The following is a 57671-nucleotide window of genomic DNA, read 5'->3' on the forward strand; positions in this document are numbered from 1 at the left end:
TTGGCCAAGGCCTGCTGCCGCTCGCTCATGGCGGCAAATGAAATCGACTGCGGCGCTTCGGAAATACCCTGAATCACCCCGGTGTCCTGCACCGGAAAGAAGCCCTTGGGCACGATGAGATAAAGAAAAACGGTCAGGGCCAGGGTGGCGACGGCCACCAGCAGGGTCAACGACTGATGCCTGAGCACCCAGCGCAGCTTGTTGCCGTAGGCTTCGATCAGCCAGTCGATCCAGGCACCGCTGGCGCGATAGAAGCGGCTTTGCTCGCCCGGCTCCGGCTCACGCTTGAGCAACCGCGCGCACATCATCGGTGTCAGGGTCAGGGACACCACCATGGAAATCAGGATCGCCACCGCCAGGGTAATGGCAAATTCGCGGAACAGGCGCCCGACCACATCGGCCATGAACAGCAGCGGAATCAATACCGCAATCAGGGAAATGGTCAGGGATACCAGGGTGAAGCCAATCTGCCGCGCGCCTTTGAGCGCCGCCTGCAACGGCGTCTCCCCTTCCTCGATATGCCGGGAGATGTTTTCCAGCATGACGATGGCATCGTCCACCACGAAACCGGTGGCGATGGTCATGGCCATCAGCGTCAGGTTATTGACCGAGAAGCCAGCGAGGTACATCACGCCAAAGGTGCCGACCAGCGACAGCGGCACAGCCACCGACGGAATGAGGGTCGCACTGAAGCGGCGCAAGAACAGGAACGTCACCAGCACCACGAGGACGATGGCGATCAGCAGTTCGTGCTGCACATCCTTGACCGAGGCGCGGATGGTCTGGGTGCGGTCGGTCAGTACGGCGACATGGATGCCGGCCGGCAGGTTGTCGGTAATGCTCGGCAACAGGGTCTTGATCCGGTCCACCACCTCGATGACGTTGGCACCCGGCTGACGCTGGATATTCAGCAGCACCGCCTGGTTCTGATTGGCCCAGGCCGCCAGGCGCTCGTTTTCCGCGCCGTCGACGATCTGCGCGACGTCCTTGAGACGCAGCGGCGCGCCGTTGGCGTAGGCCAGAATCAGGTTGGCGTATTCGGCTGGCGACTTGAGCTGGTCGTTGGCATCCAGCATCGACACCCGGGTCGGACCGTCGAAGTTACCCTTGGGCTGGTTGACGTTGGAGACGCCAATCAGCGTGCGGACATCGGCCAGGCTCAGGCCGTTGGCCGCCAGAGCGTCGGTGTTGACCTTGATCCGCACCGCCTGGCGCTGGCCACCGGCGATGCTGACCATACCGACACCGCTGATTTGGGCGATCTTCTGCGCCATACGCGTGTCGACCAGGTCATTGAGCTTGGGCAGCAGCATGGTCGGCGAGGTGATCGCCAACGTCAGCACCGGGGTATCAGCCGGGTTGACCTTGTTGTACACCGGCGGCGCCGGAAGATCGGTGGGCAACAGATTGGTTGCGGCATTGATCGCGGCCTGCACCTGCTGTTCGGCCACGTCCATGTTCAGGTCGAGGCTGAAACGCAGGGTAATCACCGAAGCGCCACCGGAGCTGGTGGATGCCATCTGGGTCAGGCCCGGCATCTGCCCGAACTGCCGCTCCAGCGGTGCAGTGACCGAACTGGTCATGACCTGGGGGCTGGCGCCGGGGTACAGGGTCATGACCCGGATGGTCGGGTAGTCCACTTGCGGCAGGGCCGAAACCGGCAGCAAGGTGTAGGCGATCAGGCCGGCCAGGATAATGGCCAGCATACTCAGGGTGGTCGCTACCGGACGCAGGATGAACAGCCGCGAGATATTCATGCGTTGTCGCTTTCCACCTTGACCGCGTCCACCCTGGCGGCTGGCGCCTTGACGGCCGGGGCCGGCTCGCCCTCTTCTTTCTTCGGTTTGCCCTGCAACTGCTGGCCGGGGCTTTTCGGCACTTCGGTGCTGTCGTTGACCACTTCCACGTCGCTGCCGTCGCGCAGACGGTCAGTGCCCTCAAGAACCACGCGATCACCTGCGGCGAGGCCCTCGCTGATGACCGTCGACTTGTCGTCGCTCGGGCCGGTCTTGATCGTACGAATCTTGACCTTTTTGTCGCCGTCCAGGGCATAGACGAACGCCCCGGTGGTGCCAAACTGCACGGCCGCCGATGGCACCATCACCGCTTGCTTGAGGGTGTCGGCGCGCAGGCGGGCGTTAACGAATTGGTTGGGGAACAGCGTCTCGTCCTGATTCTCGAAGCGGGCCTTGAATTTCAGGGTGCCGGTGGTGATATCGATCTGGTTGTCGAGGCTGGCGAGCACGCCATTGGCCTGCAATTTGACGTCGCCACGGTCCCAGGCTTCCACCGGCAACTTGTCGCCGCTGTGATAGCGAGCGATGACGTTGGACAGGTCTTTCTCCGGCAGGGTGAACACCACATTGATCGGTTTGGTCTGGGTGATGATCGCCAGGGCCGTGGTGTCATTGGCCGCGACCAGGTTGCCGACGTCCAGTTGCTTGAGACCAACCCGCCCGGTAATCGGCGCGCGGATTTTGGTGAAGTCCAGGTTCAGCTTGGCGTCGTTGACCGCCGCCACATTGGTCTTGATGGTGCCCTGATATTGATTGACCAGAGATTCGGCGGTATCGAGGGTCTGCTTGGCGATGCTGTCTTCGGCAAACAGGCTGCGATAGCGCTGCACATCGATCTGGGCGTTTTTCAGCAGTGCCTGATTGGTCGCCAGGGTGCCTTCAGCCTGTTGCAGGGCGATCTGGTAGCTGCGCGGGTCGATCTCGGCGAGCATGTCCCCGGCCTTGACCATCTGCCCTTCCTGGAAGTACAGCTTGACCAGTTGCCCGGCCACCTGGCTGCGCACGTTGATGGTATTCATCGCGGTGACCGTGCCCAGTGCCTTGTAGTAGATCGGGAAGTCACCCAGGGTAACCGGCGCAACCCGTACCGGCACCGGCCCGGTGGAACCGCCAAAACCGGGGCGTGCCGGCATGGCCTTGGCCGGGCTGGCACTGGCGCCGCTTGCACGACGGCCTTCGCCACGCTCACCGGAGTGACCCGCCTGAGTCCCCTTGGCCGGGGCATCCGTGCCTTTATTGGCAAACGAGCCCGGCCAGAACCACCAGCACAGACCAACGATAATCAACAGGACCAACAGGCTGATCAGCCAGCGACGGGAATTACGGGGACCAGACGATTGCATGAATACTCAACCATTGCGCGTGGGGCTTCTGTTTTACCGGCGTTTCAGCGTGATCCTTGCTGAAACGGCAATAAATTTTTCGGAGGCTGAACAATAAGCACTCGTGAGCGCTAAGCAAAGGGCCTTTACCGGCAATTTACCTAGTGCTTACGTTGTTAAGCGTCTGAAGCATAAATAAAAACGGCCCGGGCAAGGCCGGACCGTCCAGATACTGCGAGTATTACCAACTATTACTTCAATACGGCCAACGCAGCTTCATAATTAGGTTCCTGGCCGATTTCGGCAACCAGTTCGCTGTGCAGCACGTTGTTGGCTTCGTCCAGCACCACCACGGCGCGAGTGGTCAGGCCGACCATCGGGCCATCGGCAATGGCAACGCCGTAGTTCTGCATGAACTCCGGGTTACGCATGGTCGACAGATTTTGCACGTTTTCCAGGCCTTCGGCACCGCAGAAGCGCGCCTGGGCGAATGGCAGGTCAGCCGAGATGCACAGGATCACCGTGTTGGCCAGTTCGTTGGCCTGGGCGTTGAACTTGCGCACGGAAGTAGCGCAGGTCGGAGTATCGACGCTTGGGAAAATATTCAGCACTTTGCGCTTGCCGGCAAAGTCAGCCAGGGTCACGTCGGCAAGACCGGCGCCAACCAGTTTCAGTTCCGGGGCGGCAGTACCGACCTTGGGCAATTCGCCGCTGATTTGTACCGGTTCGCCTCTACGAGTCACTTGAGCCATGAGCTGAGTCCTTATTGTCAGGATGAAAGGTTTTCAGGGTTGAAACGAGCCGGAAGTTAACCACGAAATGCCTGGGTCACCTACCCCATTGCCGAGGATTTCACTCAACCATTGAGCCTGCGCTGGAATTCTTCACGCGCAAACAACTCCACCAGCCAATCGACAAAAACGCGCACCCGCCGTGACAGTTGCCGATGGGGAGGATACAGCGCCATCAACGGCATGGCCGGGGGCCTAAAATCGCTCAGCACCTCACGCAGGCTACCGCTGCGCAGTTGCTCGACAACGTGATAGGTCGGCGTTTGCGCCAGGCCATAACCGGCCTCGCAGGCAGCCAGGTAACCGTCAGAGTTATTGATCGACAAAGCCCGAGGCATGAGGATCTCGCGCTCCTGACCATCGATCATGAACTCCAGTCCGTAACGCTTGTTGGTACTGGCAGAGAAATATTCAATAACCCGATGCTGTGGCAGATCTTCCAGGGTCACGGGCGTGCCATAGCGTTGCAGATAGCCGTCGCTGGCACAGGTGATCTGGGTCAGCCGGGTCAAGGGCCGCGCCACCAGGGATGCGTCCAGCAGCACCCCCGCACGAATGACGCAGTCGACACCCTCGCGAATCAGATCCACCGAACGGTCGCTCATGCCGATCTCCAGCTCGATCAAGGGGTAGCGCTGACTGAACTCCTGCAGCGCGGGCATCACGATCAGACGACCGAAACCTACCGGCATATCGATGCGCAATACACCCTGCGGTGCGCTGCTCACCGAGGAAAACGCCGCCTCGGTGTCATCCAGATCGGCCAGCAGGTTGACGCAACGCTGATAGTAGGCCTGGCCATCGAGGGTCGGGCTGACCTGGCGGGTGGTGCGATGCAACAACTGCACACCCAGATGCGCTTCCAGTTGCTTGATCAGGATGGTCACCGAAGCCTTGGGCATGTGCAGGCTATCGGCCGCGCGGGTGAAGCCGCCCAGCTCGACGATGCGCGTAAACACACGCATGGCATTGAAACGATCCATTGGGCTTTCTCGTCAGGATTGTTTGGATTATCTAAACAGTGAAAGCAGTTTTACCCGGTTTATCCCGATTCTGTCGAGCAGTCACAATAGGTCACCATCAATCGACACAAGGCACCTCACATGCAAACCCGTCAATTAGGCAACAATGGCCCCCAGGTATCCGCCATCGGGCTCGGCTGCATGGGCATGACTGATTTCTACACCACCGGCGCCGATACCAAGGAAGCCATCGCCACACTGCACCGCGCCATCGAACTGGGCGTCAATCTATTCGACACCGCCGACATGTATGGCCCCTTCACCAACGAAGAACTGCTGGGCAAGGCCCTGCAAGGCAAACGCGACCAGGTGCTGATCGCCAGCAAATTCGGTTTCGTCCGCGACCCCAACAACCCCGGCGCCCGCGGCATCAACGGCAGCCCCGAGTACATCCGCAGCGCCATCGATGCCACCCTGCGACGTCTAAAGATCGACACCCTCGACCTGTACTACCAGCACCGTATCGACCCGCAGGTCAGCATCGAAGAATCGGTGGGCGCCATGGCCGAACTGGTCAAGGCGGGCAAAGTGCGCTATCTGGGCCTGAGCGAAGCCTCGGCCAGCACCCTGGAGCGAGCCCATAAAGTCCATCCGATCACTGCGCTGCAAAGCGAATATTCGCTATGGAGCCGCGACCCGGAAGAAACCGGCACCCTCGCCGCCTGCCGTCGTCTGGGTATCGGCTTTGTGCCTTACAGCCCGCTCGGCCGAGGCTTCCTGACCGGCACCCTGAAAAACCCGGACGATTTCGCCGCCGACGACTATCGCCGCACCAACCCGCGCTTCCAGGGTGAGAACTTCGGCAAAAACCTGTTGCTGGTTGAGCAAGTGCAACGCTTGGCCGCTGAGAAAGGCGTAACAGCGGGCCAACTGGCCCTGGCCTGGGTGCTGGCCCAAGGCAATGATCTTGTGCCGATTCCCGGCACCAAGCAGCGCAAGTACCTGGAGCAGAACGTCGCGGCGCTTGACATCGAGCTGAGCCCATCCGAGTTACAGGCGCTCAAGGAGCTGTTCCCGGTAGAGGCGATTGCCGGAGAGCGGTATGGCGAGGAGTCGTTGAAGATGGTGAATGGCTGATAGTTATCACGCGGTATAAATGAGGTTTGTAGGAGCTGCCGAAGGCTGCGATATCGGTGTGTCATCCATTCGCAGCCTTCGGCAGGTCCTACATTTCCGGCGTTTATTTCGCTGTCTGTCAAAAATCCCGCTTGTAGAAGATATCCAGGGAGCTGGCGACACCGCTCGCCGCTTCCAGGTAGACCTTCTTGCTTAGCAGGTAGCGCAAGGCAATGGTGTTGGCCGGTTCGAATACGCCAACACCGTAGCGCAGGCTCAGCTTGTCGGTGATCTTGCCGCTGGCGACTACGTTGGTCTTCTCGCCGCTGCCTGAGGTATCCAACTCGAAGTCACGGATACCCAGGTCGCTGGCCAGTTTTCCTGCCGTTGACGATCCCCCGGCCAAGCCCAGGGCCAATGCGGCCTGAGCCATCATATTGCTGTCTTCGCCGGTATTGTTCAGCGGCCGACCCAACACCAGGTACGACAACGCCTGCTCCTGGCTCATGGCCGGTTCCGAGAACACCGTGGTGGTGGGTTGTTCGGCACTGCCGCTCAGGCGAATCCCGGCAATCACCTCATCCACTTCGCGAATCGCCTCGATATCCAGATAAGGCTGATCTACCGGCCCGGCAAACAACAGCCGAGCCTTGCGAATGGTCAGGCGCTGGCCATAGGCCCGGTAACGGCCATCGATCAGGTTGAGTTCACCGCGGGTATCCAGGTTGTCGCCGATATGCACATGGCCGCGCAGATTGGCGGTCAGACCAAAACCGCTGAAGCTGAGGACGTCCGAACCGACTTCCACGTCTATATTCATGGCCATCGCCATGGCTGGCTTGCCCGCCTCGGTGTGCTGACCAATGATGATGGTGTCATCCGACAGCTTGACCGTGGACGGCGGCAGTTCCCGCACGGTAATGACGCCTTTGGGAATCAACACTTTCCCGGCAATCGCCAGCTTGTCGCCCTGCAGGCTGATATGCAGGTCCGGCGCCGATTCCAGCTTGGCATAGGGCTCAACCGTAATCGGCAGCTGCGAGCCCTTGACGCGCAGATCCACCGTCAGCGCATCGGCCCACGCAATCCGGCCATTGAGGCTGCCCTGCCCGGCCGGACCGCTTTTCCAGCCGCCCTCCAGTTGCACATTGTTGCCGACAATCAGCGCCTTGACGTTCAGCTCGCGCAGATCCACCGGCAGCTCGGGCCCGGAAACTTCGCCGTCGCTCAGGGTTACGCTGCCATTGACTTGAGGCGTCAACAGGCTGCCCGACAGGGTACCGCTGCCGTTGAGATGACCATTAAGCTTCTGCACCCCGGCGACAAATGGCCGGGCCACCGACAAATCCAGGCCGGTCAGGGTGAAATTGCCGCTGAGCGTCTTGTTCTTTGCCAACGGGTCTATGCGCGCCGAGAGCTGCAAGGCGCCCAGTTTGCCGCCGACGAAACTCAGTTGAGTATCGACCTGCTTGGGGGTCAGTTTGCTGCTCAGTTTGAGCTGCTCATACGGGAAATCGAGCCACTGATGCTGATCGCGCATGCGCAGGGTGCCGCCACCGGCATCAATGACGATCTGGCCGCTGGGACCGGATGCTGGAATATCGACCTGTACATCGGCGTTGAGCAGGCCTTTCCAGGCGAAATCCTTGGGCAGCCATTGCGCCAGACTGTCCAACGGAAACTGCTTGAGGTGATAACGCAGGCGCGGATCAGGCGCCAGACGCTGATCTTCACCACACAGGCTGGCAGCGCCGGAGACCCAGCAGTGAGCACCGAAGTTGAGCTTGCCGTCGGCCAGCCGCTCCAGTCGGGCCGGTTGCTGCAGGCGCCAGTCCTGCCCACCGCTTTGGATATCGCCGCTGGCCAGGCGTCCGCGCCAGTTGCCCTTGTCCAGATTGCCATCCAGAGCCAGCGCCAGCTTCAGCAATGGGCCTTGCAGGTCCAGTTTTACCTGCTGACGCTTGAGATCGCCCTGGCCGTTGACCTGCAATGTACCTAGGGCCGTATCCCCCAGCTTGATCGCCGTACCCTTCAGCACAAGGGTGCCGCGCTGACCACTGTCCAGTCGCGCATCCAGATTCAGGCTTTGCAGGTTATTGTCCTGCCAGGTCAGGCGAGTGCCCTGCAGCGCGATTTGCCCCTGGGGCGCCTGCACGGTGCCGCTGGCGTCCACACGCCCCTTGATCTGGCCTTGCAAGCCGGGCCAAAGCTGGCCGAGACGAGGCAGGTTCAGATCCAGTTGCGCCTGTAACTTCTGTTGCAGGCTGCCCTTGCCCTGAATGCGATTGTCACCCAGACGGATATCCAGGGCCTGAAGATTCCAATGCTCACCGAGCCCGTCGGCCTTGGCCTGCAATAGTGCAGGCTGCCCTCGCAGGCGGCCCTTGAGATCAAGATCGGCGGTCAGACTCAGTTGCTCATTCTTGAACTGGCCTTGACTGCGCACCGGCCCGGCCAGGGTACCGGGCAACTCGGCGACCCAATAGGCCGGATCGATGGCGCTCAGGTCCAGCGCCGTGTCCCAGCCGATGCCATCGGCAAATTGCAGGTTCAGGTGACCACTGGCCTTACCCTGGCCTGCAACTACCTCCAGCTGCGGCAGAAACACTCGCTCCAGATCGCCACTGAACGGGCTGTTCAGGCTGAACGGCCCGGCCGGGCCATCAAACTGGCCATTGAAGTTGCCCAGATAACGGCCATCGGTATAGGACAGGTCACCATTGAAGATCCTGACCTTGACCTGGGGTTGCGCGATAGCCGGATACAGCGAGTGCCAGGGAAAATCCTGCCAGGCGACATGGGCATCGGCACTCAAGCCTTTTTGCCAGTCCAGCTTGCCGCTCAGGCTCAAGTGCTGTTCAGGCGTCGCCTTGAGTTCCAGAGCCTGAATGTCAGCGCCCTTGGCGTCGACGCGGCCTTGCAGCTTCAGAGCAACCGCCTGACCTTGGGCAGGCAGGCTGGCAGTGCCATTGACGCGATAGCCCTGCTCCAGATTGCCGTCGGCGCTCAGGTTCAGTTGGTTGAGTTGCAGGGTGTCGGGCAGATCGGCGCTGGCCTTGAAGCTGTCGGCGCTGATCGTAACTTTGGCTGGCAGGTGTTCGGCCAGGGGCTGCAGTTCGCCATTTAGCTCAGCTTGCAGATAGCCGCTGCTGTGGGCTTGAAGTCCCAGGGTCTTGAGCAGGTCGCCCTGAATATCCAGCGCCAGACTCCAGGGTTGCCCGCCCTGCTCCGGCATCTGCACGCTGCCCTTGGCCGTCAACGGCCAGTCGCCTTGGGGATTCAATAAACCCGTCATATCGACGACGAAGGCCTCATGTTGCAGATGCGCGGTATCGATCTGCAGGCCGGCAGCGGTCCAGTGGGCGGCAAGCTTAAGGTCGCGCAATTGCTCGACACCATCGAGTTGCAGGCTGCCCAGCTGCACGTCACCCAGACGCAGGGCCAGGGGCAATTTCAGATCCGGCAGCGTGATGGGGCCTGGCGTCGGTTCGCCGGGTGAAGGCGCCAATTGCACCCGGACTTGCTGAGCCTGCAGGCGATCTATGCACAGCGTCAGTTGCAGCAGGCAGCCCGGTGACCAGGCCAGTACCGGGGCTGAAACCTCGACGCGGGTGCCGTCCTGCGCCCAAACAAGCTGCTCGGCATGCCATTGCCCGGCCAACTCACCTTCGAAGCCGTCAACCTGCAAACCCGGCACCTGAGCCAATACCCACCGGCTACCCGTTTGCGAATCCAAAGCCCAATAGGCCAACGCCATGATCGCGAGCAACAGACCAAGCAGGCCCAGACCCGTAATTTTCAAACCGCGCAACACGCCAGGCCGACTCACAATTCCGGCCCCATGGAAAAGTGCAAACGAATACCTCCCGGATCATCCAGCGCATGGGCCAGGTCCAGACGTATTGGCCCGACCGGGGAAATCCAGCGCACGCCAATACCTACGCCGCGCTTGAGGCTGGGCAGCTCCAGGCTGTTGAATGAGCTGCCTTCATCGATAAAAGTTGCCACTCGCCACTTCTCGGCAATGGAGTATTGATACTCAAGGCTGCCTGCGATCATGTAGCGCCCGCCGATGCGGTCGCCATCGGAGTTTTTCGGCGACAGTGACTGATAGTCATAACCGCGCACGCTCTGGTCGCCACCGGCAAAGAAACGCAATGACGGCGGGATCGACTTGTAGCCGTTGGTGGCATTGCCGCCGATCTGCAACCGCCCCAGCAGGCGATGGTTTTCGCCCAGGGTGGTCAGGCCCTTGATCAGCGCGGTACCGCGCAGCAGGTTAGAGTCCGAGACAATGCCCTCCTTTGCGACCTGGGTATCGAACTGCAGGCGATAACCTTTGTGCGGATCGATGCGATTGTCGCTGCGCAGGTAGGAATAACTGAGACCCGGCATCAGCAAGGTGCTCAAACCGGCATCGTCGCCCAGCCGGTATTCCTCGCGCTGCAGCTTGAGTGAGACCACTCGCTCCCAGCCGCTGGGCAACTTGCTGTGCCATTCGGGGCCGACGGTCAGCAGCTTGCTGAGGCTGTCGGTACCGGCAATCTCTTCATATTGATAGCCACCGGCAAAGCGCAGTTTGTCGGTCAGGGGCGGATCGAGGGGGACTTCGTACCACAGCCCGACGTTTTGCCGGGGCGCCGACAGTTCCATTTCCGCGCCGTAGCTGTCGCCGTGGGCGTTGACCCAGTGGCGGGTCCAGTTGGCCTTGCCGCGCACGCCCACGTCAGTGGAGAAACCCAGGCCCAGGCCCATGGTTCGGGGCTTGCGGGTATCCAGATCGATACTGACTGGCACCACCTGATTCTGCGCCGCCGTGGGTGCAGCATCGACCCGCACCCCTTCGAAATAGCCGCTCGATTGCATGGCCTGATTCAGCTCGGCAATCAGCTCCGCGTCATAGGGCGTGTTTTCCTTGAAGGGCACCATGCGCCGCAGCAGGTCTTCATCAAAGGGTGCGTCGCCTTTGAAACTGACCTTGCCCAGCCGGTAGCGCGGACCGCTGTCATAAACCAGCTCGATATCGGCAACCCCGGCCTGGGGATCGACCAACAGACGTTGACTGACGAAATGCCCACTAAAGAAGCCGAAACGCGACGCCTGATTCTGGATCAAGTGCTTGGCGTCTTCGTAGTGGCCGTGATTGAGCACCGCGCCGGGCTTGAGCACATCGCTTTGCGGGACCCGAAACGACTTGAGCGTGGCCGCCTCGCCCTCAATCCGTACGGTCACATTACGCAGATGGATGGGCTCGCCGGGCTTTATGCTGATGACCAACTGCGGGGTCTTGCCGCTGGTGACCTTGCTTTCGACTGTGGAGTGGTAGTAACCCAGGGCCTGGGCAGCCTTCTGCGCCTGCAACTCGGCGCCGAGGCTGAAATGGCGCAGGGCCTCGGCATCGCGCTCGCCGAGGCTGCCCACATAGCCTTCGACATTGGCCTTGAGTTCGGGATTGGCGGGGGTCACCCTGACTTGCAACTGCGCCTCGGCAACGGCCAGAGCGCTGAAAAAACAGAGAAACAAACCGCTACTGAATCGGTTAAACACTTTCATGGGCGCAGATGCTAACACGGGCGACAAGAAGCGCTAGAACCTGACAAAAGCCAGAAAGTTCATAGCGTTACGCCATCACGGCCGCAGAAACCTCAGGTTTGGCGTGGAAAAATACATGCTCCCGGACAGGTCCTACAGCCACCTCGCCGATCTCCTCGTAACCCTGTCGCTTATAGAACTCCAGATAGTTCGGATTCCCCGTGTCCAGCACGACGCCCTCGGACGACTCATCGACCGCACACCACGCATGCAACGCCGTCATCAACTGCTCGCCAAGATGATGCCCCTGAAATTCCGGATGGATGCCCAATAAAGGCAGGACATGCACGGCACTGGAGGGAATGCAGGCCTGAACGTCCTGGTGATACTCCAGATAACGCCGGGTGCAGTTGAAACCGGCGCTGAAGACCATGCGCAAGCGCCACGCCCAGCTTTCAGTAATTTCCAGTCGGCGTTGCGGCGGCGTGATCAGGGCCACACCCACCAGGCGATCCTCGATGAACAAACCCAATGCAGGCAGGTCTTGCAGAAAATGCTGATTGACCAGCTCGCGAATGGTCGCCCGCACGCGGTGCTCGTAGCCGGAGCGCTGGGCATTGAACAGGAAGGCGAAGCTTGGCTCGTGGCGGTAGGCGTGATACAGCAGCGAACGTGTCTCGCGGCTGTAGGTGCTGTCGAGCTGGCGAACGTCGGCAGTGGATTCGGACATGCAGTGGACCTCGTTAATACCGCGCTGTCATGGGTGCAGCGTTACAAGCTTCGAGTAACGCGCGCCGCCGACAGTTCAACCCTGTTCTTGCAGCCTAGCATCGGCTAGGCTTTGCGTTTTTTCGCGAGGACTGCACGCCATGAAAATCGTCTCGTTCAACATCAACGGTCTGCGTGCCCGACCGCATCAACTGGCAGCGCTGATCGACAAGTACCAGCCTGACGTCATCGGCCTGCAGGAAACCAAGGTCTGCGACGAGCAATTCCCCCAGGCCGAGATCGAAGCACTGGGCTATCACGTGCATTTTCACGGGCAAAAAGGCCATTACGGCGTTGCTCTGCTCTCTCGCCAGGCCCCACTGACCCTGCACAAGGGTTTCGCCAGCGATGATGAGGAAGCCCAGAAGCGCTTTATCTGGGGCACCTTCGCCGACGCCAACGGCCTGCCGGTGACCATCATGAACGGCTACTTCCCCCAGGGCGAAAGCCGCGACCACCCGACCAAGTTTCCGGCCAAACAGCGCTTCTACAACGACCTGCAGCAGTTGCTGGAAAGCCAGTTCAAGAATGACCAGCCACTGGTGGTCATGGGCGACGTGAACATCTCTCCCCAGGATTGCGATATCGGCATCGGCCCGGATAACGCCAAGCGTTGGCTCAAGACCGGCAAGTGCAGCTTCCTGCCGGAAGAGCGCGAGTGGATGGAACGCCTCAAGGCCTGGGGTCTGGTAGACAGCTTCCGCCATCTGTACCCCGAGGTGGTCGACCAGTTCAGCTGGTTCGACTACCGCAGCCGCGGTTTCGAAGACGCGCCCAAGCGTGGCCTGCGCATCGACCTGATCATGGCTTCCAAGGGCCTGGAGCCACGAATCAAGGCCGCTGGCGTCGACTACGAACTGCGCGGCATGGAAAAGCCTTCGGACCACGCGCCGATCTGGCTGGAACTGAGCTGAGCCTGATCTGACCGGCGGGACAGATTTGTGACCGCCTGTCATATTCCCGCAACCAGTCTGTCTTATTCTCCCGGCACTTTCTGTCCTGCAGAGGTGCCGCAGATGCTGCGCACTCTTACTTTTCGTACCCTTTCACTGCTGATGCTCTTGGGCACAGCGGTGTTTCCTGTCGCCGCTTCAGCGGCCCTGCCCCTGCCTGCCCAGGGCACGCCCGCCCTGCGTATTCAGGGCTCAAACACCATTGGCGCAGAGTTGGGGCCGGCCCTGGTTGAAGGCCTGATGCGCAAGCAAGGTCTGCAGCAGGTGCATAGCGAACCGGGCAGCACCGCCAACGAAGTCACCCTCATGGGCACGGCCGCCAGTGGACAAACCGTCAGTGTCAGCGTTGCCGCCCATGGCTCAAGCACCGGTTTCGCCGCGCTCAAGAGCGGCAGCGCCGATCTCGCTGCATCTTCCCGTCCGATCAAGGACAAGGAAGTCAGCGAGTTAAGCGGCATCGGCGACCTGCGCGCCGCCAGGGCCGAGCAAACCATCGCCATCGATGGCGTCGCAGTGATTCTGCACCCCGGCAATCCATTGCGGGAACTCAACACCGTGCAGTTGGCGCAGATTTTTTCCGGGCAGATCCAGAACTGGGAGGAAGTCGGCGGCATCGGTGGCGCCATTCATCTGTATGCCCGTGATGAGCAGTCCGGCACCTTTGATACCTTCAACGAACTGGTACTGGCCAAGAATGGCAAGAACCTGTCGCGCTCGGCCAAGCGCTTCGAGTCCAGCGAGCAACTGTCCGATACGGTCAGCCAGGATCGCCAGGGCATCGGCTTTATCGGCATGCCTTACGTGCGTCGGGCCAAGGCCCTGGCGATCATCGACGGTGACTCCAAGGCCATGCTGCCGACAATCAGCCTGATCGCCACCGAGGACTATCCTCTGTCGCGGCGCCTGTACCTCTATTTGCCTGCAGAGCTGCATCAGCCCTGGGCCCACGCCCTGGTAGCCTTTGCGCAAAGCCCGGAAGGCCAGGCCATCGTTGCGCAAAACGGTTTTGTCGCGCAGACCGTGCAGCCGATCAAAGTGCAGCCGACCGCACAGATGCCCGCTGAATATCAGGCCCTGACCCGCCAGGCCGAGCGTCTGTCCGTGAATTTTCGCTTCGCCCAGGGCAGCGCCCGTCTCGACAGCAAGGCACAACGTGACCTGAAACGGGTTGCCGATTACCTGAACAAGCGTGACCGCCACGATCAGCGTGTCACTCTGGTGGGCTTTGGTGATGCCAAGGACGACCCGGCCCGCGCCACCCTGCTGTCAAAACTGCGGGCGATGGCGGTGCGGCGCGAACTGATGAAAAACGGCGTCAATCCCAACGATGTGCTTGGCTTTGGCGACGAAATGCCGGTGGCCGCCAACGATGTCGACGACGGCCGGATCAAGAATCGACGGGTTGAGGTGTGGGTTAATTAAGCGTGGCGGCCTGACATCTGAGATCGATGTGGGAGCCGCCTCTGGTGGCGATAGCGGTGTCAAAGCCAGCGCAGTCCGCCAGACTCATCATCGCTGACCAAGCCACCGCAATCGCCAGCAAGCCGGCTCCCACAAGGGAATTGCGTCGTTTTACTTAACGCCGCTCGCTACGCATCATTTCCTTGGGCACGTGCTTGCCGATCTCGTATTTGCCGATCGCCGCGCGGTGTACTTCGTCCGGGCCGTCGGCCAGGCGCAGGGTACGTTGCATGGCGTACATGTAGGCCAGCGGGAAGTCGTTGGAGACCCCGGCACCGCCGTGAATCTGGATAGCACGATCGATCACCCGCAGGGCGACATTGGGCGCCACCACCTTGATCTGGGCGATTTCGCTTTTCGCCACCTTGTTGCCCACGGTATCCATCATGTAGGCCGCCTTGAGGGTCAGCAGCCGTGCCATGTCGATCTCCATGCGCGAGTCGGCGATCTTGTCGACGTTACCGCCCAGACGCGCCAGAGGGCGACCGAAGGCTTCCCGTGTGACCGCACGCTTGCACATCAACTCCAGCGCCCGCTCGGCCATGCCGATGGAACGCATGCAGTGGTGGATGCGACCAGGGCCAAGGCGACCCTGGGCAATCTCGAAGCCACGGCCCTCACCCAGCAGCACGTTTTCATAAGGCACGCGCACGTTGTCGAACAGCACCTCAGCGTGGCCGTGGGGCGCGTCGTCATAACCGAATACCGGCAGCGGCCGCACGATGGTCACCCCCGGCGCATCGGTGGGCACCAGAATCATCGAGTGCTGGGCATGGCGCGGACCGTCGGGATCGCTCAGGCCCATGAAGATCATCACCTTGCAGCGCGGATCGCAGGCACCGGAGGTCCACCACTTGCGGCCGTTGATTACCCATTCGTCACCCTGACGCTCAGCGCGGGCGGCCATATTGGTGGCGTCCGACGAAGCCACGTCCGGCTCGGTCATGGCGAAGGCCGAGCGGATCTCACCGCGCAACAGCGGCTCCAGCCACTGACGCTTGTGCGCCTCGCTGCCGTAGCGCACCAGCACCTCCATGTTGCCGGTATCCGGTGCTGAGCAATTGAACGGCTCCGGGCCCAGCAGCGAGCGGCCCATGATTTCCGCCAGCGGCGCGTATTCAAGATTGCTCAGGCCCGCACCCAGTTCGGACTCCGGCAGGAACAGGTTCCACAAGCCCTCGGCCTTGGCCCTGGCTTTGAGCTCTTCCATGATCGCTGTCGGCTGCCAGCGGTCGCCTTCGCTGACCTGACGTTCGAACACCGGCTCGGCCGGATAAACATAGGTATCCATAAACGCGGTGACGCGCTCACGCAGTTCCTGAACCTTGGGGGAGTACGCAAAATCCATGAGAGCTACCTTCGCAATAAGGGATCGGTTGTCATGAAAACGATGCTAGAGCAGCGACCTGCATTTATCTAACCTATTCTCGGCGTGTATAAACATTCATAACCGATATATGATCGGCTGATTGAGCATCACTAAAAACAATAAGCAATCCGGAGGCGCATCCCATGAACCTGAGCAAGGTCGATCTGAATCTATTCATTGTCTTCGACGCGATCTACACCGAAGCCAACCTGACCCGCGCCGGCCAGATTGTCGGCATCACCCAGCCAGCGGTGTCCAACGCCCTGGCCCGCCTGCGCGAGACCTTCAACGACCCGCTGTTCGTGCGCACCGCCCAAGGCATGGTGCCGACGCCCATGGCCCAAAACATCATCGGCCCGGTGCGCAATGCGCTGTCCCTGCTGCGGGTGTCGGTGCAGGAAAGCCGCATCTTCAATCCGTTGCAGGCCAACAAGAACTACCGCATCAGCATGACCGACCTCACCGAAGCGGTGATCCTGCCCCTGCTGTTCCAGCGTCTGCGCCGCCTGGCCCCAACCGTGACCATCGAAAGCTTCCTCTCCAAACGCCGCGAGACCACCAAGGAACTGGCCGCCGGACGCCTGGACTTCGCCGTCGATGCGCCGCTCAACACCGACCCTCAGGTGCGCCATGTCAAGCTGATGGAAGACCGCTATGTGTGCGCCATGCGCAAGGGTCATCCATTGGCCCACAAGGCAGCGTTCGTTCTCGATGACTACCTGTCCCTGACCCATATCCATATCTCCAGTCGCCGCAGTGGCCTCGGTCATGTTGACCTGGCCTTGGGCAAGATGGGCATCCAGCGCAAGATCGCCCTGCGCTCGCAGCATTACCTGATGGCCTCCCAGGTGTTGCAGCAGACCGATATGGTCATGACCGTGCCGGAGCGCTTCGCCCGCCGCAACGACCTGCATTATGTTTACCTGCCCGTCAACGATGTGCCCACCGTCGAAACCCACCTGTACTGGCACGAAAGCACCGACCAGGATCCGGCCAATCGCTGGATGCGCGAGCAGATCATTGAGCTGTGCCAGTGGGTGACGACTCAAGAGAAAAAACTCGATAAAACCTTAGAATCACAACATAACTGATTGATATATATAACTTATCAATGCTTAAGGTTATTTCTGGGATAGCAAAATACTCAAGGCTCTCAGCCAACGCGCTTGACGTATACGTCAAGCACGTCTTAGGTTAGCGGCACGTTTCCATTGAGCCTTGCCATGAGCAGCCAGACCTACAGCATCTCCGACCTCGCCCGGGAGCTGGACATCACCACCCGGGCTATCCGCTTCTACGAAGAACAAGGCATGCTCACACCGGAAAGGCGCGGGCTTGAGCGGATCTATTCGGCCCGGGACAAAGTCACCCTCAAGCTGATCCTGCGCGGCAAGCGCATCGGCTTCTCCCTGGCCGAATGCCGCGAACTCATCGAGCTCTACGACCCCAGTGGCGGCAATCAGAAGCAGCTGAACACTATGCTCGGCAAAATCGAAGAGCGTCGTGGGCAGCTGGAACAGCAGCTACTGGACATCCAGCAAATGCAGCTGGAACTCGATACCGCCGAAGAACGCTGCCGCACAGAGCTTGAAAGAATTTCCTGAGAATTCATCAAGTTAATAGATATTTCTCGAATAACAATTAACTGGAGACCCCCATGTCCCTGCCCCGATCCGTGCGCCTGGTGGAGGTCGGTCCTCGCGACGGCCTGCAGAACGAAGCCAACCCGGTCAGCATCGCCGACAAGGTCGCCCTGGTGAATGACCTGACCGACGCCGGCGTGCGCCACATCGAGGTCGGCAGCTTCGTCTCGCCCAAGTGGGTGCCACAGATGGCCGGCTCCGCCGAAGTCTTCGCCGCCATCGACCAGCACCCGGGTGTCGCCTACTCGGCGCTGACGCCGAACCTGCGCGGCTTCGAAGACGCCCTCGCCGCCGGGGTACGGCAAGTCGCGGTATTTGCCGCCGCTTCCGAGTCCTTCTCGCAGCGCAATATCAATTGCTCGATCAAGGAAAGCCTGGAGCGTTTTGCGCCGATCATGGAGGCCGCCCGCGCCAACGGCATTCAGGTGCGCGGTTATGTGTCCTGTGTGCTGGGCTGCCCTTATGAAGGTGTTATCAGCCCGCAACAGGTCGCGGTTGTCTCCCGGGAACTGCTCGATATGGGCTGCTACGAAGTGTCCCTGGGCGACACCATCGGCACCGGCACGCCGGGTGCGACGCGGACCCTGCTGGAGGTCGTGGCCGCTCGTGTTCCACGCCAGCAGTTGGCCGGGCATTTCCATGACACCTATGGCCAGGCCTTGGCCAATATCTACGCCAGCCTGCTGGAAGGCATCAGCGTTTTCGACAGCTCCGTCGCCGGGCTGGGTGGCTGTCCTTATGCAAAAGGCGCCAGCGGCAACGTCGCCAGTGAAGACGTGCTGTACATGCTCGATGGCCTTGGGATCGACACCGGCATCGACCTGGATCGCCTGATTGACGCGGGTCTGGGCATCTCCAGGGCTCTGGGACGGGCCACCGGCTCGCGAGTGGCGAAGGCACGTTTGTCGGCCTGAGGTGCGACAACTTGTCACAGAGTGTTACCCTAGAGCCATCGAGACCCCGGTAACGGGTAACACGGAAACAGTTTTAGTCCTGAAAACCAGGACAAGAAAAACACAGAAACCTGCAACTCCCTGTTTTTAAAGGCTTTACCGAAGTTGGCACGGCTTGTGCTATATCTTCAGTACAACAAAAATAAAAAAACATGCAGCACCCCAATAAAAACAACACGTATCGGCTCTGACACAACAAGAACAACACGGACAGAGACGCAGCTAACAGATTTTTTTGGAGTGGATGGCTTTACGGAACCCCTTGGGTTCGCGACCTGACACAGAACAATAAAACTACCTCAAGGTAGCGACAGACAGGTTGGATCGGGCTTCGCAAGAAGCGGATGAAAGCAGCATCAGCGCTCAAAAAAATACGTTTGCTCTTGACCCCGAATGGGGGTCGCTTACAAAGCAGCCAGAGGGTCGGTCGCCAAAAACAACAATAGGCCACCCAAAACAAAAAGAGCATGCAAACAAACTTGAAGGGGAGCTTAGGCTCCCCTTTGTGCTTTCCGGCTTTCGTCAATCACCCTCGATTGTGGGAGCCGCCTTGGTGGCGATCGAGTGCGCAGCGCTCGCAATTCCATCGTTAACCGAACCACCGCCATCGCCAGCAAGCCGGCTCCCAGCCCTCATTCCAAAAATACCCCACGCCCTCGTCGCTCACCAATTGACCTCAACCCGCAACAGGTTTACGTTAACGTAAAGGTAATATCCATTCAGCCAATAACAACAGGACTGCCCCTTTATGAATTACCCCAGCCTGAATTTCGCCCATGGCGAAACCATCGACATGCTGCGTGACCAGGTACAAGCCTTTGTCGCCGCCGAAATCACTCCCCGCGCCGCGCAGATTGACCGGGACAACCTGTTCCCCGCTGACCTGTGGCGCAAACTCGGTGACATGGGCCTGCTGGGCATTACCGTGGAGGAAGAATACGGTGGCACCGGCTTGAGTTACCTGGCCCACGTAGTGGCCATGGAAGAGATCAGCCGCGGCTCGGCGTCGGTGGCGCTGTCCTATGGCGCTCACTCCAACCTGTGCGTCAACCAGATCAAGCGCAACGGCAATGCCGAACAGAAAGCCCGCTACCTGCCAGGATTGATCAGCGGCAAGCATGTCGGCGCTTTGGCCATGAGCGAACCCAATGCCGGCTCAGACGTGGTATCGATGCGTCTGCGCGCCGACAAACGCGGTGACCGTTTCGTGCTCAACGGCAGCAAAACCTGGATCACCAACGGCCCGGACGCCAACACCTACGTGATCTACGCCAAGACCGAGCCGGAAAAGGCCGCCCACGGCATCAGTGCCTTTATCGTCGAGCGCGACTGGAAAGGTTTCAGCCGTGGCAACAAGTTCGACAAACTCGGCATGCGCGGCTCCAACACCTGCGAGCTGTTCTTCGATGACGTCGAAGTACCCGAGGAAAACCTGCTGGGTACCCTCAATGGCGGGGTCAAGGTGCTGATGAGCGGCCTGGATTACGAGCGCGTGGTGCTCTCCGGCGGCCCAACCGGGATCATGCAGGCCTGTCTCGATGTGGTTTTGCCCTATATCCATGACCGCAAGCAGTTCGGCCAGAGCATCGGCGAATTCCAACTGATCCAGGGCAAAGTCGCCGACATGTACACCCAGCTCAACGCCAGCCGTGCCTACCTGTATGCCGTGGCCCAGGCCTGCGAGCGCGGCGAAACCACGCGCAAGGACGCAGCCGGGGTAATCCTCTATACGGCTGAGCGCGCCACGCAGATGGCCCTGGATGCGATCCAGATTCTCGGTGGCAACGGCTATATCAATGAATTCCCCGCCGGACGCCTGCTGCGCGATGCCAAACTCTACGAGATCGGCGCGGGTACCAGCGAGATCAGGCGCATGCTGATCGGTCGCGAACTGTTCAACGAAACCCGCTGAAGCCACCGGACTGACTGGAGTAACCCATGGCTATCCTGCCGACTCATCTCAATCCGCGCTCGCCGGAATTCATTCAGAACAGCGCCAGCCTGCTGGAACTGATCAAGGACCTGCAACAGAAACTGGCCAAGGTCTATCAGGGCGGCGGCCCGGCGGCCCAGGAGCGTCACACCTCCCGGGGCAAGCTGCTGCCAAGGGAGCGCATCAACCGCCTGCTCGATATAGGCTCGCCCTTTCTGGAAGTGGCGCAACTGGCCGCCCATGAGGTCTACGGCGAAGAAGTCCCGGCTGCCGGACTGATCGTCGGCATCGGCCGGGTCGCAGGCGTCGAATGCATGATCGTGGCCAACGACGCCACGGTCAAAGGCGGTTCCTACTATCCACTGACCGTGAAGAAACACCTGCGCGCCCAGACCATCGCCCAGCAGAATCGCCTGCCGTGCATCTACCTGGTCGACTCCGGCGGCGCCAACCTGCCGCGTCAGGACGAGGTGTTTCCGGATCGCGAGCACTTCGGGCGGATCTTCTTCAACCAGGCCAACATGAGTGCCCAGGGCATTGCCCAGATCGCCGTGGTCATGGGCTCCTGCACGGCCGGTGGCGCCTATGTCCCGGCCATGGCTGACGAGACCATCATGGTTCGCCAGCAGGCGACCATCTTTCTCGCCGGCCCGCCACTGGTCAAGGCTGCCACCGGTGAAGTGGTCAGCGCCGAGGACCTGGGCGGCGCCGATGTGCACTGCCGCACCTCCGGGGTTGCCGATCACTACGCCGATAACGACGAGCACGCCCTGGAACTGGCACGGCGCTGCATCGCCAACCTCAACTGGCACAAACAGGGCCGCCTCAACAGCCTGGCGCCCATTGCGCCGCTGTATGCCAGCGAGGAGCTGTATGGCGTAATCCCCGCCGACGCCAAGCAACCCTTCGATGTACGTGAAGTGATTGCCCGGTTGGTCGATGGCTCGGTCTTCGACGAGTTCAAGGCGCTGTTTGGCACGACCCTGGTCTGCGGCTTCGCCCATCTGCACGGCTACCCCATCGCCATTTTGGCCAATAACGGCATTCTGTTCGCCGAAGCCGCGCAGAAAGGCGCGCACTTCATCGAACTGGCGTGCCAGCGCGGCATTCCCCTCTTGTTCCTGCAAAACATCACCGGCTTCATGGTCGGGCAGAAATACGAGGCCGGCGGCATCGCCAAGCACGGCGCCAAGCTGGTCACCGCGGTGGCCTGCGCCAAGGTGCCGAAATTCACCGTAATCATTGGCGGCAGCTTCGGTGCCGGCAACTACGGCATGTGTGGCCGCGCCTATGACCCGCGCATGCTGTGGATGTGGCCCAACGCGCGGATTGGCGTAATGGGCGGCGAGCAGGCCGCTGGCGTACTGGTCCAGGTCAAGCGCGAACAGGCCGAGCGCAATGGCCAGCCGTTCAGCGCAGCCCAGGAAGCTGAGATCAAGCAACCAATCCTCGACCAGTACGAACACCAAGGCCACCCCTACTACTCCAGCGCCCGGCTGTGGGACGACGGCGTCATCGACCCGGCCCAGACCCGCGACATTCTGGCCCTGGCCCTGTCCGCCGCCCTCAACGCCCCTATCGAGCCGACCACGTTCGGCCTTTTCCGGATGTGACCCATGAGCGACTTCCATACCCTCGAACTGATCGGCGACCCGCGTGGCTTCGCGACCCTGTGGTTGAACCGCCCGGAAAAGAACAACGCCTTCAATGCCCAGATGATCCGCGAACTGATCGTCGCCCTGGATCAGTTGCAGGCTGACCCGAGCCTGCGTTTCCTGCTGATTCGCGGCCGTGGCAAACACTTCAGCGCCGGGGCCGACCTGGCCTGGATGCAGCAATCGGCCAACCTCGACTACAACACCAACCTGGATGACGCCCGGGAACTGGCCGAGCTGATGTACAGCCTCGAACGCCTGAAAATGCCGTCCCTGGCGGTGGTCCAGGGGGCGGCTTTCGGCGGCGCCCTGGGCTTGATCAGTTGCTGCGACATGGCCATTGCCGCCGATGACGCGCAGTTCTGCCTGTCGGAAGTACGCATCGGCCTGGCTCCGGCGGTGATCAGCCCCTTTGTCGTGCAGGCCATGGGCGAGCGGGCGACCCGGCGTTATGCCCTGACCGCCGAGCGCTTCGATGGCGTGCGGGCACAACAACTGGGCCTGGTTGCCGAATGCTATCCGGCGGCGGAGCTGGAACAACAGGTCGAACAGTGGATCGACAATCTGCTGCTCAACAGCCCCCAGGCCATGCGCGTCAGCAAGGCCCTGCTGCGGGAAATGGGTGATGGCGAGCTGACCCCGGCGCGGCGGCGCTACTGTGAAAACACCATTGCCCGCATCCGTATCAGCGGCGAAGGTCAGGAAGGCCTGCGCGCCTTCCTCGACAAACGCCCACCCACCTGGCAGCCCCGAAAAAAGGAGTCGCGCCCATGAGCGCCCCGACCACACTCACCACTCTACTGGTGGCCAACCGTGGCGAAATCGCCTGCCGCATCATGCGCACGGCCAAACAACTCGGCCTGACCACCGTTGCAGTACACAGCGCCACCGACCGTGAGGCCCGGCACAGCCGCGAAGCTGATATCCGCTTCGACCTGGGCGGCAGCAAGGCCGCCGACAGCTACCTGATCATCGACAAACTCATCGCCGCCGCCCAGGCCAGCGGCGCCCAAGCGATTCACCCCGGTTACGGTTTTCTTTCGGAGAACGCCGGATTTGCCCGGGCCGTAGAGCAGGCCGGGCTGATTTTCCTCGGCCCGCCCTCCTCGGCCATCGACGCCATGGGCAGCAAGTCTGCGGCCAAGCGCCTGATGGAAGAAGCCGGCGTGCCACTGGTGCCGGGCTATCACGGCGAGTCCCAGGATATCGACACCTTCCGTGCCGCCGCCGAGCGCATCGGCTATCCGGTACTGCTCAAGGCCACGGCCGGTGGCGGCGGCAAAGGCATGAAGGTAGTGGAACACCCCGGCGAACTGGCCGAAGCCCTGGCTTCGGGCCAGCGCGAGGCGCTGTCGTCGTTCGGCGACTCGCGCATGCTGGTGGAGAAATACCTGCTCAAGCCGCGGCATATCGAGATCCAGGTCTTCGCCGATCAACAGGGCCATTGCCTGTACCTCAACGAACGCGACTGCTCGATCCAGCGCCGTCATCAGAAAGTCGTCGAAGAAGCCCCCGCCCCCGGCCTCAGCCAGCAACTGCGCCGGGCCATGGGGGAAGCAGCCGTGCGCGCGGCCCAGGCTATCGGTTATGTCGGCGCCGGAACCGTGGAATTCCTTCTCGATTCCCGGGGCGAGTTCTTCTTCATGGAAATGAACACGCGGCTGCAGGTCGAGCATCCGGTGACTGAGTTCATCACCGGTCTGGACCTGGTGGAATGGCAGATTCGCGTGGCCCAGGGCCAGCCACTACCTCTGACTCAGGAACAGGTGCCCTTGATCGGCCACGCCATCGAAGTGCGCCTGTATGCCGAAGACCCGGATCACGACTTCCTCCCTGCCACCGGCAGACTCGAGGTGTATCGCGAGTCGCAGCCGGGCATCGGTCGACGCATCGACAGTGGCGTCGCCGAGGGTGATGACATTTCCCCTTTCTATGATCCGATGCTCGGCAAGCTGATTGCCTGGGGCGACGACCGCGAACAGGCGCGCCTGCGTCTGCTGGCGATGCTCGACGAGTTCGTGGTGGCCGGGGTCAGGACCAACCTGCGCTTCCTGCGCAAAATTATCAGCCACCCGGCGTTTGCCGCGGCTGAACTGGATACCGGTTTTATTCCGCGCTACCAGGCCGACCTGTTGCCGGAGGCCGCGCCCCTGGACGATACCTTTTGGCAGGCAGCCGCTGCGGCCTTCCAGCAGAGCGAACCGCCGCTCATTCGCCAGGACGATACCCATTCGCCTTGGGCCGCGGGCAATGGCCTGCGTATCGGCCTGCCTGCGGAGATCGATTTGCACCTGAGCTGTAACGACCAGCAACAACGCGTTCGCCTCAGCCGCGCCAGCATGCAACTGCAAGGTGAACACCTGCTGCTCGATCAGGACGACATCGGCCGCCGACACCTGGCCCTGCGTCGCGGTGCGACCTTGTACCTGCAATGGCTCGGCGAGCTGCACGCCATCCGCCGCTTCGACCCGATAGCCGCCGTCGATGCCCAGCATGCACCGCAAGGCGGCCTGAGCGCGCCCATGAACGGCAGTATCGTGCGGGTACTGGTGCAAGTCGGCCAGCAGGTCGAGGCCGGTACGCAACTGGTGGTGCTGGAAGCCATGAAAATGGAGCACAGCATCCGCGCCAGCCAGGCCGGGACGGTCAAGGCGCTGTATTGCAGTGAGGGGGAGATGGTGAGCGAAGGGACAGTGTTGGTGGAACTGAGTCAAGACTGACGCTATGCATTGTGGGAGCCGGCTTGCTGGCGATAGCGGTATGACAGCCAACACGCTGTTGACTGATACACCGCCATCGCCAGCAAGTCGGCCACATTAGACCTCATTCCAATGCTGATTCAGCGCACTCTTATCACGCAGCTACTTCATACAACTTCGGCAACTCAACCTCGCCACTGATCAGGCTCTGGCGCATCCGTACCGCCTGCAATGCCGCTGCCTTCATCGCACTCTCCTTGACGTGACCATAACCGCGAATGCGCTCCGGCAACCGCGCCAGACTTAGCGCTGTATGGCGATTTTTCTCCGACAGATGCTGCATGATCAGCTCAATATCGCTGACGTAGCTGGCAATCAGCTCACGCTCCTGACGCCGCTCCAGGCTGCGCCCGAACGGATCGAAGGCGGTGCCCCGGAGAAATTTAAAGCGGGACAGCACATCGAAGGCTTTCAGCATCCACGGTCCGAAGCTGCGTTTGCGCGGCTGTCCGTTGTTCGGATCGCGCTTGGCCAGCCAGGACGGCGCCAGATGAAACTCCAGCCGGTAATTCCCTTCGAACTGCGCCTCAAGCTGGCGAGTGAATTCGCCGTTGCTGTACAGCCGCGCCACTTCGTATTCGTCCTTGTAGGCCAGTAGCTTGAAGTAGTTGAACGCCACTGCTTCGCTCAGCACGGCCTGTTGACCAGGGAAACGTGCGGCTTCGAGCTGGCGCACCCGCGCCACCAATGACCGATAACCCTCGGCGTAGCCACTGTTCTGATAGTCGCCGAGGATGCGCACATTGGCGTCAATGCGCTGATCCAGCGTCATATCCTCAACCACTGGCTCGCTGACGGCACCGGGATTGGCCGCTGCAACTACCGCGGGCAAGTCATGGGCAGCGCGACGGCCCCAGAGGAACGCCTGCTGATTGAGTTTGACCGCCACGCCATTGAGCTCGATGGCCTTTTCAATAGCCGCCGACGTCAGGGGGATCAGCCCCAGTTGATAGGCATAGCCAAGCATGAACAGGTTGCTGGCGATGCTATCGCCCATCAGCTTGGTGGCCAGGTCGGTGGCTTCGACAAAATGAGTCTTCTCGGCACCGACGGCGTCGCGAATGCTCTGCTTCATGGCTTCAGCCGGGAACTCGGCGTCCGGGTTACGGGTGAACTCGGCGGTCGGCGTCTGCTGGCTGTTGACCACGGCATGGGAGCTGGCCACGTTCAGCTTGGCCAAGGCATCCGGGCCCGCTGCGACCAGTAGATCGCAACCCAATAGCAGATGAGCCTCGCCCGCCGGAATACGTACGGCAAACAGGTCGGCCTGATGCGCGGCAATGCGGATATGGCTGACCACCGGGCCGAACTTCTGCGCCAGACCGGCCTGATCCAGCACGCTGCAGCCCTTGCCTTCCAGATTGGCGGCATAGCCGAGCATGGCGCCAACGGTGGTGACACCGGTCCCGCCAACGCCCGGCAGCAGGATATTGAACGGCTTGTCCAGGCTTGGCAGTTGCGGCTCCGGCAATTGGGCGAAAGCCGCGACCTGCACCGGCAGTTCCGGCTTGCGCAGACGACCGCCATGCACGGTAACGAAGCTTGGGCAGAAGCCTTCGACGCAGCTGAAATCCTTGTTGCAGGCGCTCTGGTCGATCTCGCGCTTGCGCCCCTGGGCGGTTTCCTTCGGCAGCACCGACAGGCAACCGGATTTGGCACCGCAATCACCGCAGCCTTCGCACACCGCCGGGTTGATCAGCGCACGTTTTTCCAGATCAGGCATGGTCCCGCGTTTGCGCCGCCGACGTTTTTCCGTGGCGCAGGTCTGGTCGTAAATGATCACCGAGACGCCCTTGAACTCGCGTAGTTCTTTCTGCACGGCGTCCAGGTCACGCCGATGGTGGAAACTGGTGATGGGCGCAAAGTCTTCGCGGCTGGGGTATTTATCCGGGTCATCGGAGACCAGGGCAATGCGCTTGACGCCCTCGTTGAACACCTGGCGGCTGAGCTGATCGACCCGCAGCACGCCATCGATAGGCTGGCCGCCAGTCATGGCTACGGCGTCGTTGTAGAGAATCTTGTAGGTGATATTGACCCCGGAAGCCACCGCCGCCCGCAGCGCCAGATGCCCGGAGTGGAAGTACGTGCCGTCGCCGAGATTCTGGAATACGTGAGGCGTTTCGGTAAAAGGCGCCTGGCCGATCCAGGTGACGCCCTCGCCGCCCATCTGGGTGAAGGTATCGGTTTCCCTATCCATCCAGATGGTCATGTAGTGACAGCCGATCCCGGCCAGAGCACGACTACCTTCCGGCACCCGGGTCGAGGTGTTGTGCGGGCAGCCGGAGCAGAAATGCGGAGTGCGCTGGGTCTTGAACAGCGGCGCCTGCAGGGCTTTTTCCTTGTCGGTCAGGAATTGCAGGCGCGCTTCGATCTGCGGGCTGCTGTAGAACGGCGCCAGGCGCTTGGCGATCACCCGGGCGATCATCGCCGGGGTCAGTTCGCTGAGGTTGGGCAGCAACGAACGGCCCTGTTCATCGAACTCGCCAACCACTACCGGGCGACGTTCCACCGGCCAGTTGTATAGCTGGCCGGTAAGCTGGTCTTCGATGACGCTGCGTTTTTCTTCGACCACCAGAATCTCGCTGAGGCCTTCGGCAAAGTCGTGCACCGACACCGGCTCCAGGGGCCAACTCATGCCAACCTTGAGCACGCGGATGCCGACCTTGTCACACAACTCCAGGTCGATGCCCAGCTCTTCCAGAGCCTGGCGTACGTCCAGGTAAGATTTCCCAGTGGTGATAATCCCCAGGCGCGGCTGCTGTGAGTCGATCACCACTTTGTTCAACTGGTTGGCGCGGGCAAAGGCCCGGGCGGCGTAGATCTTGTAGGTGTTGAGCCGCGCTTCCTGGGCCAGGGGCGGATCGGGCCAGCGAATATGCAGGCCGCCTTCGGGCAGGACGAAATCTTCGGGGATGCAGGTCTTCACTCGCAGTGGGTCGACTTCCACCACCGCCGAAGAATCGACGTTCTCGGCAATGGTCTTCATCGCTACCCAGCAACCGCTGTAGCGCGACAGCTCCCAACCGATGATGCCGTAGTCGAGGATTTCCTGGACGTTACTGGGGTTGAGCACCGGAATCATCGAGGCGATAAAGGCGTGCTCGCTCTGGTGAGCGATGGTCGACGACTTGCAGCCGTGGTCGTCGCCGGCCAGCACCAGTACGCCGCCATGCTCGGAGGTGCCAGCAGAGTTCGCGTGCTTAAACACGTCGCCGCTGCGATCGACCCCTGGCCCCTTGCCGTACCACAGGGCAAACACCCCGGCGTATTTGCCTTCGGGAAACAGATTGACCTGCTGACTGCCCCACACCGCCGTCGCCGCCAACTCTTCGTTGATGCCGGGCTGGAAGTGAATTGCGTTCTGTTGCAGGTAATCCTTGGCGTCCCACAGGCTCTTGTCGAGGTTGCCCAATGGCGAGCCGCGATAGCCGGAGATAAACCCGGCAGTGTTCAGGCCACGGGCTTCATCACGCTGCTTTTGCAGCATGGGCAGGCGGGTCAGCGCCTGAGTGCCGGTCAGGTACAGATTGCCGGTTGCCAGGCGGTACTTATCATCCAGACGAATATCAGCCAAAGACATTCGAGACTCCCTTGTTTTTATTATCGAGATGTCGAGCAGCCGGGACGGTCGACCCGGCGGTCACAAGCAAAATACTGCCTGTTACCGGGCGGCTTTTTCTTTCTAAATGACAGCGAATCCGCTGATACTGCGCATGATCGTTTCTATAAAAACAAGATAAAGGGTCAATTCATGCAGGTAAAACTCAGCCCCATCGACCGCAAGATCCTGCGCCTGTTGCAGCACGATGCCGACCTTTCCGCCGCGGAAATCGCCGAGCGCGTCGAGCTGTCGCAATCACCGTGCTGGCGGCGCATCAATCGTTTGCAGGAAGAAGGCGTGATCGAACGCAAGGTTGCCCTGCTCAACCCGCGCAAGCTGGGGTTGACCATGACGGTGTTCGTCGATGTGAAGTTGTCCGGGCATGGACGGCGCTTTCTCGCCGAATTCGAGGAGGCCATCATCGGCTTCCCGGAGGTGCTGGAGTGCTACACCATGGCCGGGAATATGGATTTCATGCTCAAGGTGGTGGTGCAGGATATCGCCAGCTACGAGCGCTTTCTACGCGATCATCTGCTGCAGAGCCCGCACGTACAGGAGGCCCATTCCAATATCGCCATGAGCGAGGTGAAGAGGACCACAGAGCTGCCGCTGGACTGAGCTTTGGCTTCAAACTTCCTGCGCGACGATCATGCTGCGTTAAAAACAGACTCGGAATGCTCATTTAGCGGGCTAAACTCCGCTCCCTCGCCTGTTTTTGCCTTGCCTGATCGCCGCTCGGTGCGTTTCAAGCCAAACCAGAAGGAAGGATGATAATTATTTTCAATAGGTGCGAAAATAATCTTTGACTTGCAAATGATAATGATTATTATTGCAAGCAACTGGCCGCAAGGTCAGTTGGATAAACCAGAAGTCTTAGGTCGGCTTCTGGATTATCTCCTCATCAGGCTAATCACGGTTTTTGACCCGGCTTCTTGCCGGGTCTTTTTTTTAGGTCTTTCTCGTTGCTTCAGGCTAATGAAGACGTGTCGTTTTGCGATGGCGCGGATCATAGCAAAGATTATTGAACCCAAGCCCCATGAAGGCGTTCAAAAGTCCGGTTAGTGGCATATAAATGGCATTTGATGAAAATTATCACTTGATAATTATTCGCATTTGACTATTCTGTCGCAGCATCAAGGACGATGCCCCCTTCGATGGAACGAACCCCTCCGAAAGATCTGCGAGCCATTCATTATGAGTAGCCGGCTTTCTTTGTACCGCTTGCCCAATCCTGAAATCACCCCTGCCGATCCGCGCACCCTTGAACTGTGTCGCAGCCTCAACCGGCTGTCCCGGCGTACCCGGCAGATCTTCCTGCTCAGCCGCGCCGATGGCATGGCCTATGCCGATATCGCCAGCTTTCTCGAGATTGATCTGCGCCAGGTCGAAAGCGCCATGGTCCGTGCCCTGCTCCATTGCACCGTCAAGACCGCAGACACCCAGGCTGCCGTGTGTTGGTACGTGCACCTGCAAAGCCCCCAGGCCACACCGAGCCAACGCATCGAATTCCGTCACTGGCTCGACGCCGCCCCCGAGCACCTGAATGCTTTTGAAGCCACAGAACAGCTCTGGCGCAAGCTTTTGCCCGCTGCCGAGCATTTGGCCAGCAGTCATTGGTATCAGCGCAAGCGCCGGGCTTATATCGGCTGGTATCTGCTCACCGCGTTCGTCTGCAGCTTGCTGGTAACCGCCGAAGCGTTCTCCTTGAGTTTCTAATCCGTGTAAAGTGGCGCGATTCACGCAACAAGGATCAATCCGTGCCACTTACCATTAGTACCGATTTCGACAGCGGCAATATCGAGGTCGTCGACGCCAGCAATCCCACCGACCTCAAGCTGGCCATTCGCCCCGACACCCGCAGCGCGCATTTCCAGTGGTTTCACTTCAAGGTCGACGGCATGCAGGTCGGCCAGCGCCACGCGTTCAGCCTCGGCAATGCCCATGAGTCCAGCTACAGCCATGCCTGGACCGGCTATAACGCCGTGGCCTCCTACGATCAGGTCGAGTGGTTTCGCGTGCCGAGCCAGTTCGACGGCCGCGCGCTGAACTTCAGTATCACTCCCGAGCAGCCACAGATCTGGTTTGCCTACTTCGAACCCTATAGCCGCGAACGTCATGACTGGTTGATCGGCCAGGCTCTGGACCAGGCTAGCACCGAGCTGCTGGCCACCGGCAAGAGCGTCGAAGGCCGCGATATCCCGCTGCTGCGCAAAGGCGATGGCAGTGCCGGCAAACGGGCCATCTGGATCATCGCCCAACAGCACCCCGGCGAACACATGGCCGAATGGTTCATGGAAGGCATCATCGAGCGCCTGCAACAGCGCGACGACCCGGTGCTCGACAGCCTGCTCGCCGCCGCCGACCTGTACCTGGTGCCGAACATGAACCCGGACGGCGCGTTCCATGGCCATCTGCGCACCAATGCCTGCGGCAAGGACCTCAACCGTGCCTGGCAGGACTCCACCCCGGAGTTGAGCCCCGAGGTGTTCTTCATCAAGCAGGAGATGGAAAAGTACGGCGTCGACATGTTCCTCGATGTCCACGGCGACGAAGCCATTCCCTACGTGTTCACTGCGGCCTGCGAAGGCAACCCCGGCTACACCCCGCAACAGGCCGAGCTGGAAGCACATTTCCGCAAGCGTCTGGGGGAAATCACCGTGGATTTCCAGAGCGTTCATGGCTATCCGCGCTCGGCGCCTGGCAAGGCCAATATGAACCTGGCCTGCAACAGTGTCGGCGAGCGCTTCAAGTGCCTGGCCATGACCCTGGAAATGCCGTTCAAGGACAACGATAACGCGCCGGATCTGCGCACCGGCTGGTCGGGCCAGCGCTCTGCACAGTTGGCCAAGGATGTGCTGACCACACTGTCGGAAATGGTCTCGGTGCTGCGCTGAGAAACATTTTGGCAAAATAATTGCGGCTTCATGGAATAGACTCCGGGTAGCGACGTCTTGCTGATCATAACGATCCATTACATTGCCCCCGGATGCCGCAAGCCATGCATGACATCGACGACCAATTACGTGAGCTGATCCCGCGAATGCGCCGCTTCGCGGTATCGCTAACGCGTAATCCGACTAGCGCAGACGACCTGGTCCAGTCGAGCCTGGAGAAAGCCCTGACCGCCTGGAGCGACAAACGTCCGGAAGGTGATCTGCGCGCATGGCTGTTTGCCATTCTCTATCGCCAGTTCCTCGACGCCCACCGCCGCTCACGCCGGTACAGGCGCATGCTGGATTTCTTTACCGGTGCCAGTGAAGACGACTATCAGCCGTCGGTGGAGCGCACAGTGGTCGCCCAGTCCACCTTGCAGGCGTTCGAAGGCCTCAATACCGAGCAGCGCGCACTGTTGCTGTGGATTTCGGTGGAAGGCTTGAGTTACAAGGAGGTCGCCGAAATTCTTGATGTCCCGATCGGTACCGTCATGTCCCGTTTGTCCAGGGCCCGCCAGGCCTTGCGGCAACTCAGCGACGGTGAAATCACGCCCCCTGCCCTGCGGATACTGAAATGATCAGCCTGCCCCCCAGCGAACGCGACCTGCACGCCTACGTCGACCGCCAATTGAGCGATGCCGACCGGCAGACCCTGGAAACCTGGCTGGCGGCCCATCCCGAGGTGGCCCGTCAGGTACAGGACTGGCAACTGGACGCCCAGCACCTGCGTGCCGCCCTGAGCGGCGATTTGCAGCGCAGCGCCAATCCGGAGCTGGATCCGGCGTTCATCCGCCAGACCATGCGCCAAAGATCCTACCGGCACTACGCCACCGCTGCGGTGTTGCTGATTGCCGTCAGCGTCGGCGGCCTCAGCGGCTGGCAGGCCCGGGAAATGACCCTCAGTACCGCCACCCCGCCCATGGCGGACGCCGTGCAGGCTTATCGCATGTTCGCGGTAAAAGACGACATGGCCACTGACTGGAACCCGACCAAGGTCAGCGACGCTCAGGGCTGGCTGGACAAGAACTTTGCCCGGGCCAATCGCCTGCCTGACCTTGCAGCCGCAGGCTTCAAGCCCGTGGGCGGGCGCATGACCAGCACCGAGCAAGGCGCCGCAGCCATGGTGGTCTACGCCGATGCGGACGGGCGCAAGCTCAGCTTCTATATTCGGCCACCGGGAGAGCGCAACCACTTGCTGCCCCAGGGCAGTCGCCGGGACGGTGAGTTGCAGGCGGATTACTGGTCAGGGGGCGGCTACAACTACGCCGTGGTCGGCCCGGCGGATGATCCTGCCGCGCAACAGGCCCGACAGGCGCTGCATAACGCGATCTGATTTGACCCATGATTAACTGTGGGAATGATCACCTGTGGCCGGGCTTGCCCGCGAAGGGGCCAGTACAACCGCCATCACTTAAGCGGTTGAAACATAGCTTTCGCAAGCAAGCTTGCTCCCACTTGTTCGTACTTCCCGACGCTATGCAGCCACCCGCCGCCGCTCAGCACGCTTGACCAGCAACCCACCCAACGCCAGCAGCGCAAGGACGATCACCACCGAGCCATAGATATTAGTGGTGGTGATCAGCCCCAAATGCCTGGCCGAGAACCCGGCCATCAGCGCGGGCACACAGAACGCCAGGTAGCTGAGCACATAGAACGCCGATAACAGCCCTGCGCGTTCATGGGCATGGGCCAACGGCAGGAGCATGCGCAAGGCACCGAGAAAGCTGGAACCAAAGCCTACCCCGGCCACCACCGAACCCACGAAGAACAGCCAGAGCCAGCCGCTGTTGACCGCCGCCAGAATCACCGCAACCCCCAGTGGCAGGAAGCAGACACCCACCCACAAGGCCAGACTCGCTTCACGCAGGCGCAGATTGACGATTGCCACCGCACCACTGAGCGTCAGCGCGGCCACAGCCAGGCCGCCATTGAGCGCCGAGGTCGAACCGGTGGCTGCGGCCAGCAGCGAGGGCGTCAGGGACAGGAAAAAGCCTCCCAGGGACCAGGCGGCAATATCTGCCGGCAACACGGCCCATAACGTGCCCCGCGCTTGAGTCGGCACATGCAGCGAGGGCTTGAGCGACTGCCAGACGCCCGGTTGCGGACTGACGGTCTCGGCTATCCGCCACAGATACAGCGCCTGGAACACAAAAGCCGCCAGGAGAACACAATAGGCCAGCAATAGCGGCAATGGCGCAAACTCCACCAGGACCGCGGTGCCCAGTGCACCTGCGGCCATGCCGAACATCGGCGCGATGCTGTTGATCAGCGGCCCCTGCTTCTGATCGCTGTCCAACAGCGCAGCGCCCAGGGCACTGGTGGCCATGCCCGTGGCGAAACCCTGCATGACCCGCGCGGCAATCAGCCAGCCGACGTCACTGGCGAAGATAAACAGCAGCATGGCCGCGATCTCCAGCAGCAGCGAAACGAAGATGACCGGCCGTCGGCCCAGGTAGTCGGATAGCGAGCCGACCACCAACAATGCGACCAGGAGACTCATGGCATAAACCGCGAAAATCAGCGTCAACGTTGCTGCGGAAAAGCCCCAATCCTGCTGATAGAGATGGTAGAGCGGCGTCGGCGCACTGGAGGCGGCAAAGAAGCACAACGTGGTAAATGCCAGAAAACCCAAGTGTTTGTGTGGCCGATCGGCGCTGCCCGGGTTCTGCAAAGGTATAGACATGGGTACACTCTCCAATCGCGCACATAATTAAAGCTAATTTTTAGCGTTATAAAGTGTGCGAGTTGATTCGAATTAAAGCAAATACTTTGTGTTAAGGTCTGCCCCATGGCTATTAAAGAAGGCATACGCACCGGAGGCCGCAGCGCCCGCGTGCAGGAATCGATCCATACCGCCGTTCGCGACCTGCTCCTCGAACATGAGCGCAGCGCCCTGAGCGTGCCGCTGATCGCCGCTCGCGCGGGGGTCACGCCTTCGACCATCTATCGTCGCTGGGGCGACCTGACCACTCTGCTGGCCGATGCTGCGGTCGAGCGCCTGCGCCCGGACGAGCCGATCAACTGCGGCAACCTGCGTGAAGATCTGCACACCTGGACCGAGGCCTATCTCGAGGAAATGAGTTCCGCTCCGGGCCGGGAATTGATGCGTGACGTGGTCGCCACCGGCGCCACCACCTGCTCGGGCAAATGTGTCGCCATCGTTCAGGAGCAGTTGCAAATCATCATTGATCGCGCGCTGGCTCGGGGCGAGCGCGCGCCCTGCACCGTCGAACTGATCGACACCGTGGTCGCGCCAATCATCTACCGCCTGCTCTACGCCGATGCGCCGCCAAGCCTGGAACGTACTCTGCAGTTGGTTGATCGGTGCCTGAAGCTGGCCTGACAGCCTGTTAGAATGGCCGCCTCCAACGGCCATTGACCTCACACTTCCATGCACAGCCTCGAAGACCTGAACACCGGCAAACTCCACGGCATCCGCCGCCTGGACCTGTCCTGCGGACTCACTGAATTCCCTCGGGCGATCTTCGAGCTGGCCGACTCCCTGGAAGTGCTCAACCTCAGCGGCAACGCCTTGAGCAGCCTGCCCGATGATCTCTATCGGCTCCGGCACATGCGCATCCTGTTCGTCTCCGACAACGACTTTATCGAGCTGCCCGCCTGTATTGGCCGCTGTGAACAGTTGCAAGTGATCGGTTTCAAGGCCAATCGCATTCGCCACGTCCCCGCCGAAGCCCTGCCGCCGCAGCTGCGCTCGTTGATCCTTACCGACAACCAGATCGACAGCCTGCCCGAGGCCCTTGGCAACTGTGCTCACCTGCAAAAGCTGATGTTGGCCGGTAACCGTCTGCAACGCCTGCCCGACAGCCTGGCCCGTTGTCAGCGCCTGGAACTGCTGCGCATTGCCGTCAACCAACTGACCGGGTTACCCGACTGGCTGCTGCAAATGCCCGCCCTCGCCTGGCTGGCCCATGGCGGCAATCCACTTTCCCCGCCAGTACCCGCCATTGATGTGCTTGCAATTGCGTGGCAACAGTTGCAACTCGGGGAGAAGCTTGGCGAAGGCGCTTCGGGGGTCATTCAGCAGGCACTGTGGCAAAGGCCCGGGCAGGACCCGCTGGCTGTCGCGGTCAAAGTCTATAAAGGCCACGTCACCAGCGACGGCTCGCCCCTCGACGAAATGGCCGCCTGCCTGGTCGCGGGTGTGCATGAGCAGTTGATCCGGGTTGAAGGCCGCATCGCTGACCATCCCGAAGGTCGCGCCGCACTGGTGCTGGACCTGATCGATCCAGCCTTCATCAACCTGGCCGGCCCGCCCAGCCTGGAATCCTGCACCCGGGATATCTACCCCACCGGACTGCGCCTGGAGCAGGACACAGCCCTGCGCATCGCCAGCGGCATTGCCTCAGCCACGGCCCATCTGCACAGCCACGGCATGATCCATGGCGATCTGTATGCCCATAACATCCTGTGGAGCCCGCAGGGCGAATGCTTGCTGGGGGATTTCGGTGCAGCGGCGTTTCACCCGCGCGCTGAGCAAGCCGCGATGCTGGAACGCATCGAGACCCGGGCCTTTGGCATTTTGTTGGGCGAGTTGCTGGAACGCTGCGAGCTGCCGCCGGGTGACCCCGTGTGGGCATTGCAGGAACAGTGTGTGCAGGCTGATGTCATGCAGCGCCCGACGATGGCTGAGGTGAAGCAGCTGTTAGCTGCGAGCCTCGAGCTTAAGCTAACAGCTCGTAACTCGTAGCTCCTAGCTCTTAGCTCTTAGCTCCCAGCTCGTAGCCAAGCCTTTACCCCGCCAACCCTACATACACATTCTGCACATCATCATGGGCATCGATGGCGTCGAGAAACGCCTCGACTTCAGCCATCTGCTCATCGCTAAGGCCATCCACAGTGCTTTTCGGGCGATAGCCCAACTGCGCCGAAGTCACGGTGAAGCCGAACTCAGGCAGCGCCTTGCACACGGCGTCCAGATCGGTGGACTCGCTGAGGAACAGCGTGGCGCCGTCTTCGCCTGGCTCAAAATCCTGGGCACCGGCTTCAATGGCAGCCAGTTCAGGATCAGCGTCGGCGTTGTCCGGGGTGGCTTCGATCATGCCCTGATAGAGGAAATCCCAGGACACGGAACCGGCAGCACCGAGCTGGCCCTTGCGGAACAGCACACGGATTTCCGACACGGTACGGTTGATGTTGTCAGTCAGGCACTCGACGATCACCGGCACCTTGTGCGGCGCGAAACCTTCGTAGGTCAGACGCTCGAAATTGACGTGCTCACCCAACAGGCCCGCGCCCTTCTTGATTGCCCGCTCCAGAGTCTCGCGAGGCATCGAGGCCTTCTTGGCCTGCTCAACCACCAGACGCAACCGGGAGTTCATGTCCGGGTCAGCGCCGGAACGCGCGGCGATCATGATTTCCTTGGACAGCTTGCCAAAAATACGCCCCTTGGCGTTGGCTGCTGCTTCTTTATGCTTGACCTTCCACTGTGCGCCCATGCTTGCTCTCTTGATTCGATTGCGTCCTGCCGCCCTCACCCGGTCATCAGGACAGGTGCTGCGGCAACACGTTGAAAAATAGTAACCGGCGCATTTTATACGCGATGACGCCGGATGAAACCCCTCTCACGTCATTGTCTTCACACTAGGGCCACTTGGCGCCATGACTGATTTAACCTAAAGCTTTGTAGTCCTTTTCTGAAAAACCTTGCAGCCATGCCAAGGAAGGCGCGCATTTCGTACCCTTCGCCCCCTGGAATTTTCTAGCTGGGAGCGCAAGCGAATGTGCCGGAACACGCACGAGCCAATCACCCTGGTCATTGATGACACACCGATGCCCCTGCGGGTCATCGGTTTCAACGGCCAGGATGCACTGAATCAACCCTATCGTTTCGACATTGACTTGCTCAGCGACAACCCGTTGCTGGACCTCAATCAGTTACTGCACCGTCATGCCTTCCTGAGCCTGGGCGATGGCGAAGAAGGCTTGCACGGGCATATTGGCGGGGCCAGTCAGCGCTACGCAGGCACCGACCTGAGCCACTATCGTGTCAGCCTGATGCCTGACCTGCAGCGGCTTCAGCATCGTCGGCAGAGAAGGATCTTGCGCAACCTCAGCGTGCCGCAACTGATTATGCGACTACTGGCAGAGCATGGCCTTGAGGAAGACGCCTACCGTTTCGAGCCCACCACCGGTCTCTATCCGCCACGCGCCCTGTGCGTGCAGTACGACGAAAGCGACCTGCACCTGCTACAGCGTCTGTGCGAAGAAGAAGGTATTCACTTTCGTTTCGAGCACAGTCGCAACCAGCATCTGCTGATTTTCTCCGATGATCCCGGCAGCTTTCCTACATTGCCGCAACCTCTGGGCTTCCGGCGCTCGCTGAGTGCTTCATCCGCCCCCGTCGGGCTCAGTCACTTGAGCGAAACGCTCTGGGCCCTGCCCAGCCAGGGTCAACCCGAAAATCTGCAAGATGAAAGCCATGAGCCGGAACCGACGGGACCACCGATCCAGGGCGAAGCCAATCAACATTACCTGCACCCGGCCTACGACAATCGCAGCGATCCCCGCCAAATTCGCCAGCGCCAGGCCGGGCGGCGGGCGCTGGAGCGCATCCGCTGTGAACGCTATCGGGTCGAGGGTCGCAGTGACCGCGCCAGCCTGGGCAGCGGGCAAGTCGCTCAGGTACTCGGCCACCCGGTGGCGCAGTACAACGATCAATGGCTGCTGACGCAAGTCCGTCATCACGCCTGGCAGCCCCAGGTACTGGCAGGCGCAGACGAATACGATTGCGCGAGGATCCTTGAATCAACGCTATCTGCAACGGCTGAACCGGGCTACGCCAACAGCTTTACCGCCATTCCCTGGGCCATGCCTTTTCGCCCATCCCTCGACCATCCCAGACCCCGGATTCACGGCGTTTCGCCCGCCACCCTGCTGACCACGCCAGAAGGCCTGCTGACAACAGATTCACAGGGGCGTCTACCGATCCGCTATGACTGGCAAGCACCCGACGATACCGACAGCCCGGGAGTGCCAGCGCAAATCGCTGATGGCGAACTCCTGTGCCGTGGTGCCACAACGGCGGTCTGGGTCAGCCATTTTGACAATGACCCGGAACGCCCGGTGATCTGTGGCTTGCGGCAGGCGGCACGAGGTATCCGGATTCAGATCGATGACATTGAAATGGCGCCGGGGCTGGCGACCCTGCATCTCAGGCATGACCAGCGTTTGCTGATCGAAGCCCCCAGCCTGCAACTTGATGGCGCAGGTGCCTGCATGGAACTGAGCGTCGATGGCATCAACTTGAGTGCGCGGCCAGGTGCAGCCTGCGCAAGCCCGCGTAACGCCAGCCGCCAGGACCTGCGTCTGACTGAAAAACCCGGTCTGAGCGGTCGCCCCCTGGCTCGGCGCAGTTGGTACATCGTACGCATGCCCACGGCCGACCTGAGCCATCTGGCACGCCTGGACCCCCGTCACCTGCTATTCGAAGGCCAGACTGATGATCAGGGCTATCTGGGCCTGAGTAGCGAGCAGCAGCGGCAATTGGCCGAGGAATACCGCAGGACGCCCCAGCAACTGTGCCTGATTCATCCAGGCCATTGCGTGCCCTTGGCGGTGTATTTCCAGCAGAACTGGAGCCGCCATCAGCTCTTGCTGTTCAGCAACCCTTGAAGACCGCCTCGCGCTTTTCGATGAACGCCGACATGCCCTCTTTCTGGTCATGACTGGCAAACAACGAATGGAACACCCGGCGCTCGAAACGAACGCCCTCGGCGAGGCTGACCTCGAAGGCGCGATTAACGCTTTCCTTGACCATCATCGCCACCGGCAGGGATTTGGCCGCAATGTCAGCCGCGACTTTCAGCGCCTCCTCCAGCAGCCCGGCGGCTGGCACGATCCGCGCTACCACACCGGCCCGCTCGGCTTCTTCGGCATCCATCAGGCGTCCGGTCAGGCACAGCTCCATAGCCTTGGCCTTGCCTACGGCGTGGGTCAGGCGCTGGGTGCCGCCCATGCCCGGCAGCACACCCAGCTTGATTTCCGGCTGACCGAAACGGGCAGTATCGGCGGCGAGGATAAAGTCGCACATCAACGCCAGCTCACAACCGCCACCCAAGGCAAAGCCGGCCACGGCAGCGATCATTGGCTTGCGCCGGGCAGCAACGCGGTCGCTATCGCAGAACAGGTCATCGAGATAGATCTGCGGGTAGGTCAGTTGCGCCATTTCCTTGATATCGGCCCCGGCGGCAAAGGCCTTGGCTGAACCGGTAAGGACGATGCAACCGATGCCCCGGTCGGCTTCCAGTTGATCGAGAGCCTGGTTGAGTTCGCGGATCAGCTGGGCATTCAGGGCGTTCAGGGCCTGAGGACGGTTCAGGGTAATGAGGGCTACCCGATCTCTAACCTCAAGCAGCAGTGTTTCGTAACTCATTGATATTTATCCTTTTTATCATTAGAAATGATAAAGACAATTTACTTTAAATAATATTAATAACTATATGTTTTGTTTGATCATTTTTACTCATTACCACTGCAATGAACCCCTCACTCAATAAACACACTCAATGGCAATCGCCGTCGCCTCACCACCACCGATACAGATTGCCGCCACCCCACGATGCAATTGCCGCTGACGCAGCGCCCAGATCAGGCTGACCAGAATACGCGCCCCCGACGCACCAATCGGATGCCCCAGAGCACAGGCGCCGCCGTGCACATTGACCTTTTCATGGGCCAACCCCAATTGCTGCATGGTCACCAGGGCAACTACGGCGAACGCTTCGTTGATCTCGAACAGATCCACCTGCTCCAGACTCCAGCCGGTGCGCTGCATCAGCTTATTGATCGCGCCAACAGGCGCTGTAGGAAACAGCCCAGGCTCATCAGCGAAAGCCCCATGACCATGAATGATCGCCAAGGGCTTGAGGCCGCGCTGTTCAGCCTCGGAGCGGCGCATCAGCAGCAAGGCCGCCGCGCCATCGGAGATTGAGCTGGAGTTGGCCGCCGTGACGCTGCCATCGGCCCTGAACGCTGGCTTGAGGCTGGCAATCTTGTCCAGCCGTGCCTTGGGCGGTTGCTCGTCAGTGCTGATCAGCCTGAGCTCCTTGCCCACCTTCGCCTCGACTGGAACGATCTCGGCAGTGAACAGGCCATCACCAATAGCCGCCTGAGCACGAGTCAGGGAGGCCACTGCATAGGCGTCCTGGGCTTCCCGGCTGAAACCATATTCCTGCGCACAATCCTCGGCATAGGTGCCCATCAGGCGTCCCGGCTCGTAGGCATCTTCCAGGCCGTCGAGAAACATATGATCGATAACCCGGCCATGGCCCATGCGGTAGCCGCTACGTGCACGGTCCAGCAGGTACGGAGCGTTGGACATGCTTTCCATGCCGCCGGCCACCACCACTCTGGCGCTGCCCGCAAGCAACAGGTCATGGGCGAGGATCACCGCCTGCATACCCGAGCCGCACATTTTGTTAAGGGTTGTGCAGGGCGTCGACTTGCTCAGCCCCGCCCCCAGCGCTGCCTGACGTGCCGGGGCCTGGCCGAGCCCGGCAGGCAACACGCAGCCGAACAGCACTTCATCAATCGCGTCGGGCCTGACCGCGCCACGCTCTACTGCGCTCCTGATCGCCGCCGCACCCAACTGCGGCGCAGTCAGGCTGTGCAGATCACCCTGAAAGCCGCCCATGGGCGTGCGCACGGCGCTGACAATGACCACCGGGTCATCCTGCAAGGGCTTGGACATGGAATTCTCCTGAGCTTATTTGGCGGCCATACGCAGGGCGCCGTCGAGACGGATCACCTCGCCGTTGAGCATGCTGTTCTCGACGATATGCCGGACCAGCGCCGCATACTCGTCAGGCTTGCCCAGCCGCGGCGGAAACGGCACGCCCACGGCCAGGGCTTCGCGCACCGGCTCGGCAACCCCGGCCATCATTGGCGTCTCAAAAATACCCGGAGCGATAGTCATGACCCGGATACCGAAGCGTGCCAGCTCCCGCGCCGCTGGCAGGGTCAGGCTGACAATTGCGCCCTTGGACGCCGCATAAGCGGCCTGGCCGATCTGCCCGTCGTAGGCGGCAATGGAGGCGGTATTGATGACCACCCCGCGCTCGCCCTCGCCGTTCGGCTCGTTGTTGGCCATGGCCTCGGCGGCGAGACGCAGCAGATTGAAGCTGCCGATCAGATTGACATTAATGATGCGGCTGAAGCTTTCCAGGCGATGGGGCTGCTCCTTGCCGAGAATCTTCTCCGCGCCACCAATACCGGCACAATTGACCAGGCCGTGAAGATGGCCGAAAGCCTTTACCGCAGCGTCCACAGCGCCCTGAGCCACGGCCTCCTGAGTGATGTCGCCAGCATGAAACGCCGCTTGCCCGTCAAACTGCCCGGCCTGAGCAGCAACAGCCTCGGCATTGAGATCGACCAGCATGACCCTGGCGCCAGCCTCGACCAGCATGCGCGCGGTGGCCGCGCCAAGTCCCGAAGCGCCGCCACTGACTAGAAATGCCTTGTCCTTGAGCTGCATAAGAGGTTCTCCATGTTGTTTTTTGAATTGGGGAGGTTGTTGCAATGACAAAGATAGTCGCGCTGCCGCGATGACGAGGCAATGGTCAAAGCAGGCGCAATCGATGAGCGATTTGGTCAATAACGAATCTCTGCGCGCCGGGGAGGTCTGAGATCAGGTAGCCATCAGCCCGGAGCCCGGCGCATGCCCGTACAGTTCATCCGTATGCTGTTCACCAGTTTGTTGCTACTGACCCTGAGCGCCTGTGCGCTGTTTCCCCATAATGATCCGTTGAATATCAATGTGGTGGGTATCGAGCCCTTGCCCGGCCAAGGCCTGGAGGTACGGCTGGCAGTCAAACTGCGTTTGCAGAACCCCAATGAAACCGCCATCGATTACAGCGGCGTCGCCCTGGATCTGGACGTTAATGGCAAGTTGCTTGCCTCGGGGGTGAGCGATCAGCAAGGCACCATCGGGCGCTTTTCTGAAGCGGTGCTGGTAGTGCCGGTGAGCGTTTCGGCCTTTGCCGCGCTGCGTCAGGTGGTGGGCGTCAGCGAACGCCAGAGCCTGGACAACCTGCCGTACACCTTGCACGGCAAGCTAGCGGGCGGCCTGTTCGGCACGATGCGCTTCAGCGACAGCGGCGTACTGAGCCTGCCACAACCGCTGAATAACGAATGGTAGGGATCAATCCTGAATGAAGCGCACGCCGGGCTTGGCCCGCTCATCGACGACCAGCTCGAAGATATCCGGCCGCGCGTAATGGCCGACCACATCCAGGTCGTAGCGCGCCTTGACCAGTTCGTCGGTATCGATTTCGGCACACAGCAGGCCGCTTTCACCCAGTAATGGCCCGGCCAGCACGTCACCCATTGGACCGACGATCAGGCTGCCACCGTTGATCAGGGGGCGCTGTGCTGGCCAGTTGGCCACTTCGACACCCAAGGCCTCGGGCGACGGCTGCACCTGACAGGCGCTGATCACAAACAGCCGCCCTTCATGGGCAACATGGCGCATGGTGCACTGCCAGATATCCCGTTCGTCCACCGTCGGCGCACACCAGACATCGACACCCTTGGCGTACATGGCTGTGCGCAGCAACGGCATCTGGTTTTCCCAGCACACCGCCGACGCAACGCGGCCGACCTGGCTGTCGATAACAGGCAGCGTCGAGCCATCACCCTTGCCCCAGATCAGCCGCTCAGTGCCGGTTGGCATCAGTTTGCGGTGCTTGGCCACCAGGCCGCCTTCCGGCTCGATAAAGATCACGGTGCAATACAGGGTATTGCCCGCCCGCTCGATTACCCCAAGCACCAGACTGGCACCGGTACGCGCCGACAAGGCAGCCAGCGAGTCGGTTTCCGGTCCTGGCAGATCGATGGCGTTGGCGTAGTAGCGCGCATAGGCCTCACGCCCTTCCGGCAAGCGATAACCCAGCTGCGTACCGAAGGTTTCGCCCTTCGGGTAACCACCGAGCAGCGCCTCAGGCATGACCACCAGGCGGGCGCCGGATTCGAGAATGGCGGCCTCAAAGGAAAGAATCTGTTCCAGGGTCTCGGCTTTACCGCCGGGCAAGGCACCGATCTGCAGGGCGGCAACGATGGATTTAGACATGCGGGAAAGCTCCGTTGACTGAGAATGTGGCGATTCTCCAACGCAGCCTCACATGAAGAAATACCGAATCACTGCTAAATGATATGAGCCATATGAATATCAGTCAGTCGGCTTACTTGGCGGCCGCCATCAGTCGATTGACTTCACTGCGCACCATGTTGGCGTACTCCGGCGGGCTCATGGCGTCCAGTTCGGCGCGGACCCACTCGGACCACTTGCCCTTGCGCTTGGCTTTTTCCCCGATCAGGCGCGCAGCATCGCCCTTGGCCTTGCCCAGGTTGCTTTGCCACAGATCGAACAGTCGGGATTTTTCATCTTCAAGCGCTGCGCGCTCATGAAGGGGGCGATTTGCCAGATTGAAGCTCATAGCGGTTACCTGCGACATAAAAACCGCTGCATCTTACACCCTTGCAGCGCACACTCGGACGCAATGTGACGAGCGAATAAGTTCAGGTCCTACAGATACCTGCAACTTTTCTCTATGTGAATGACTCCATTGCATACTGCCATCCATCACTGAAAGGAAAACACCATGGCTCGTAAAACATCTGCCCAGAATGCCGCCGAACAGATCAAGGATCAGGCGTTCAGCGAACTGCAGGCGCTGATCGAAGAGTCGGACAAACTGCTCAAGGACAGCGCTTCGCTGGTGGGCGAAGAAGCCGAAACCCTGCGTGCGCAGCTGAGCCTCAAGCTCAAGCAGGCCATGGACTCCGTGGTCAGCGTCCGTGATCGCACCAAGCCAGCCGTCGAAGCTACCGAAAGCTATATCGGCGGCCATCCATGGCAGACCGTGGCGGTTTCCGCCGGTTTTGGTCTGGTTGTAGGTTTGTTGCTCGGCCGTCGTTAATAGATAAAAGATCGCTGCAACTAACTGAATTAATGTGGTTTTTGTGGGACTGGCTTTAGCCGGGAAGAGGACATGGCAGACGATAGAGATGTATCGACCCTGCTTGCGCTTTCCCGGCTAAAGCCGATCCCACAAGGTTTTGCGTCAGACTAAATCGCGTTACAAACAAGCCAACCGGCTTATTTATGCTCAACAACCTGCGCACCCGCCGCACGATGGGCGTTGATCAGCTTGGTAGCCAGTTCCTGGTTCTTGGCCTCGGCATCGGCCTTGGAGCTGAATGGCCCGATGAGGATTCGACGGTTGGCGTCGATCTGGAACGGATAACCGTGCTCCAGCAACCAGGCCGTAATATCGGTGAGGGCTTCGGTCGCCACGACCTGGACGTCCCACTGCGGCGCAGCTGCCACGGCGGCGACAGGGGCTGCCGGAGCGGCAGCAGGAGTTTTGTCCGGCTTGCCCGAATCACAGCCGGCTACCGCCAGTACCGCCAAAATCATTACCATCTTGCGCACGTTGATCTGCTCCTCGTTCTGAAGTGGCGCGAGTCTATCACTGCGCTTTTTCTTCATTGCCCGCCAGCGACGGATTTATTTGTCCGGATCGTCTGCCGATCATGAACGGCGACCCCGCCCTGCGGTCCATCTGAGTAGCGCGCCGCACGCTCGCCTGCGACAAACAGTCGCGACAAAAACGAGCCTGAACGCGACGAAACCGGTATCTTTGCGCGCTTGAGCTTATTCAGTACTTCCCCATCACGGCATCGACCACTTTGCGCCCCATGAAAGATCGTTCGGACTTGATCATTTGCGAGCACTGCGACTCTCTATACGAAGCGCCGTCGCTGCAAAAAGGCGAAGCAGCCTACTGCGCCCGCTGTGATGCCATTTTAGGGCGCGGGCATCGTCTGAGCATCGAACAATTGCTGGCGCTGACCATCGCCGCTGCCCTGCTGTTCGTGTTTGCCAATTTTTTCCCGGTGATCAGCATCAGCCTCAAGGGGCTGGGCAATCAGGTCACCCTGTGGCAATCCGTGGAGGCCCTGGCCCAAGGCCGTATCACCTTGATTGCCCTGGTGGCCGGCCTGGCCATTATCCTCGCCCCGCTGTTGCAGATAGCCCTGTTGTTCTGGCTGCTGCTGTATGCCCACCGTGGCGCCGTAGCACCCGGTTTCAAACTGTGTATGCGCACCCTTGAGCACTTGCGTCCCTGGAGCATGCTGGAAGTCTGTCTGCTGGGCATCCTGGTGGCCATCGTCAAGCTGGGCGGCATGCTTGACGTGCATCCGGGCCTGGGTCTGTGGGCCATGGCCATGCTGATGGTGTTGATCATCCTGATTGCGGGCAAGGATATCCGCCGCCTGTGGGACGAACCGGGAGTGCATCCTGTATGAATGGCATCCCCTTCGCCCATGAACATGACGTATGCCTCTGCCACACCTGCGGCTACGTCTGCCCGGCCGGGACCAGCACCTGCCCGCGTTGCGAAGCCCCGGTGCATGCGCGCAAGCCCAATAGCATCGCGCGAACCTGGGCGTTTCTGATCGCCGGGCTGATTTTCTATATCCCGGCCAACCTGATGCCGGTGATGTTCACAACGTTGTTTGGCAGCAGCAGCCAGAACACCATCATGAGCGGTGTGCTTGAATTCATCGAAGGCGGCTCCTGGGACATTGCCCTGCTGATTTTCATCGCCAGTGTCGTGGTGCCCTGCCTGAAGTTCGTCGTACTCGGCACCCTGCTGGTGACGGTCCAGCGCCGCAGTACCTGGGCCATGCGTGAACGCGCGCGGCTGTATCGCTTCATTGAACTGATCGGCTACTGGTCCATGCTCGATGTGTTGGTGGTAGCCCTGGTTGCGGCTCTGGTGCAATTCCGCGAACTGAGCACCATAGAGCCGCGCATCGGTATTCTTTTTTTTGGTCTGGTGGTGGTGATGACGATGTTCGCCGCCATGAGTTTCGATCCCCGGCTTATCTGGGATGCAGAGGTTGAAGATGTCTGACAATGCCCTACCCCCTTCGCCTGCCCGGCCCACGGTTAAACGCCGTGGCGCGCGCATATCCCTGATCTGGCTGGTCCCCATCGTCGCCGGGCTGATCGGTCTGTCCATGGCCGTGCATGACTGGATGAATGTCGGGCCGAAGATCACAATCACCTTCCGTACCGCCGAAGGACTTGAAGCCAACAAGACCCAGGTCAAGTACAAGAACGTGGTAATCGGTACCGTAACCGCCATCTCCCTGAGCGACGACCGCACCCACGTGCTGACCACCGTTGAGCTGAATAACAGCGCCGCGCCGTTCACCCGCAAGGACAGCCACTACTGGGTGGTGCGCCCGCGCATCGGCGCTCATGGCATCACCGGCATCGACACACTGCTGTCCGGCGCCTTCATTGCGGCAGACGCGGGCAGCAACGAAGAAACCACCGACCGCTTCGCAGGTCTGGAAACGCCGCCGCCGGTCAGCTTCGGCGAGAAAGGCAAACGTTTCATCCTGCATACCGACGACCTCGGCTCCCTGGACATCGGCTCGCCGATCTATTACCGGCGTATCCAGGTCGGTCAGGTGGTGTCCTATCACCTGGCCAAGGAAGGCAAAGGCGTCGATGTCGAGATCTTCATCAACTCGCCCAACGATCAGTACATCACCACCGATACCCGTTTCTGGAATGCCAGCGGCGTGGACGTCACCATCGGCGCCGCAGGCTTGAAAATCGACACCCAGTCCCTGACGTCGATCATTTCCGGCGGTATCGCCTTCCGCGAACCCAACTACAGCCCCAACTCGAAAGCGGCCGATGCCAACGCCGAGTTCACCATTTTCGATGACCAGGCCACGGCGTTGGCCCCACCCGACGGCGATGCCCGTTATATCCGCATGCGCTTCGATCAATCCCTGCGTGGGCTGGTGGTGGGCGCCCCGGTGGACTTCCTCGGGGTGAATATCGGCAAAGTGGTGTCGGTGGACCTGGACTACGACACCAAGACCCAGACTTTCCCCGGCATCATCGGTGCAGTGATCTATCCCAAACGCCTGGGCGCGGCCAACGACAAGCTGGAACAGATCGGCGGCAAGGGTGATCCGGATGAAATCAGCGCGCGCATCCTTGGCGGTTTTGTCGAGCACGGCCTGCGCGCCCAGATCCGCAATGGCAACCTGTTGACCGGTCAGCTGTATATCGCCATGGACTTCGATCCCAAGGCACCGCGAGTGGCCTTCAATCCGAAGCTGCGACCGCTGGAAATTCCGACCATTCCGGGCAGCTTCGACAAGTTGCAGGAGCAATTGCAAACCTTCGTCGACAAGTTGAGCAAGCTGCCAATCGATCAGGTGGCAAACAACCTCAATGGCAGCCTGGTGGAATTGCAGAAGACTATGAAACAGGTCAATGGCGATGTCCTGCCGCAGATGCGCGGCACCTTGCAGCAGGTGCAGAAGACCCTGGCCACCGCCAACGAATCCCTGGGTGAAGACTCGGCGCCACGTCAGCAACTGAGCCAGACCATGGACGAAGTGCAACGCACGGCGCGCTCGGTGCGAGTCCTCACCGATTATCTCGGCCGTCACCCTGAAGCCCTTATTCGCGGTCGCACCGGCGACGCCGCGCCGGGCTCCTACAAAGCCGCCCCATCCTCTCGTGAGATCAACCTGGAGCCAGAACAATGACCCTGCGCCTGAAACTCATGGTGTTGGCCGGCGCGCTGGCGATCAGCGCCTGTACGTCCCAGCCGACCCATTACTACACCCTGGTCGCCCCGCTGGCGCCACATTCCAATGCTCAGGCAATCACGCCTTTGCAGTTGGAAATGCTGCCGGTGATACTGCCGGTACAAGTCGACCAACCGGCCCTGGTAGTCCGTCAGAGCAATGGCAGCCTGGTCATTCTTGAGGGTGAACGCTGGGGCGCCCCCCTGGCCGATGAGTTCCACGACGCGCTGACAGCCCAGCTGGAACAGCGTCTGGGCACCCGTGATCTGGCAGGGCTGCCGAAAAACAGCGAGCAACCGGTGCTGTCGGTGCGCACCGACGTACGCCGCTTCGAATCGATTCCCGGGCAATACGCCCTGATTGATGTGGTATGGAGCCTGAACTTGCGTAACAGCGGCCCGAAACGGCAAAACCTGACCTGCAGCAGCCTGATTCGCGAAACGGCTGGCAGCGGCATGGAAGATTTGGTTGTGGCCCATCAACGCGCAGTAGGAAAACTGGCCACACTCATGGGGACGACAGCAAAACAATGGGTGCAAACAGGCACGGCAAACTGTCCTGATTAACCATTCCTGTGCCTATTTGACCGGCATGGCTATTAACCGGTGATACAGCACGCCTTGCGCAAGGCGCTGACTTTTATATGACCAGCCGGTCATCGCTTCGACTCACCACCCTGACTGAGTCGAAGCCCCCCGGAAATACAACGTATGCACTCCACCTCGCCTCCCTCCAAATGGCCACCTCCCCCCCGTTGGCGGGCCATTAGCCACCTAACTAAAAACGCTGTAACGCGGGCACTTTAGAGTTTAAGACAGGAAAAAGATCGTACAAAAGCGTACAAAAAATTATTCCTGTACCGAACTGGAAAGGGGTATCTTTGCAACTATTGATGACCGCTGGACTGCCGATTCAGGGTTGCACTACAAGCGGCAGGACAAATTGATACTAAAGACCATAAAGCCGCCAAGGTCTTTGTGATTTCACGGGAACTATCTATCTATGTCAGGGATTGGGCAACGTCTCAAGCAAGAGCGACTAAGGCTCAAACTTTCGCAAAGCGCATTGGGCGCTATTGGCGGCGTCGAAACCAACGCACAGGGTAACTACGAAAATGGCGTGCGCTCCCCGCGGGCGGATTATTTGTCCCGGGTCGCTGAAGTCGGTGTCGACGTTGCTTATGTCGTGACCGGCATGAGCCTGTCGGCTGGAAGCCTGTCACTGGGGGCCGACGGCTTTTCCCCCAAGGACTCCCAGGTCTGGCAAAACCCCGGCGCCGAGCGCATGGCCAAAGTGATATCACGCCTGCATATGAATCTGCACGATATGACCGACAACCTTTATCAACTGACCCAGTTGGCCGAATCTCGCGCTGATATCGATAAGGCAGCGCAGCAGCAGAGCCAACTGGAGAACATCCAGAATGATGCCGAGACCCTTGCCGTGGCCGTTATGCGCCTGATCTTCATCACCTCACGCCTGAATTGAGCCTGCCCGGTCACAGGCAGCACTCAATTGGCCTGGGGCGTTTCAGCGCCGCTTCAGTCGATCGATGATCACCGCCAACAACAGGATCGTGCCGCGGATCACGTACTGGTAGAAGGTGTCGATATTCTTCAGGTTCATCGCATTCTCGATGATTGCCAGAATCAGCACCCCGGCAATCACATGACGAATCATGCCGATCCCGCCACTGAGCGACACCCCGCCCAGTACGCAGGCAGAAATAACCGTTAACTCAAAGCCCTGGCCGATCATCGGCTGGCCTGACGTCATGCGCGAGGCCAGCACGACGCCCGCCAGGGCACCGATCAGGCCGTGCACGGCGAAGATGATGATCTTGGTCCGGTCAACATGTACACCGGCCAGCAAAGCGGCTTCCTGGTTGCCGCCGATGGCCAGTGTGTTGCGGCCATAAGTGGTGTAGTTCAGCAGCCAGCCGAAGAACATGAAACAGACGATGGTGATCAGGATTGGCACCGGCACGCCGAACAACTGACCATTGCCGAAGACGAAGAAATCCTCGTTCGAGACCCCGACCGCCTTGCCGTTGGAGAAGATATAGGCCAGGCCGCGGACGATCTGCATGGTCGCCAGGGTGGTGATCAAGGCGTTGATACGCAGCTTGGCGATGACAATACCGTTGATCAGCCCGACGATCAGGCCCATGGCCAGGGCTGCGCAAATACCGAGAAACACGCTGTCGGTATCGCGCATGACAATCCCGGCAATCACTCCGGCGCAGGCCAGCACCGAACCGACCGACAGGTCGAAATGCCCGGACGCCAGACAGAACAGCATGGTGCAGGCGGCAATGCCCACCGTGGAAATGGCAAGACCCAGGCCACGCATGTTCAGCGGTGAGAGAAAGTTGTCGATCAACAGTGCGCACAGCACGAAGATCCCCAGGGCTGCCAGGAGCATGACCCATTCATCAAAAAAACGCCGCAGGTTCAGGCCCTGGCGGGGAGCCCGCAGGCTGGTTTCGCTAGACATACGCACCTCTTTCTTGTTTTTCACGGTGTAGTTCACGCCGGCATTTAAAGGTAGGACTCAGCCACGGCTACGCGGCAGCGCCAGTTGCAACAAACGTGATTCATCGGCTTCGTCACGCATCAACTCGCCAGTGATAGCGCCCTCGCTCATGACCAGAATGCGATCGGCAATACCCATGACTTCCATCAGGTCACTGGACACCACAATGACCGCAATGCCCTGGGCGGCCAGGTTATGAATGATCTGGTAGATCTCGGATTTGGCGCCGATATCGATACCTCGGGTCGGTTCGTCGAGCAGCAGCACTTTCATCGGCATCGACAGCCAGCGGCCGAGAATGGCTTTCTGCTGGTTGCCACCGGAGAGGAACATGATCTGCTGGTCCGCCGAGGGCGTCTTGACGTTCATGGCCTGGATCTGCTGCCTTGCGTTGTCACGCTCCCAGCGGCCCTGAATCAGGCAACCGAGGCTGACATGCCGCGGCCGTGCGCCAATATTGATGTTCTCGGCGACACTGGACAGAGGCACGATGCCTTCCTTCTTGCGATCCTCCGGACAGAGCAAAATGCCGGCACCTATGGCATCCCGCGGCGAACGCAGGATCAGCGCCTTGCCGTCCAGTTGCAGTGTCCCGGCAGTGCTGCGAGTCAGGCCCGAGAGCAGGCGAAACAGTTCGGTACGTCCTGCACCGACCAGACCAAAGAAGCCCAGCACCTCACCCTTGTCTACCGCAAAACTCACCGGCTCCTGCAAGCCCGGCCCGAGCAGACCGGTCACCCGCAGGCTCGGGCCCTGATGCTCACGCGCCCGATAGTTGTAGATGTCCTGGATGTCGCGCCCGACCATGCAGGTCACCAGGCGGTCATGGTCCAATTCAGCCATGTTCTCGAAGGTTCGTACGAAACGGCCGTCCTTGAATACAGTAACGGCGTCGCAGATACGGAAAATTTCTTCCATGCGGTGGGAGACATAGAGAATCACCCGCCCCTCGTCCCGCAGACGGCTGATGATTGCCATCAAACGGTCGATTTCCCGCGCCGACAAACTACTGGTCGGCTCATCGAAAGCGATGACATGGGCATTGCGTGACATGGCTTTGGCGATTTCCACCAGTTGCCGCTGGCCCAGGGACAGATTGCCCAGGCGCATGGCCGGGTCGATCTCGTCTGCCAGGCCTTTGAGCAGTTCGCCAGCCTGACGCAGCATGGCCCGGCGATTGAGCAGGCCCATGCGGTTGGGCATATGGCCCAGCAGCAGGTTTTCCGCGACGCTCATTTCCGGGACCAGGTGCAGTTCCTGGTGAATCACCGCCACCCCGGCAGCAATACTGTCAGCGGTGGATTTGAACGCCAGGGCCTGATCGCCGATCTGCAGATCGCCACTGTTGGGCTGGTACGAACCGCCGAGAATCTTCAGCAGGGTCGATTTGCCCGCGCCGTTCTCGCCCATCAACGCATGGACTGTGCCGGGCCGGGCCTCGAAACTGATATCCGACAGCGCCTTCACGCCGGGAAAGGTCTTGCCGATCCCGTTGAAGCGCAGGCTGCCACCGATTGTTGCCTGTTGCTGGATCGCTTGCTGATGCATGCAACCTCCTGTCGAACAACGCATAACCTTTTAGTTGTCGCAGAGGCCAAGGTAGGCGCGAACTGTAGGCGTTAATCGTGGGAGCGAATTCATTCGCGAAAGCGGTTATTCAGTCAAAAGAGGCCTGTGCAACGCCTGGCTTCTTCGCGAATGAATTCGCTCCCACAAATCGCTCCCGCCTTTTAGCTCTTACCCTGCCCTACAACAATTGCCATCACACCGTGATTACTTGTACAGACCAATCTTGGTCAGCACTTCCTTGAAGTTTTCCCGGGTGATCAGCGTGACGTCGTCCATCGCGGTGTATTTGGCAGGCTCCTTGCCGGTGGTGACCCACTCATACATCTGCAAGGCGGTGTTGTAGCCTTCCTTGTCGGGACTTGGCAGCATCGATCCGAAGAAGCCGCTCTTGGCTTTTTTCAGTTCATCGATGGCGTCGGTGCCGTTGATGCCGATACCGATGACATTGTCCGGGGAGAACCCGGCACCCGCCGTGGCGCGCACGCCACCGAGCACGGTGTTGTCATTCATGCCGCCAACGATCAACTTCTTCGCTGCCGCAGGCAATTTCGGCAGGGCCGCGTTGGTGGCGTCCATGCTGCCCGGTACATCGAGGGTTTTCTGCGGGGTAAAGAGGATATGGTCTTCAGGCAGACCGGCCTTTTTCAGCGCATCCACCGACCCATCGGTGCGCTTCTTGCCGGTGTCCAGCTCGTTGTACGTGTTGATGATGGCGTAGGTTTCTTTCCAGTCCCAGTTACGCTTCTTGGCTTCATCGGCCATGGCTGCGCCCTGTTTCTGGCCTACCTCAAAGGCCGCCATGCCCAGGTAAGGCACGTCTTCCATGAATTTGCCCTTGGAGTCGACAAAGCGATCGTCCACGGCCATCACTTTCAGATCATTGGCCTTGGCCTTGGCGACGATGGCTGGGCCCAGTGATACATCGGGCGGGCAGATGACAAAGCCCTTGGCGCCGTTGGCGGCCAGGTTGTCGATCGCGGTCAGGGTTTTCTCGCCGTCAGGCACGGCGATCTTGATCACCTCGAAACCATGTTCCTGCCCGGCCTTCTCGGCGAACTGCCATTCGGTCTGGAACCAGGGTTCTTCGGCTTGTTTGACGAGGAAGCCGATCTTCACTTTATCGGCAGCGGATGCACCGGCCCCCATGCCGAGGATGGCAGTGGCGACGGCGACACAGCACAGGGAACGAATCCCGTGACGACTCAACATAGCTAACTCCTTATTTTTATTGAATAGCTACAGCGTCCAGCATTTTCTTGCGGTTCGGTTGCAGGCCCACGGCAGCGGTCCGGCAACCTCGTTAAACACCACACAACCAGTCATATCATATTATCAATCAACACTATGTAACCGAGTGTCACTCGCAACGACCTGAGTCTCCTGCCGGGCAAAGGAACCCGAGATCACCTCGGCCGCCTGCTCGATCAGGGTCATGCAGGCCCAGACACCCCGCGCCGCATCACGGCTGGCAATGGCATCAGCCAACTCCTTGTGCAGCGGTAGCGTGCGACCCAGTTCCCCCGGTACAGCCGAGGAAACCTCGAAGGACACCGCCAGCAACGCTCCGACAGCGGGCAACATCTGCTCAATGAACTGGTTATGGCTCGCCGCCAGTACCAATTCATGAAACTGCCGGTCCGCCAGGTTGTAGTCACCCTTGTCCGCCACCGAAAGCGCCAGCACCTTGTAGGCTGCCTGGATCGCCGCAATCTGCGCAGGTGTCGCCCTTTCACAGGCCCAGCGCACCGCCATGGGTTCGATGGTCCGGCGCAGGTCCAGCAGGTCCTTGACGAAGCCTTCCGTCAGCCCCTTGCGCGCCAGCCAGCCCACCACCTGCGGGTCGAACAGATTCCACTGGCGCAGCGGCAAAACCCGTGTGCCGACCTTCGGTCCCACCTCAAGCATGCCCTTGGCTACCAGGGTTTTGATCGCCTCGCGCAGCACCGTACGGCTGACACCCAACTCTTCGCACAATGCCGCTTCGACCTTGAGGGTCTGGCCCGGTTCCACATGTCCTGCGGCGATCCAGGTACCGAGGCGGTCCACCGTCGAATCATGAAAATTACTGCGCATGAGCGCTGGCACTCCACTGGCTTTTGGTCTTAGCTGGAGGCTAATCATCACACCATTGGCTGTCAAACCGGTAGAAAACGCCGGAATGCTCAGGGTCAGTACCACATTGCGCTACCCGACCACTAAATAGTATTACAATTTAATTTTCAAGCTAAGATTTTTGCTCTATACAACGAACTATCCGACGTAAATCCATCAAATAGTATTACCAATTAGCCCAGCGAGGTCGTTTGAACCCTGAATCAACACAACGTAGTACCCCTTTCGAACAACAACAAAAAAAGGAAAACTCTGATGATCCGTAACCGCTTTGCCACTCCTTTGGGACTGTCCTTGATGATTGCCACCCTCAGCGTCAATGCCGCCGGCCTTGAGCTGGCCAAACCGATTCCGTTCGGTACCACCAGCGACGGCGCATCGGTCGAGAAATACACCCTGCGTAACAGCCACGGCGTCGAAGCCAACATCATTACCTACGGCGCCACCCTGCAATCGCTGCTGGTGCCAGGTAAGAACGGCAAGGTCGACGATGTGGTTCTGGGCTTCGATGATGTCCAGGGCTATCAGAACAACGGCACAGTGTATTTCGGCGCGACCATCGGTCGTTTCGGCAACCGCCTGGCCGCAGGCAAATTCAGCCTCGATGGCACCACCTATCAGATTCCCCTCAACGACAAGACCAACGCCTTGCACGGCGGTACCCAAGGGTTCGACAAACGGGTGTGGAAGGCCGAACCGAGCAAGGAACCAGGCTGGGTCGGGGTCAAGCTGACCTATCTTTCAGCTGATGGCGAGATGGGCTTTCCCGGCAATCTGACGACCGAAGTCACCTATAGCCTCAACGAGAAGAATGAACTGCGTATTCAGTACAAGGCCGTCACCGACAAACCGACGGTACTGAACCTGACTAACCACAGTTATTTCAATCTGGCGGGTGCGGGCAGCGGTGATGTGCTCAAACAGGTCGCCACGTTGCATGCGGCGCATTACACACCGGTCAATGGCACGCTGATTCCGACCGGAGAACTGGCGCCCGTAGCCGGAACGCCGATGGACTTTCTCAAGCCCACCGAGTTCGGCAAACACATCAAGGACGATCATCCGCAGCTGAAGTTCGCGGAACAGAAACAAGGCGGGTTTGACTTCAACTGGGTGCTGGATAACCAGGGCAAAGTCAGCAAACTTGCTGCCGAAGTGTTCGACCCTGCCTCTGGCCGGCGCCTGCAACTGTTTACCACCGAGCCCGGCGTACAGGTCTACACCGGCAACTTCCTCGATGGCAGCATCAAGGGCAAGGCCGGCAAGGTCTATCCGCACTGGGGTGCGTTTACCCTGGAAACCCAGCACTTTCCTGATGCACCCAACCAGCCCAACTTCGGCAGTACACGCTTGAATCCGGGGCAGACCTATACCCAGACTACCGTCTTCAAGTTCGTGCGCTAAAAAACTCAGGCTTCAGGCACATGCCACCTGTGGGAGCGGATTCATCCGCGAAGAAGACACTCCAGTCGATACATTTTTATCGTCTGAAACACCGTCTTCGCGAATGAATTCGCTCCCACAATTCGTGGTTACTTACCCTTCATCGCCACAACCAGCTTGTCGACGTTGTAGCGAAACATCTGCGCATAGCTGGCGGCCGGGCCGTCAGCTGGCGACAGCGATTCGACATACAGCTCACCGCCCGGCTGAGCGCCGCTGGCATCGGCAATCTGCTTGACCAGACGCGGATCACCGGAGTTCTCGAAGAAGTAGGCGCTGACGTGCTCGGCCTTGATCTGACGGATCAGTTTCGACACATCGGCCGCCGATGGTTCTGCCTCGGTGGAGAAGCCCAATGGCGACAGGAACGTTACGCCATAGGCATCGCCGAAGTAACCGAACGCGTCATGGGAGGTCAGCACTTTACGCTGAGCCTTGGGAATGGCCTGGATCTGCGTGCGAGCGTAGCTGTCCAGCTCCTTCAACTGAGCGATATAGCGCTCGCCGTTGGCCTTGTACTCGGCAGCCCCGTCCGGGTCGGCCTTGCTCAGGGCAGTGATGATATTGCCGACATAGATCACACCATTTGCCGCGCTGTTCCAGGCATGCGGGTCAGTGATGCGCTTGCCGTCTTCATCCATGCTGCGGGTCTTGATGCCGTTGGACAGCACCACCGGCTGGCCCTTGTAGCCCGACGCCTTGATCAGGCGATCCAGCCAGCCTTCCAGATGCAGACCGCTGACGAAGGTGACGTCCGCCTGCTTCAACGCCTGGGCGTCGGCCGGGGTCGGCTCATAGACATGGGGGTCGCCGTTGGGACCAATCAGCGAGGTGACATGCACGCGGTCGCCGCCAACGGTATGCACCATGTCGGCGATAACGGTGAAGGTCGCGACCGCTTCCAGGGGCTTGGCCTGGGCCAGAACAGAAAACGCAGACAGCGCAAAGGCTGCCATCGCGCCCAATAGCATGGATTTCTTCATGGTTTTGCTCTCGTTAAGGTTTAGTTGACCAGGTGAGGCTTGGGGAAAAATCGACGCAGGATCCCTGTGCGTCCGAACAACAACGAAAAGCCGTAGAAGGCACTGGCCGTCAGGACGATGGCCGGGCCGGAAGCGACGCCCATGTGATAGGACACGATCAGCCCGATAAACCCGGACAGGGTCGCCACCAGGGTCGAAATCAGCATCAGCGCGCCCAATGAACTGGCCCAGAAGCGCGCTGCCGTGGCGGGCAGCATCATCATGCCCACGGCCATCAGCGTGCCGAGCGCCTGGAACCCGGCGACCAGATTGAGCACTACCAACAACAGGAACAGTACGTGATACAGCGAACCGCGCCCGCCCACGGCCCGCAGGAAGCCGGGATCGAAACATTCCAGCACCAATGGCCGGTAGATCAGCGCCAGTAGCACCAGGGTGAAGGAGGCAATGGCGCCGACCATGAAAATGGCGTCAGAGTCGATGGCCAGAATGGTGCCGAACAGCACATGCAGCAGGTCGACGTTGGAACCATGCAGCGACACGATCAACACCCCCGCAGCCAGAGATGTCAGGTAGAAACTGGCAAAACTGGCGTCCTCGCGCAGGCTGGTCAGGCGGCTGACCAACCCCGACAACAGCGCCACGGACAGCCCGGCGATCATGCCGCCAAAGCCCATGGCCGGCAGCGACAGACCGGCAAACAGAAAGCCCACCGCCGCCCCCGGCAATACCGCATGGCTCATGGCATCGCCGACCAGGCTCATGCGCCGCAGCATCAGCAGCACACCCACGGGACCGGAGCCGATACCCAGGGCCAGGCACGCCACCAGGGCCC

At 60.3% G+C, this 57671-nt stretch carries 49 protein-coding genes (2 of these 49 running past the window's edge); 26 read left to right on the forward strand and 23 right to left on the reverse strand.

Annotation, left to right across the window (positions count from 1 at the left end; translation table 11 throughout):
- From M2401_RS14515 to M2401_RS14530, 4 genes are all read right to left on the reverse strand, one after another.
- On the reverse strand, window positions 1-1757 hold the 5' portion of the coding sequence (locus M2401_RS14515) for an MdtB/MuxB family multidrug efflux RND transporter permease subunit (RefSeq protein WP_259103838.1). 1354 nt of this gene lie to the left of the window's left edge; the window shows 1757 of its 3111 coding nt (coding positions 1-1757); the start codon lies at window positions 1755-1757; its stop codon lies beyond the left edge, outside the window.
- On the reverse strand, window positions 1754-3139 hold the full coding sequence (locus tag M2401_RS14520) for an MdtA/MuxA family multidrug efflux RND transporter periplasmic adaptor subunit (protein ID WP_259103839.1): 1386 nt from the start codon (window positions 3137-3139) through the stop codon (window positions 1754-1756). Before M2401_RS14520 ends, M2401_RS14515 begins: the two co-directional genes overlap by 4 nt.
- Window positions 3140-3369: 230 nt before the next feature.
- Entirely contained in the window at window positions 3370-3870 is a 501-nt protein-coding gene (tpx, locus tag M2401_RS14525) for a thiol peroxidase (RefSeq protein WP_259103840.1), read from the reverse strand.
- A 104-nt stretch (window positions 3871-3974) separates the two neighbouring features.
- Complete coding sequence (locus tag M2401_RS14530; protein ID WP_259103844.1) at window positions 3975-4892, reverse strand: LysR family transcriptional regulator; 918 nt, start codon at window positions 4890-4892, stop codon at window positions 3975-3977.
- A gap of 120 nt (window positions 4893-5012) precedes the next feature.
- Between M2401_RS14530 and M2401_RS14535 the strand changes: the two genes are divergently transcribed.
- A complete protein-coding gene (locus M2401_RS14535) occupies window positions 5013-6008 on the forward strand; it encodes an aldo/keto reductase (protein ID WP_259103846.1) in 996 nt (331 codons plus the stop codon).
- Between the two features lie 118 nt (window positions 6009-6126).
- Here M2401_RS14535 and M2401_RS14540 read toward each other — a convergent pair whose 3' ends face one another.
- From M2401_RS14540 to M2401_RS14550, 3 genes are all read right to left on the reverse strand, one after another.
- On the reverse strand, window positions 6127-9744 hold the full coding sequence (locus tag M2401_RS14540; RefSeq protein ID WP_259103975.1) for a translocation/assembly module TamB domain-containing protein: 3618 nt from the start codon (window positions 9742-9744) through the stop codon (window positions 6127-6129).
- Between the two features lie 68 nt (window positions 9745-9812).
- A complete protein-coding gene (locus tag M2401_RS14545) occupies window positions 9813-11540 on the reverse strand; it encodes an autotransporter assembly complex family protein (RefSeq protein ID WP_259103848.1) in 1728 nt (575 codons plus the stop codon).
- A gap of 67 nt (window positions 11541-11607) precedes the next feature.
- Window positions 11608-12249, reverse strand: coding sequence for an N-acetyltransferase (locus tag M2401_RS14550; RefSeq protein WP_259103849.1), 642 nt, complete (start codon window positions 12247-12249; stop codon window positions 11608-11610).
- Between the two features lie 139 nt (window positions 12250-12388).
- On the opposite strand from M2401_RS14550, the gene xthA reads away from it, so the two are divergent.
- Both xthA and M2401_RS14560 read left to right on the forward strand, forming a co-directional pair.
- A complete protein-coding gene (xthA, locus tag M2401_RS14555) occupies window positions 12389-13201 on the forward strand; it encodes an exodeoxyribonuclease III (protein ID WP_259103851.1) in 813 nt (270 codons plus the stop codon).
- Window positions 13202-13342: 141 nt separating this feature from the next.
- Complete coding sequence (locus M2401_RS14560; RefSeq protein ID WP_259103976.1) at window positions 13343-14662, forward strand: phosphate ABC transporter substrate-binding/OmpA family protein; 1320 nt, start codon at window positions 13343-13345, stop codon at window positions 14660-14662.
- Window positions 14663-14816: 154 nt separating this feature from the next.
- Here the strand turns inward: M2401_RS14560 and M2401_RS14565 are convergent, their stop codons facing one another.
- Window positions 14817-16049 (reverse strand): acyl-CoA dehydrogenase, encoded by a 1233-nt coding sequence (locus M2401_RS14565; protein WP_259103853.1) that lies wholly within the window; start codon window positions 16047-16049, stop codon window positions 14817-14819.
- Window positions 16050-16213: 164 nt separating this feature from the next.
- On the opposite strand from M2401_RS14565, the gene M2401_RS14570 reads away from it, so the two are divergent.
- The 7 genes from M2401_RS14570 (at window position 16214) to M2401_RS14600 (ending at window position 24974) form a co-directional block, all read left to right on the forward strand.
- On the forward strand, window positions 16214-17161 hold the full coding sequence (locus M2401_RS14570; RefSeq protein ID WP_259103855.1) for a LysR family transcriptional regulator: 948 nt from the start codon (window positions 16214-16216) through the stop codon (window positions 17159-17161).
- Between the two features lie 132 nt (window positions 17162-17293).
- Window positions 17294-17674, forward strand: a complete 381-nt coding sequence (locus M2401_RS14575; RefSeq protein ID WP_259103857.1) for a MerR family DNA-binding transcriptional regulator — start codon at window positions 17294-17296, stop codon at window positions 17672-17674.
- Window positions 17675-17727: 53 nt separating this feature from the next.
- On the forward strand, window positions 17728-18627 hold the full coding sequence (locus M2401_RS14580) for a hydroxymethylglutaryl-CoA lyase (protein ID WP_259103858.1): 900 nt from the start codon (window positions 17728-17730) through the stop codon (window positions 18625-18627).
- Window positions 18628-19414: 787 nt separating this feature from the next.
- Complete coding sequence (locus tag M2401_RS14585) at window positions 19415-20578, forward strand: isovaleryl-CoA dehydrogenase (RefSeq protein WP_259103861.1); 1164 nt, start codon at window positions 19415-19417, stop codon at window positions 20576-20578.
- 26 nt (window positions 20579-20604) lie between these two features.
- Window positions 20605-22212 (forward strand): carboxyl transferase domain-containing protein, encoded by a 1608-nt coding sequence (locus M2401_RS14590; RefSeq protein ID WP_259103863.1) that lies wholly within the window; start codon window positions 20605-20607, stop codon window positions 22210-22212.
- 3 nt (window positions 22213-22215) lie between these two features.
- Window positions 22216-23028 (forward strand): gamma-carboxygeranoyl-CoA hydratase, encoded by an 813-nt coding sequence (locus M2401_RS14595; protein WP_259103864.1) that lies wholly within the window; start codon window positions 22216-22218, stop codon window positions 23026-23028.
- Entirely contained in the window at window positions 23025-24974 is a 1950-nt protein-coding gene (locus M2401_RS14600; protein ID WP_259103865.1) for an acetyl/propionyl/methylcrotonyl-CoA carboxylase subunit alpha, read from the forward strand. The genes M2401_RS14595 and M2401_RS14600 overlap by 4 nt, the downstream gene beginning before the upstream one ends.
- Before the next feature lie 133 nt (window positions 24975-25107).
- Here M2401_RS14600 and M2401_RS14605 read toward each other — a convergent pair whose 3' ends face one another.
- Complete coding sequence (locus M2401_RS14605) at window positions 25108-28593, reverse strand: indolepyruvate ferredoxin oxidoreductase family protein (RefSeq protein ID WP_259103870.1); 3486 nt, start codon at window positions 28591-28593, stop codon at window positions 25108-25110.
- Window positions 28594-28764: 171 nt separating this feature from the next.
- On the opposite strand from M2401_RS14605, the gene M2401_RS14610 reads away from it, so the two are divergent.
- The 5 genes from M2401_RS14610 (at window position 28765) to M2401_RS14630 (ending at window position 32880) form a co-directional block, all read left to right on the forward strand.
- A complete protein-coding gene (locus M2401_RS14610; protein ID WP_259103873.1) occupies window positions 28765-29232 on the forward strand; it encodes an Lrp/AsnC family transcriptional regulator in 468 nt (155 codons plus the stop codon).
- Window positions 29233-29808: 576 nt separating this feature from the next.
- Entirely contained in the window at window positions 29809-30330 is a 522-nt protein-coding gene (locus tag M2401_RS14615; RefSeq protein ID WP_259103875.1) for a sigma factor-like helix-turn-helix DNA-binding protein, read from the forward strand.
- 41 nt (window positions 30331-30371) lie between these two features.
- Window positions 30372-31508, forward strand: coding sequence for a M14-type cytosolic carboxypeptidase (locus M2401_RS14620; protein ID WP_259103877.1), 1137 nt, complete (start codon window positions 30372-30374; stop codon window positions 31506-31508).
- Between the two features lie 104 nt (window positions 31509-31612).
- Window positions 31613-32125, forward strand: coding sequence for a sigma-70 family RNA polymerase sigma factor (locus tag M2401_RS14625; protein ID WP_259103878.1), 513 nt, complete (start codon window positions 31613-31615; stop codon window positions 32123-32125).
- Complete coding sequence (locus tag M2401_RS14630) at window positions 32122-32880, forward strand: anti-sigma factor (protein ID WP_259103882.1); 759 nt, start codon at window positions 32122-32124, stop codon at window positions 32878-32880. Before M2401_RS14625 ends, M2401_RS14630 begins: the two co-directional genes overlap by 4 nt.
- 141 nt (window positions 32881-33021) lie before the next feature.
- Here the strand turns inward: M2401_RS14630 and M2401_RS14635 are convergent, their stop codons facing one another.
- A complete protein-coding gene (locus M2401_RS14635) occupies window positions 33022-34230 on the reverse strand; it encodes an MFS transporter (RefSeq protein WP_259103883.1) in 1209 nt (402 codons plus the stop codon).
- 105 nt (window positions 34231-34335) lie between these two features.
- Between M2401_RS14635 and M2401_RS14640 the strand changes: the two genes are divergently transcribed.
- Together M2401_RS14640 and M2401_RS14645 are read left to right on the forward strand one after the other, a co-directional pair.
- Window positions 34336-34890 (forward strand): TetR/AcrR family transcriptional regulator, encoded by a 555-nt coding sequence (locus M2401_RS14640; protein ID WP_259103886.1) that lies wholly within the window; start codon window positions 34336-34338, stop codon window positions 34888-34890.
- Window positions 34891-34938: 48 nt separating this feature from the next.
- Window positions 34939-36255: a leucine-rich repeat-containing protein kinase family protein gene (locus tag M2401_RS14645; RefSeq protein ID WP_259103888.1), complete on the forward strand. Its 1317-nt coding sequence runs from the start codon at window positions 34939-34941 to the stop codon at window positions 36253-36255.
- Between the two features lie 43 nt (window positions 36256-36298).
- On the opposite strand, the gene M2401_RS14650 is transcribed toward M2401_RS14645, so the two are convergent.
- A complete protein-coding gene (locus M2401_RS14650) occupies window positions 36299-37003 on the reverse strand; it encodes a YebC/PmpR family DNA-binding transcriptional regulator (protein ID WP_259103892.1) in 705 nt (234 codons plus the stop codon).
- Between the two features lie 283 nt (window positions 37004-37286).
- Here M2401_RS14650 and M2401_RS14655 point away from each other — a divergent pair, with 283 nt between their 5' ends.
- Window positions 37287-39179 carry a type VI secretion system Vgr family protein gene (locus tag M2401_RS14655; RefSeq protein WP_259103895.1) on the forward strand — a complete coding sequence of 631 codons (1893 nt, stop codon included), beginning with the start codon at window positions 37287-37289 and terminating at the stop codon, window positions 39177-39179.
- Here the strand turns inward: M2401_RS14655 and M2401_RS14660 are convergent.
- The 3 genes from M2401_RS14660 to M2401_RS14670 all read right to left on the reverse strand — a co-directional run bounded on the left by M2401_RS14660 (window position 39166) and on the right by M2401_RS14670 (window position 42039).
- On the reverse strand, window positions 39166-39939 hold the full coding sequence (locus M2401_RS14660; RefSeq protein WP_259103896.1) for an enoyl-CoA hydratase: 774 nt from the start codon (window positions 39937-39939) through the stop codon (window positions 39166-39168). The genes M2401_RS14655 and M2401_RS14660 overlap by 14 nt on opposite strands.
- Window positions 39940-40056: 117 nt before the next feature.
- Entirely contained in the window at window positions 40057-41256 is a 1200-nt protein-coding gene (locus M2401_RS14665) for an acetyl-CoA C-acyltransferase (protein ID WP_259103898.1), read from the reverse strand.
- 15 nt (window positions 41257-41271) lie between these two features.
- Window positions 41272-42039, reverse strand: a complete 768-nt coding sequence (locus M2401_RS14670; RefSeq protein WP_259103900.1) for a 3-hydroxyacyl-CoA dehydrogenase — start codon at window positions 42037-42039, stop codon at window positions 41272-41274.
- 183 nt (window positions 42040-42222) lie between these two features.
- Between M2401_RS14670 and M2401_RS14675 the strand changes: the two genes are divergently transcribed.
- Window positions 42223-42702, forward strand: a complete 480-nt coding sequence (locus tag M2401_RS14675) for an LEA type 2 family protein (RefSeq protein WP_259103903.1) — start codon at window positions 42223-42225, stop codon at window positions 42700-42702.
- A 3-nt stretch (window positions 42703-42705) separates the two neighbouring features.
- Here the strand turns inward: M2401_RS14675 and M2401_RS14680 are convergent, their stop codons facing one another.
- Window positions 42706-43632: a carbon-nitrogen hydrolase family protein gene (locus M2401_RS14680; protein ID WP_259103904.1), complete on the reverse strand. Its 927-nt coding sequence runs from the start codon at window positions 43630-43632 to the stop codon at window positions 42706-42708.
- A gap of 112 nt (window positions 43633-43744) precedes the next feature.
- Window positions 43745-43999 carry a hypothetical protein gene (locus M2401_RS14685; RefSeq protein ID WP_259103905.1) on the reverse strand — a complete coding sequence of 85 codons (255 nt, stop codon included), beginning with the start codon at window positions 43997-43999 and terminating at the stop codon, window positions 43745-43747.
- A gap of 165 nt (window positions 44000-44164) precedes the next feature.
- Between M2401_RS14685 and M2401_RS14690 the strand changes: the two genes are divergently transcribed.
- Window positions 44165-44482 (forward strand): YqjD family protein, encoded by a 318-nt coding sequence (locus tag M2401_RS14690; protein ID WP_259103906.1) that lies wholly within the window; start codon window positions 44165-44167, stop codon window positions 44480-44482.
- Window positions 44483-44661: 179 nt separating this feature from the next.
- Here M2401_RS14690 and M2401_RS14695 read toward each other — a convergent pair whose 3' ends face one another.
- The gene (locus M2401_RS14695; protein ID WP_259103978.1) at window positions 44662-44988 is read right to left on the reverse strand and encodes an SPOR domain-containing protein; all 327 of its coding nucleotides are present in this window, start codon (window positions 44986-44988) and stop codon (window positions 44662-44664) included.
- A 275-nt stretch (window positions 44989-45263) separates the two neighbouring features.
- Here M2401_RS14695 and M2401_RS14700 point away from each other — a divergent pair, with 275 nt between their 5' ends.
- The 5 genes from M2401_RS14700 to M2401_RS14720 all read left to right on the forward strand — a co-directional run bounded on the left by M2401_RS14700 (window position 45264) and on the right by M2401_RS14720 (window position 49682).
- Window positions 45264-45875, forward strand: coding sequence for a paraquat-inducible protein A (locus M2401_RS14700; protein WP_259103907.1), 612 nt, complete (start codon window positions 45264-45266; stop codon window positions 45873-45875).
- The gene (locus M2401_RS14705) at window positions 45872-46486 is read left to right on the forward strand and encodes a paraquat-inducible protein A (RefSeq protein ID WP_259103908.1); all 615 of its coding nucleotides are present in this window, start codon (window positions 45872-45874) and stop codon (window positions 46484-46486) included. Before M2401_RS14700 ends, M2401_RS14705 begins: the two co-directional genes overlap by 4 nt.
- Window positions 46479-48152, forward strand: a complete 1674-nt coding sequence (locus M2401_RS14710; RefSeq protein ID WP_259103909.1) for an intermembrane transport protein PqiB — start codon at window positions 46479-46481, stop codon at window positions 48150-48152. Before M2401_RS14705 ends, M2401_RS14710 begins: the two co-directional genes overlap by 8 nt.
- Window positions 48149-48760 (forward strand): membrane integrity-associated transporter subunit PqiC, encoded by a 612-nt coding sequence (locus M2401_RS14715; protein WP_259103910.1) that lies wholly within the window; start codon window positions 48149-48151, stop codon window positions 48758-48760. The genes M2401_RS14710 and M2401_RS14715 overlap by 4 nt, the downstream gene beginning before the upstream one ends.
- A 436-nt stretch (window positions 48761-49196) precedes the next feature.
- A complete protein-coding gene (locus M2401_RS14720; RefSeq protein ID WP_259103911.1) occupies window positions 49197-49682 on the forward strand; it encodes a helix-turn-helix domain-containing protein in 486 nt (161 codons plus the stop codon).
- 42 nt (window positions 49683-49724) lie between these two features.
- Here the strand turns inward: M2401_RS14720 and araH are convergent, their stop codons facing one another.
- The 4 genes from araH to M2401_RS14740 all read right to left on the reverse strand — a co-directional run bounded on the left by araH (window position 49725) and on the right by M2401_RS14740 (window position 54371).
- Window positions 49725-50690, reverse strand: a complete 966-nt coding sequence (gene araH / locus M2401_RS14725; RefSeq protein ID WP_259103912.1) for an L-arabinose ABC transporter permease AraH — start codon at window positions 50688-50690, stop codon at window positions 49725-49727.
- Between the two features lie 57 nt (window positions 50691-50747).
- Complete coding sequence (araG, locus tag M2401_RS14730; RefSeq protein ID WP_259103913.1) at window positions 50748-52277, reverse strand: L-arabinose ABC transporter ATP-binding protein AraG; 1530 nt, start codon at window positions 52275-52277, stop codon at window positions 50748-50750.
- A gap of 225 nt (window positions 52278-52502) precedes the next feature.
- Entirely contained in the window at window positions 52503-53507 is a 1005-nt protein-coding gene (locus M2401_RS14735) for a substrate-binding domain-containing protein (RefSeq protein ID WP_259103915.1), read from the reverse strand.
- A 123-nt stretch (window positions 53508-53630) separates the two neighbouring features.
- Window positions 53631-54371, reverse strand: a complete 741-nt coding sequence (locus tag M2401_RS14740) for a FadR/GntR family transcriptional regulator (RefSeq protein ID WP_259103916.1) — start codon at window positions 54369-54371, stop codon at window positions 53631-53633.
- 294 nt (window positions 54372-54665) lie between these two features.
- Here M2401_RS14740 and M2401_RS14745 point away from each other — a divergent pair, with 294 nt between their 5' ends.
- Window positions 54666-55814, forward strand: a complete 1149-nt coding sequence (locus M2401_RS14745; RefSeq protein ID WP_259103918.1) for an aldose epimerase family protein — start codon at window positions 54666-54668, stop codon at window positions 55812-55814.
- A gap of 128 nt (window positions 55815-55942) precedes the next feature.
- Here M2401_RS14745 and M2401_RS14750 read toward each other — a convergent pair whose 3' ends face one another.
- Window positions 55943-56836 carry a metal ABC transporter substrate-binding protein gene (locus tag M2401_RS14750; protein ID WP_259103919.1) on the reverse strand — a complete coding sequence of 298 codons (894 nt, stop codon included), beginning with the start codon at window positions 56834-56836 and terminating at the stop codon, window positions 55943-55945.
- Between the two features lie 20 nt (window positions 56837-56856).
- On the reverse strand, window positions 56857-57671 hold the 3' portion of the coding sequence (locus tag M2401_RS14755) for a metal ABC transporter permease (protein WP_259103921.1). Its footprint extends 55 nt past the window's final position; only the last 815 of its 870 coding nucleotides appear in the window; its start codon lies beyond the right edge, outside the window; its stop codon occupies window positions 56857-56859.

The sequence above is a fragment of the Pseudomonas sp. JUb42 genome (assembly GCF_024807945.1).
Classification (GTDB): Bacteria; Pseudomonadota; Gammaproteobacteria; order Pseudomonadales; family Pseudomonadaceae; genus Aquipseudomonas.

What these genes read in the sequence shown, in the direction of transcription:
- M2401_RS14550 (WP_259103849.1), bottom strand. Translation starts at nt 12,249, where the DNA reads ATGTCCGAATCCACTGCCGACGTTCGCCAGCTCGACAGCACCTACAGC.
- M2401_RS14625 (WP_259103878.1), top strand. Translation starts at nt 31,613, where the DNA reads ATGCATGACATCGACGACCAATTACGTGAGCTGATCCCGCGAATGCGC.
- M2401_RS14655 (WP_259103895.1), top strand. Translation starts at nt 37,287, where the DNA reads ATGTGCCGGAACACGCACGAGCCAATCACCCTGGTCATTGATGACACA.
- xthA (WP_259103851.1), top strand. Translation starts at nt 12,389, where the DNA reads ATGAAAATCGTCTCGTTCAACATCAACGGTCTGCGTGCCCGACCGCAT.
- M2401_RS14645 (WP_259103888.1), top strand. Translation starts at nt 34,939, where the DNA reads ATGCACAGCCTCGAAGACCTGAACACCGGCAAACTCCACGGCATCCGC.
- M2401_RS14565 (WP_259103853.1), bottom strand. Translation starts at nt 16,049, where the DNA reads ATGGATTTTGCGTACTCCCCCAAGGTTCAGGAACTGCGTGAGCGCGTC.
- M2401_RS14690 (WP_259103906.1), top strand. Translation starts at nt 44,165, where the DNA reads ATGGCTCGTAAAACATCTGCCCAGAATGCCGCCGAACAGATCAAGGAT.
- M2401_RS14560 (WP_259103976.1), top strand. Translation starts at nt 13,343, where the DNA reads ATGCTCTTGGGCACAGCGGTGTTTCCTGTCGCCGCTTCAGCGGCCCTG.
- M2401_RS14575 (WP_259103857.1), top strand. Translation starts at nt 17,294, where the DNA reads ATGAGCAGCCAGACCTACAGCATCTCCGACCTCGCCCGGGAGCTGGAC.
- M2401_RS14640 (WP_259103886.1), top strand. Translation starts at nt 34,336, where the DNA reads ATGGCTATTAAAGAAGGCATACGCACCGGAGGCCGCAGCGCCCGCGTG.
- M2401_RS14570 (WP_259103855.1), top strand. Translation starts at nt 16,214, where the DNA reads ATGAACCTGAGCAAGGTCGATCTGAATCTATTCATTGTCTTCGACGCG.
- M2401_RS14580 (WP_259103858.1), top strand. Translation starts at nt 17,728, where the DNA reads ATGTCCCTGCCCCGATCCGTGCGCCTGGTGGAGGTCGGTCCTCGCGAC.
- M2401_RS14535 (WP_259103846.1), top strand. Translation starts at nt 5,013, where the DNA reads ATGCAAACCCGTCAATTAGGCAACAATGGCCCCCAGGTATCCGCCATC.
- M2401_RS14700 (WP_259103907.1), top strand. Translation starts at nt 45,264, where the DNA reads ATGAAAGATCGTTCGGACTTGATCATTTGCGAGCACTGCGACTCTCTA.
- M2401_RS14635 (WP_259103883.1), bottom strand. Translation starts at nt 34,230, where the DNA reads ATGTCTATACCTTTGCAGAACCCGGGCAGCGCCGATCGGCCACACAAA.
- M2401_RS14650 (WP_259103892.1), bottom strand. Translation starts at nt 37,003, where the DNA reads ATGGGCGCACAGTGGAAGGTCAAGCATAAAGAAGCAGCAGCCAACGCC.
- M2401_RS14530 (WP_259103844.1), bottom strand. Translation starts at nt 4,892, where the DNA reads ATGGATCGTTTCAATGCCATGCGTGTGTTTACGCGCATCGTCGAGCTG.
- M2401_RS14585 (WP_259103861.1), top strand. Translation starts at nt 19,415, where the DNA reads ATGAATTACCCCAGCCTGAATTTCGCCCATGGCGAAACCATCGACATG.
- M2401_RS14745 (WP_259103918.1), top strand. Translation starts at nt 54,666, where the DNA reads ATGATCCGTAACCGCTTTGCCACTCCTTTGGGACTGTCCTTGATGATT.
- M2401_RS14715 (WP_259103910.1), top strand. Translation starts at nt 48,149, where the DNA reads ATGACCCTGCGCCTGAAACTCATGGTGTTGGCCGGCGCGCTGGCGATC.
- M2401_RS14595 (WP_259103864.1), top strand. Translation starts at nt 22,216, where the DNA reads ATGAGCGACTTCCATACCCTCGAACTGATCGGCGACCCGCGTGGCTTC.
- M2401_RS14605 (WP_259103870.1), bottom strand. Translation starts at nt 28,593, where the DNA reads ATGTCTTTGGCTGATATTCGTCTGGATGATAAGTACCGCCTGGCAACC.
- M2401_RS14680 (WP_259103904.1), bottom strand. Translation starts at nt 43,632, where the DNA reads ATGTCTAAATCCATCGTTGCCGCCCTGCAGATCGGTGCCTTGCCCGGC.
- M2401_RS14520 (WP_259103839.1), bottom strand. Translation starts at nt 3,139, where the DNA reads ATGCAATCGTCTGGTCCCCGTAATTCCCGTCGCTGGCTGATCAGCCTG.
- M2401_RS14720 (WP_259103911.1), top strand. Translation starts at nt 49,197, where the DNA reads ATGTCAGGGATTGGGCAACGTCTCAAGCAAGAGCGACTAAGGCTCAAA.
- M2401_RS14695 (WP_259103978.1), bottom strand. Translation starts at nt 44,988, where the DNA reads ATGGTAATGATTTTGGCGGTACTGGCGGTAGCCGGCTGTGATTCGGGC.
- tpx (WP_259103840.1), bottom strand. Translation starts at nt 3,870, where the DNA reads ATGGCTCAAGTGACTCGTAGAGGCGAACCGGTACAAATCAGCGGCGAA.
- M2401_RS14665 (WP_259103898.1), bottom strand. Translation starts at nt 41,256, where the DNA reads ATGTCCAAGCCCTTGCAGGATGACCCGGTGGTCATTGTCAGCGCCGTG.
- M2401_RS14670 (WP_259103900.1), bottom strand. Translation starts at nt 42,039, where the DNA reads ATGCAGCTCAAGGACAAGGCATTTCTAGTCAGTGGCGGCGCTTCGGGA.
- M2401_RS14615 (WP_259103875.1), top strand. Translation starts at nt 29,809, where the DNA reads ATGAGTAGCCGGCTTTCTTTGTACCGCTTGCCCAATCCTGAAATCACC.
- araH (WP_259103912.1), bottom strand. Translation starts at nt 50,690, where the DNA reads ATGTCTAGCGAAACCAGCCTGCGGGCTCCCCGCCAGGGCCTGAACCTG.
- M2401_RS14705 (WP_259103908.1), top strand. Translation starts at nt 45,872, where the DNA reads ATGAATGGCATCCCCTTCGCCCATGAACATGACGTATGCCTCTGCCAC.
- M2401_RS14685 (WP_259103905.1), bottom strand. Translation starts at nt 43,999, where the DNA reads ATGAGCTTCAATCTGGCAAATCGCCCCCTTCATGAGCGCGCAGCGCTT.
- M2401_RS14545 (WP_259103848.1), bottom strand. Translation starts at nt 11,540, where the DNA reads ATGAAAGTGTTTAACCGATTCAGTAGCGGTTTGTTTCTCTGTTTTTTC.
- M2401_RS14600 (WP_259103865.1), top strand. Translation starts at nt 23,025, where the DNA reads ATGAGCGCCCCGACCACACTCACCACTCTACTGGTGGCCAACCGTGGC.
- M2401_RS14740 (WP_259103916.1), bottom strand. Translation starts at nt 54,371, where the DNA reads ATGCGCAGTAATTTTCATGATTCGACGGTGGACCGCCTCGGTACCTGG.
- M2401_RS14590 (WP_259103863.1), top strand. Translation starts at nt 20,605, where the DNA reads ATGGCTATCCTGCCGACTCATCTCAATCCGCGCTCGCCGGAATTCATT.
- M2401_RS14710 (WP_259103909.1), top strand. Translation starts at nt 46,479, where the DNA reads ATGTCTGACAATGCCCTACCCCCTTCGCCTGCCCGGCCCACGGTTAAA.
- M2401_RS14675 (WP_259103903.1), top strand. Translation starts at nt 42,223, where the DNA reads ATGCCCGTACAGTTCATCCGTATGCTGTTCACCAGTTTGTTGCTACTG.
- araG (WP_259103913.1), bottom strand. Translation starts at nt 52,277, where the DNA reads ATGCATCAGCAAGCGATCCAGCAACAGGCAACAATCGGTGGCAGCCTG.
- M2401_RS14660 (WP_259103896.1), bottom strand. Translation starts at nt 39,939, where the DNA reads ATGAGTTACGAAACACTGCTGCTTGAGGTTAGAGATCGGGTAGCCCTC.
- M2401_RS14540 (WP_259103975.1), bottom strand. Translation starts at nt 9,744, where the DNA reads ATGGCGTTGGCCTATTGGGCTTTGGATTCGCAAACGGGTAGCCGGTGG.
- M2401_RS14750 (WP_259103919.1), bottom strand. Translation starts at nt 56,836, where the DNA reads ATGAAGAAATCCATGCTATTGGGCGCGATGGCAGCCTTTGCGCTGTCT.
- M2401_RS14630 (WP_259103882.1), top strand. Translation starts at nt 32,122, where the DNA reads ATGATCAGCCTGCCCCCCAGCGAACGCGACCTGCACGCCTACGTCGAC.
- M2401_RS14610 (WP_259103873.1), top strand. Translation starts at nt 28,765, where the DNA reads ATGCAGGTAAAACTCAGCCCCATCGACCGCAAGATCCTGCGCCTGTTG.
- M2401_RS14735 (WP_259103915.1), bottom strand. Translation starts at nt 53,507, where the DNA reads ATGTTGAGTCGTCACGGGATTCGTTCCCTGTGCTGTGTCGCCGTCGCC.